The following is a 57671-nucleotide window of genomic DNA, read 5'->3' as shown; positions in this document are numbered from 1 at the left end:
AGTCAACGCCCTTCCTTCCAACAGCACTCATTGGTCCTTCGTTATTAGCACCGTGTTGTAAAGCTTCGTATAACTTATTGATATCATAACCGCGTAATCCCTTCATATAAGCATCCGAAACCACCGAAGCGGAATTATTGCCCACCATAATATCGGCATATCCAGGACTACTCCATTCAGGTAGGAAACCTCCTTCCAAATAGGCATTGAGAAGACCTTCCTGCATTTCCTTATTAATGGAAGGGTACATAAAGTTTAAGAATGGATACAACGCTCTGAAAGTATCCCAAAAACCTGTTCCTCCAAATAAATAACCAGGAAGTGTTTTTCCATTATATGGACTGTAATGTACAGCCTTTCCTTGCGCATCAATTTCATATAACTTGTTTGGGAAAAATAAGGTCCGATACATCGTCGAATAAAATGTACGCAACTGATCGATATCATCGCCTTCTACTTTAATTTTTCCTAACGTAGAGTTCCAGATCTGACGTCCATCTTCTTTTACTTGATCGAAAGACTTATTACCTAACTCATTTAAGTTTAATAAGGCTTGTTCGGCACTAATAAAGGAAGATGCTACGCTCACCTGTACTGGTTTCGATTTGTCTTTTACCTTAAACCCTACGATTGCACCAGTGTGATCACCTTTGATCTGAAGTTGCCCATCCTTCTTCTCTTTGCCTTCCCAAGTAGCGACACTTGCAAAAGGTTGATCAAAAACCAAAACAAAATAATTCTTGAAATTAGCAGGCAGTGGGCCCCGTGCATATTTCGAAGAATAGCCAATGATCATATTTTTTTCTGGAATAATCTGAACTTCCGATCCCTTTTCATAAGCATCCAAAACAATATACGCATCTTCTGTTTTATTAAACGAGATCCTAAACATTGCTGCGCGGTCTGTTGGAGTCATCTCAGCAGTCACATCGTGGTCCGCTAGGTAAACCGAATAATAGTACGGTTTTACAATCTCCGCTTTATGCGAAAACCAGCTCGCGCGCTCCTCTTGATCGAATACCGGCTTTCCAGTCACAGGCATGATTGAAAAAACACCGTAATCATTCATCCAGGGTGATGGCTGGTGAGTCTGTTTTAGACCACGAATCTTATCCGCAGTATATTGGTACTGCCATCCGTCGCCATTTTTCCCCGTTTGAGGTGTCCACATATTCATTCCCCAAGGTCGCGCTATTGAGGGATAGGTATTACCATTGGACAACTCAAATTTGGATTCTGTACCCATTAATGGATTAACAAGATCGACAGCTTCTAACTGCTGCCCTCTAAATTTCTGAGCCAAAACCGGTTTTGCGCAAAACAAACCAAAAGACAATAACGAACCCAGAAAAACACTTATAGATTTTTTCATTATTTAGGATATATAAAAATATTTCTACTAAAACGTATTAGTAAAGATATAAAAAAGAATATTAAATCAAAACAAACACCTGGCATTGAGAAGCAGGTCTTATTATTTTTACAATCAATTTCTACACATCCTTTTATTGCCCCATTTTAGCGCCGGATCAATTTTGTTGAGATGATATATTCTTTTGGTGTGGATATCCCTTGATCTATTTCCTTTAACAAAACTTTCACACAAGTCTTAGCCAGAGGTTCCAATGGTTGTTGTATACAGGAGATTTTAGGGTTTAAAAGATCAAACAACTCATGGTCATCAAAAGAAAACATCGGAAAATCATAGTTATTTTCATCCGCTGACCGCAAGGCCTTCAAGCCGAGAATACAAAGGTAATTTGTTGTAAAAAAGAGACCATCTAATCCAACCTGCTTAGCTGCCCAATTTTTCAACGTACGTGAACCTTTCTGCTTCAGATGCTGATAAGGTAATTGCAGTATGCGAGGCTCCATTCCGTATGTGTCACAAAAATCTAAATAGGCACGTTTGCGCGCCAACATTTGTGGTTGATCCGAATCGATGGTTACCAGTCCAAAATTTCTACAACCAATAGATTTCAAATGGTCACATGCATTCTTCCCACTAACTTCATTGTCAATATGCACATAATGGGTTTCCACTGCTGGAGAATTTCTATCAAAAACGACCAATGGAACTTTATGTTCCAATATTTTGCGTTGGTATTCTTCCAAATCTACTGTCGGAGCCAAAATAATACCCTCTACTTTCTTTTCCAACATCGAATCAATGATATCGCGTGCATTTTGTGAATCGCCAAGCGTACTACTGTAGAGGACGTGATAATTTTTCTTTCGGAACAATTCCTCTACATATAAAGCAAATGGACCAAAAAAAGAATCTCCAATATTCTCTACAATTAGACCGATGGTATTTGACCGCCCCGTAGCTAAACTCTTAGCGAGAGCATTGGGCTTATAGCCTACTTTTTCAACGTATGCAAGTACACGGTTTTCCAATTCCTTGCTAATGCGTGCTCGCTCGGCTTTGTGATTAATGACTAATGAAACAGTTGATTTAGACACATTGAGTTCTTGTGCTATTTCTTTAATTGATTTGGCCATAAGAGCATTTTCATAAAATTAGGGTGAAATTAGAAAATAAATATGAACATATCGGAGATTACAATTGATAGCACACAATAAATTATTACACAATCGTATGCGTAGACAACAAAAAGTAACATATTATCAAATTAAGGCTCTTTACATTGCCGCTATTATATCTCAACCAATGCGAACTAGTACGATCAAAAGCTATTTTTGAGTAAATTTAACCCTCATTCTTTTTTAAATAATTAGAATAATATACTTCTCAAAAATAGAAGTACTAAAAAAAGCCGAAGCATAACCAATAAAACTAAATTAGGACCACCTGACTGTTTTAGTGGATTAAATTGGACTACTATATAAACTAGTGGACAGTCTTAGCTAAGAAAAAATTAATTTGAAGAAATAATCTAATGCAAATGAAAACATCTTTTATCTTGTCTCTTCTTTTGACTCTAGCCTCTCTTGCCATAGCTCAAAAGAAGGACCAAAGACCGAATATTGTACTTATTATGGCAGATGATCTTGGTTATGGAGACCTTGGTGTATACGGTCAGCAAAAAATTGAAACGAAACATATCGATTCATTGGCTGCCAAAGGAATGAAATTTGACAACTTCTACGCTGGGACATCTGTGTGCGCTCCGTCGCGATCATCTTTAATGACAGGACAGCACACTGGCCACACCTATGTACGCGGGAACAAAGAAATTGAACCCGAAGGACAACAACCGCTAGCAGACTCTGTACAAACTTTCGCTATGCTTCTACAACAGGCAGGATATACAACCGGTGCATTTGGAAAATGGGGCCTTGGAATGGTCAATACAACAGGGGCGCCCGATCAAAAAGGATTCGATGAATTTTATGGCTATAACTGTCAACGTCAATCCCATCGTTACTACCCAACTCACCTCTGGCATAATAAGGAAAGGATAGAACTCCATGGCAATGGTTTAATGGCCAAAAGGCAGTATGCACCAGCATTAATCCAAGAAAAGACCCTGGAATTTATCGATGAAAATAAGGAGAAACCTTTTTTCCTTTATGTACCTACCGTTCTTCCACACGCCGAATTATCAGGTCCGGATGACAAATATTACCAATTATATGCAGACCGGTTTGATGAAAAACCGCATAAAGGAAATGACTATGGACCACAAGCAACTGTTCCCGGTTACACTTCGGTTGAAAAACCACATGCGATGTATGCGAGTATGGTAAGCCGTATGGATGCTTATGTCGGTCAAATTGTTGATCGGTTACGTGAAAACAAGCTATTAGACAATACAATTATCATTTTTACGAGCGACAACGGATCGCACAAGGAAGGCGGAGCTGACCCCAATTTTTTCAATAGCTCCGGTGGGTTGCGTGGCAACAAACGCGACCTCTATGAAGGTGGCATCAAGACCCCTTTCATTGTGTACTGGCATGGTAAAGTTGCTGAAGGGAAAACTTCAAACTACCTAGGCGCCTTTTGGGATATTATGCCTACGATGGTTGAGCTTGCCGGAGCAAACAAACCGCATTATACAGACGGTATTTCATTTGTGCCAACGCTACTAGGTAAAAACAAGCAACAAAAACAGCACCAATACCTGTACTGGGAATTCCATGAAGATGGGGGACGTCAAGCCTTGCGTCAGGGAGACTGGAAACTTATCTTACAAAAAGTTAAAAGTAGCCAATCTACAGCCGAACTATATAACCTCCAACGAGATCCCAAAGAACAACACAATGTTGCCCAGGAAAATCCAAAGAAAGTAAAAGAATTACGCCAGCTGATTGAAAAAGCGCATGTCGAAAGTGGTATTTTCCCATTGACAAGTATAACTCAGCCATAAAAAATAAAACAACGATTTGGGGGGTAGCTAACTGAGTTTTATTCCCCCAAAAAGCTATTAAAGTCCTTGAGAATATAGGAAGAACGTTAAAAAATAGAGATTATCTTTCCTGTAACAAGAAATCGTATTTTTTTCACTAAGTTTACTGCCCGAGTACCCCATGAAAAATCAAAAATCATATCAATATCACGAACTCCTCCCTCTTATACGCAAAGGGGACCAACGGGCATTTGTTGTATTATATGATCTATTCACACCCGATTTAATTGCTTTTATTGCAAAAAAAGTTGCTAGCAGTGAAGCCGCTGAAGATATACTGCACGACCTTTTCATGTCAGTATGGAAAAATCGGGAAATGATTGAACAAATAGAATCTCTCCCAGCCTATCTATTTAGCTCCTCTAGATACCTCATTCTTGCTCATTATCGTAAGAATTTAAAATTAAAGGTATCATCCCTCGAGTTTGACGAGCTCGAACTAGAAGATGAAACCGTTGCAATAGAAGACAAACTCTATTACCGCTATATCATCGATATTGTCGCTAAAGAAGTCGAAAACCTTCCCGAAAAGTGCAGAGAAGTATTTAAATTGAGCCGTGATTTCTACATGAGCAATAAAGCTATTGCTCTGCAGCTTAATATCAGTGAGTCTACAGTCGAAAAACACATTAATAAAGCACTCAAACATCTTCGCGCAGCAACAAGCCATTTATTTCACTTTACACTGTTTTTTTAGTCAATACCCGTAACTCTTTAACAGGTATATTATAGATATTTCAACCATTTGAAAAAAAAACACTTTTTTTTCATTTTCGACTAGAGGTTCCCCCTTATTTCACACACTTGTATAATAACTGACCATTCCAATGGAACCTGTTATGAATCAAATAAACGAAATGTACAAGCTGATTTCCGTCTTCTTGAACAGGAAGGATACTGTTCAAGAGCGAAAAGAACTACTTGACTGGTTTGAAAAACAATCAGAAGATGGCATTTCTGAGACCGAATTTGAAGCTATTCAACATAATGCGAGAAAGAGCCTTATCAAGGATATACAAAATCCGAAAAGAAAAATTATACAGCTTCGTACAGCCAGATATATAGCTGTCGCTGCCAGCGTCCTACTGATCGGTTTTTCGATCTTACGATTCTGGCCAAAGCCCGAGATCTTAGCGACCACAGCGCAACTGGCATCAATACCGCCTGGCAAAGAAAGAGCAATCATTATCTTAGGAAATGGCAAACGAATAGATCTCGAACATCTTTCGCTCAATCAAAGTATACAAACAGGCGATGTTATTATAAAAAAGGATGGAAATGGTCAAATCAGCTATCATGATGTTAAAACAGGACAATTAAGTATACAGAAAAATAGCATGTATACGCCAAAAGGAGCCACCTATGACCTAACCTTATCAGATGGCACATTGGTGACACTAAACGCTGATTCGAAAATCTCTTATCCAACCTCCTTTGACAATAGAGACAGAGAAGTTGAATTACAGGGTGAGGCCTATTTTCATGTGCAGAAAACAACCAATAGAAGCAAATTTATTGTTAAAACACGTGGTCAGAAAATTGAAGTTCTTGGAACCCGCTTCAATGTCAATGCATATCCCGAAACAGATAGAACACAAACGACCCTAGAGGAAGGATCTGTGATGGTCTCAGCGCAAGATGTACCGCAATCCAATATTTACCTAAAACCAAATGAGCAGGCTACTTTGCAACATGGCACCCTAAATTCCCGCCACGTAGATATTGAAGAAGTACTAAGTTGGAAAAAAGGTCAGTTTTATTTTAATGGTAATAACACGGAAGAGGTAATGCAACAAATTGCCCGCTGGTATAATATTGACATTATATACAAACGAAGTAAAAGCAAAGAACAATACACGGGTACAATCCCCCGCAATCTAAGTTTAAATAAATTGATTGAACTGCTCAATTATGCAGATCTCAATACAAAAGCTTTGATGGGTGACAATAGCCGAATTAAATTAATCATTACATAACCAATTGTTAAAATTATGATAAGCACAAAACTGCCGCCATAAATCCTTACTGCTAATACCAATAAAAAAACGGACCCTGTTGGCGCAGAATCCGTAGTAGTAATTGGTATTTAAGCATCGTATAACATCTCAATTATTAACACATTAAAACCAAACGAATTTAATGAAATTTTCAATAACTCCGTTCATGAAGAAGGAGAGGGATTTTCATGAAGGATTGTTGGGCGTTAACATGGCGCCTAATAAAAGCCTTAAAAGTGAAAAACAAAAACCTTTTTTTGCGCGACCATTACCTAGATCTCTTATGAGGGTCAACTTAATCACTTTACTGATCGGCCTAGGACTATCCCAAGTGGATGCTCATACCTATGCACAGCAAATTACGCTTAAAAAGCATAATACAAGTCTTCAAGTTATTTTAAAAGATCTTGAGAAACAAAGTGGATATACTTTCTTCTATAAAAAGAATGAAATATCTGCCAATAAAGACATCTCAATCGATGTAAAAAACCAGCCATTTTCACAGGTTTTAAACATTCTATTGGGGAATGCAGATTTTACTTATGATTTCTTTGACAAAACAATTGTCATTAAGAAAAAAAATGAACCGCAACGAGATGCCCTTAACAAGATTATTAGCAAACCAATAATCAATAAGAATTTAGATCTTCAGCAAGAAACTCAAGTAACAGGTTCTGTCAGTGACACCTTAGGCAGAAAACTTACCGGGGTAAGCGTAAGTATCAAGGGAAAATCAGGTCTTGGTACTGCTACAGATGTCAATGGAGCTTTTGTACTAAAAGTACCCACTAATGCGACCCTGATTTTCACAATGGTTGGATATGATCCACAGGAAGTTGCTGTTAACGGAAAATCAAAATTTGATATCATATTAAAAGAATCTGCATCAAGTTCTATTGACGAAGTCGTTGTTACAGCATTTGGTCAACGCTCCAAGAAGAGCGACCTTATTGGTTCCGTTTCATCACTTAGCCCTAAAGAACTACGTGCACCAGTAAGCAACCTTACAGCAGCATTACAAGGCAAAGTTGCTGGCGTCGTTTCATTCCAACGTAGTGGAGAGCCGGGGGGCGACAATGCCGATTTTTTCATCAGGGGTGTAGGTACTTTTGGAACAAATAATAAACCATTGATTCTTGTCGATAATATGGAGGTCACAGCGGATGATTTGGCACGTATCCCCGTTGATGACATCGAAAATTTTTCGATCTTACGTGATGCCACCGCATCAGCCGTATATGGCTCCCGTGGCGCAAACGGAGTTGTTTTAGTGACAACAAAGATAGGACGTGACGGACCCGCAACGATCAGTTTTAGAGCCGAACAACGCATATCGACACCTACCCATACGCTGAAATTTGCTGATCCCGTCACTTGGATGAAAATGTACAATGAGGCTGTTACAACACGTGACCCCTTGGGAGTAGAACCCTATGGGCAATACAAAATTGAACGCACCGCTGCTGGAGATGATCCGATTACTTACCCAGCAGTAGATTGGCTCAATGCGCTTACTAAGAAGACCACAACAACCCAAAACTACAACTTAAGCGTATCTGGCGGTGGACAAATTGCAACGTATAATGTGAGCGGAAATTTTACCAATGACAATGGTCTACTTAAAATGGATGCTTTGAACAACTTTAACAATAACGTAAATTTCAAGGTTATGAACCTGCGGAGCAATATTGGTATCAACTTAACCAAATCAACATTCGCTATGGTTCGCACCGTGGCCAATCTGCAAAATTACAGTGGTCCACCGACAAATGGAGCAGAGGCATACAATCTTGCACTACGTGCAAATCCTGTTTTATTTCTTCCTGTATATCAAGCTGGCCCTAGTCAGTCCTATATTCAGCATCCACTCTTTGGAAATGCCGACAAGGGACAGTATGCCAACCCTTACGCACAGATTATGCGCGGATACTCGGAAAGAAAGCGAAGTGATATTCAGGTGCAATTGGAATTAAAACAAGATTTTTCAACAATTCTTTTGGAAGGTCTAAATTATAGAGGACTCTTCAATCTCAGCAGAAATTCTTATTTTGCCCAATCGCGCCAGTACAACCCGTTTTATTATGAGCCAATAGGAACTGATCCAAAAAACAACTCTTTGCTCTTTCGCGAAATCAATCCAGAAACAGGAACAGAATATCTCGACTTTGTTCCTGGCGAAAGAACCCAATCCGCTGTTTTCTACATGGAGAACCAGCTCTCCTATCAACGGACCTTTAATGAGAAGCATAATGTATTTGGCATGTTGATCAACACCATTCGAGATAATGTCAAAACACCCGTCGACAATAACATTTCCCTAATCAATACGCTACCCAACAGAAATGTGTCCCTGTCAGGCAGCTTCACCTATGGCTATGATAATCGTTATCATGCCCAATTTGCTTTTGGGTACAATGGCTCGGAGAAGTTTTCAGACAAATTTCGTTGGGGATTTTTCCCTTCCTTCGGTTTAGCATGGAATGTCTCCAATGAGCAGTTTTTCGAACCAATTAAGGAGGTTGTCAGTAATTTAAAATTCCGCTTCACGCGTGGTATTCTCGGGAATGACCAGATACTTGATACCAGATTCTTCTATCTTTCCGATGTTAACCTGAATAGCACAGACTATGGTTATTCTTTTGGCTTACCTGCCGAATCAGGACGTAGAACAGTCAACGGTATTGTGGTCAACCGGTATGCTAACCCTGACATTAGATGGGAAATCTCCAAACAAACCAATTTAGGAATTGATTTAAGCTTATTTAAAGGCGCATTGACATTTACAGGTGATTTTTATCAACAACAACGCGACAATATCGTTCAAGCCCGTTCATTATCCTCAATCAATGGTCTAACCGCTTCTGTTTTTGCCAATGTCGGAAAATATAAGAGTAAGGGATTTGACGGAGAATTGGTTTACAATAAGTCTGTTAACAGTGATTTATGGTTCCAAGGTAGAGGAACATTCACTTTTGCAACAGGAGAATATGCATTCTTCGAAGAGCCAGCGTATAAAAACGAGTACCGTCAACGTCAAGGAACTTCCGTCAGCAATCAGTTTGGCTATATAGCTGAGCGATTGTTTATCGATGACAATGAAGTTTATAATAGTCCCGCCCAAGAATTCGGATCAACAGTCCGTGGTGGAGATATCAAATACTTGGACGTTAATCGAGACGGCTTAATCAATGACGACGACCGCATGCCAATAGGCTATCCTACGACTCCAGAAATCAATTATGGCTTTGGTTTAAGCACAGGCTATAAAGGTTTCGACTGCTCATTCTTTTTTAGCGGAGTTGGAAGAACATCGTTATTTATTAATCCAACGACGAATAATACAAGCAGTCCATTGAGTCGAGGAATTGCTCCATTCGGTGTTGAAACATCACCCAACGCTGTCTTCCAGGAATGGGCAAATAACTATTGGTCCGAAGACAATAAAAACATCTATGCAGCATGGCCTCGTTTAAGCGTCATGCCAATGGCCAATAATACAGTTCAAAGTACTTTTTGGATGCGTAATGGCAGTCTACTTCGTTTAAAACAAGTCGAATTAGGTTACACATTCAACAAAAAACTAACGCAACGATACAAATTCAAAAACCTGCGTATTTATGCCAGTGCAACAAATCTATTGCGATTTAGCTCTTTCAAATTATGGGATCCTGAAATGGGTGGTAACGCGCTCAACTATCCACTACAAAGAGTATTTAACATTGGTATCAATGCTAATTTATAAGAAACTATGAAAATGAGATTTAAGAAAAGTATAATCGTGTTAGGGTTGTTAGTGGGTCTTTCGACCTCCTGTAATAAGTTTCTGGATGTTGTTCCAGATAATGCACCTGTACTCGACCAAGCATTCGCAATGCGTACAATGGCCGAACGTTATTTAGTGACCTGTTATAGTCAATTACCGCAAAGCTTTTCAATGACCAATAACCCTGGCTGGCTTTCGGGCGACGAATTCTGGCTAAACTCCGAATCAACCTATTCAGGGTATTTCAATTGGAGAATTGCTTTGGGCAACCAAAATGGTGACAACCCCTTGTTAAATGCTTGGGATGGGAACAATGGAGCAACAAATCTTTGGGTGGGTATCACAAACTGCAATACATTTCTCGACAATATTATGTCGGTACCGGATATGACAGACGAAGAAAAACAGATGTGGATCTCAGAAGTCAAATTTTTGAAAGCCTACTATCATTTTCTCTTAATGAAACAGTACGGCCCTGTACCTATCAGAGACAAGAATATCCCTATCTATGACAGCCCAGGATCATCCCAGCTGCCTCGAAATAGCGTCGATGAATGCTTCAACTATATTATCAGTATGATTGATGAATCCATCCCTAATTTAATGGATGACGTTACTGCAGTGAACAGTGAAACAGGACGCATTACAAAAATCGTCGCCAAAGCAATGAAGGCTGAGATATTGGTTTTTGCCGCCAGTCCACTTTTCAACGGAAACGTTGGTACAGAAGCTTCAATTAAAAACAACGATGGCAAGGAGCTATTCAACCACAGTTATTCATCCGAAAAATGGCAATTGGCAGCGAGAGCCTGTAAAGAGGCCATTGATTTTGCTACCGAACATGGTAAAAAATTACATACCTGGACGCCCACGGGAGGATTCACTCCACAGGTGAGTACACAGTTTCAAATGAATATTCGGGAGGCTTATAACGAAAATACAGACAACCCAGAAGTTTTATGGCTGGATACGAAATCCACCGCCAATGGAACCATTCAAGGTTATTTTATGCTTCCCCGCTACACGGCTAATGCCACATCAGGAACTTTATTAGGCTTTATGTCTGCGACAATAAATATTGTTGAAAAATTTTATTCCAACAATGGTGTCCCTATTGAGGAGGATATTACTTATCCATACACATCGAGATTCGATTTGATTACAGTTCCCAACACAGATGCTTATAAATATGATTTGGTCGCCGGGAAACAAACAGCCCGGATGAATCTAAATCGGGAAAATAGATTTTATGGCACCTTAATGTTTGATGCCGGACGTGTCTTTATGTTGCAAGCCGGTTCGGATGCAAATGCCTACAATATTGATCTCAAATATTCGGGATCGTCGGGAAAAGTGGACCCTACACGATTCAATTGGACAGGATATGCGTCAAAAAAACACTATAATTATCGGAGTACCGTAGGTGCAAGTAACGCCTACACAGCTCGGTTATTTGGGCACCCTATCATGCGTTTAGCCAATCTCTACCTTTACTACGCAGAAGCATTAAACGAAGCAAATGGTCCCTCAGCAGAGGCTTATTCCTACATTGATGCCGTCCGAGCGCGCAGTGGTCTTAAAGGTGTTGTAGAATCATGGCAAAATTACTCTTCTGCACCAAACAAACCCACAACCAAAGATGGACTGCGTGAAATTATCAAACGTGAACGTACAAATGAGTTTGCTTTGGAAGGTGTACGTTTTTGGGATCTTCGCCGTTGGAAAGATGCGGTCAAGGAACTAAACAATCCAATTTTAGGATGGGATATCAATCAATCATCCGAAGGCTCTTACTATCGGACAACACTATTATATACACGGTCATTTATGGATCGGGATTACTTTTGGCCATTAAGCTTAAATGAAAGAAGACGTAACCCAAATCTTGTACAAAGTGCAGGATGGTAGTCTAAATTACAACTATTGCATCATGAAAAATTTAATAAATAAAATCGCTCCCATCATGCTAGCAATCCTTTTGATGACTCCATTACTATGGACAAGTTGCAAGGAAGACATTGGCATTACCGCAGCAAGGCAAGGAGAAAAACCAAATACCTTAAAGAACCTTGCCTATGAAGAAGCTCCCGGGGGAGCAAAGATCAGTTACGATTTGCCAACATCAGCAGACTTACGCTATGTCAAGGCAACATATACATTGGAAAATGGGAAAGAAATGGTCACTAAGGCCAGCATATACGATAATCAACTTGCTGTGCAAGGATATGCTGCAATCGGTGAACATGAAGTTAAACTTGTTGCTGTCGCGGTTGGTGACGTGGAATCTGATCCTGTTACTATTAAAATCAAGACAGGAAAGCCCAATTATATTATTTTAGCCGAATCGTTTAAATCTAACGATTTTTTCTATAGCACATTTGGTGGAGTGAACCTCAAATTTGAAAATAAAGATGCCGCAAATATCATTTTAAGTGTATTCAAATACGGGGAAAATCCGACCACCAAAGAGATCGGCTGGAATGTCCTGAACGAGACCTATACAAAATCCAAAGAAGGTGTTATTCGCGTTCGTGGAGAACAACCGATCGCAACCACCTACGGTATTGTGATACGCGATCAATGGGGTAACGTATCAGACACCGTTCGTCGCAATTTAACACCACAAGAAGAATATGAAATCAACAATTTATTGATCTATAACGGTATCACGGCCTATAGCGATATGAATAGAAACGGTGATTACATCAGCAATTATAATGCACAAGGTGGAAGTGCCGAAATGCAAGTATCACTATTTGACGGGATTGAAGGATCACCCTATTATATCACAAACAAGCAGTGGTGGGGTAAGGCTGCTCCGATCCCATTTCAATTCACTTTAGATGCCCGTAAAAAGGCACAAATAAGTCGGGTCAAACTCTGGGGTCGGAACGACAATTATGGGCTATTGTTTCAAGCTACACACCCAAAAGAATTCGAGCTTTATGGCAGTAATTCACCGGCACAAGATGGTTCTTGGGATTCTTGGACATTACTCGGAACATTTGAAGGCGTCCGTCCATCCGGCCTAGCCTTTGGCACTAACGCGAATAGCGAGGATCAAGACTATGCGCGTAAGGGAGAAGATTTTGAAGTCAACTGGGATAACCCGAGCGGATTCAAATATTTCCGCATAAAAGTAAACTGTACGTGGAACGGCGTTCGAGAACAACCTTTAGGTAATGCCCTCACAGTTGCGATATCGGAATTGAAATTATATGGAAAATACGTAGACTGATAAATTATGAAAAAGATATTGAATTATATGCTGATCGTATTGGGGACTGTTCTTTTAACCTACAGTTGCAAGCCATCAGACTATTATTATGGGGAATACCTAAAAAATGGGGAAATTTACTATCCGGGTCGCGTAGATTCGCTATCTATTATCCCGGGCAATCAAAGGGGAATACTGCGTTTTAAAGTAACGACAGACCCCAAAGTGACTAGTGTGAGAGTATATCTCAGGAGCAGCCTTTCACCTATGGCAGAAGTAAAAAATTACCCGATAGAAGCCAGCGAACATGGTAAAATAAAACTCATCACCTTAGATGCACTTTCGGAAGCAACATACACGGCAAACGTTTATTCATTTACCAGTCAAGGTGATAGTTCTCGATCAGTAGCCTCGAGTCAGTTTATTTACGGTCAGAGTTATATACGTACCCTTGTAAATCGTTCATTTTCAAAATTTGACAAAGCGAACGCCAGCGAGCATTTCTTGGTATTGGCACGAGAGAACAATTTGCCCAGACAGGGCACATTTTATCCAATGCAATTTACAGAGGTCACCTATCGTAACAATTCCGGAGATTCCACAACTGTGCGTATTACACCCTATGAGGATTTTGCAAGTTTAAAAAATATTTTTAGTCCAAGCACGGTCAAGTATAGGACTGTTTACAAACCTGTACAAGCTTCTATCGACTATTTTTATACTGCTTTTACAGAACAGAAATATAGCAAATAACACGAATATCAACAAAATTGTAACTATTGCGACGATACGCAGTGAGGTAAATAACAGAGATTTCCTTACATGCATTTTTTGATCTCGTAGATTACAACAGAAAAGGTTAGATCAGGACTCATCTTAAGTAGTTCTCGGTCTAACCTTTTTTAACTATCTTTTTTTTAGATACATTTGTGCCATAATTGGAAACTAAAAATGGATAGTACAATTGCACTTTGGCTGAAACAAATCGCAGAAGGCGACCGAACTGCATTCGATGCACTATACAATTATTTTTGGAAACAGATCTATCAATATGTTTACCCCAAAACTAAAAATACAGAAGCAACGGAAGACATCCTACATGACCTATTCTTGAGCATCTGGAAAAATCGAAGTAGATTGCAAGAAATCAATAATATCGAATCCTACCTCAAAACTGGCGCACGCTACCTCACCTTCTCTTACTTCAATAAAAATAGCGACCATCATAGGGTGGATATCGATAAAGTAGATATCATCCTCGATGATGCGCCAATCGAAGATCGCTTACATTACCGCTATCTATTGGACCTCATTCAAGAAGAAATACAAAATCTTCCTGAACGTTGCCGAGTTATTTTCAATGAAAGCCGCATCAACCACAAATCCATCAACCAGATAGCCCTAGAATACGGCCTATCAAAAAGTACTGTTGAGAATCAAATAAACAAAGCGCTCAAACGTTTACGCCTAGTTACCAAAGACTTCCACACCTTTCTCTCATTTTTTTAATTTTTTTTCATTTTAGCGTAGGTGCTTTCAGTTTTTTCGATGACTATATCTATACAAGGCTAACCAAACGACCTGTGAAGTCATCATGATGTATTCAAGTGATACAGGATAATGAATATCACTGATAACTCCATCATAGCTGAAACAGTCGAAGTCAACATAAATCTCTTAAAGAGACTGCTTACTAATGAATAAACAGATTTAACTAGATGAAAGTACCTAATACGCTGCAAAAACTAATCAAAAACTATCTATTGGGCTTTGAAAATAAAGCTGAATATGATACCTTGAAAAAATGGTTTGAAGAAGCCGAGGCAAACAATATGCCCACGGAAAACGATATTCAAGCAAGTCAGCACCGTACACTACAACGTCTAAATCATAGTATGGCATTCCCTGAACCCAAATCTATTGGCTATAGGTATGGGATTCGTATCGCGGCATCCATCACCATCGCGCTTGGTTTTGCCATGGGCTATTATTATTACCAGTATGCCATCTTCGACAAAATAAGCCCTAAACAATTAGCGACGATCCGCCCAGTACAGGAAAATGTACAACTTACTTTTGAGGATGGAGAAGTCGTCATACTCAATAAACAAGGGCAAGCTACCCGGGCAATTGAAGGTGTACAGGAAGTCAAAAACGGAGAACTTATCTATAACGATAACGCAGATCACATCGTCCAAAATACGCTTTTAACACCTCGAGGGCAACTATTTAAAATTGTACTTCCCGATGGAACCAAAGTATGGATGAATGCGAATAGCTCCTTGAGCTACCCTTCGAAATTCATAGGCCCAGAGCGTTTAGTTGAATTACATGGTGAAGCCTATTTTGAAGTTAGCAAAAATCCGGAACAACCATTCATTGTAAAAACAACCGATCAACAAGTCAAAGTTTTGGGTACACATTTCAATATCAATGCCTATGATAATGATCTTACGACGCAGACAACACTTGTTGAAGGTAAAGTTGAAGTACAACATCAGCAGCAGAAAATACTCTTGACCCCCAACCAGCAAGCGAATTTTAAAGGCACTTTGCTCGTTAAGAAAAATGTGGATGCCGCCGAGTATATAACCTGGCGTGAAGGTTACTTTACCTTCCATAATGCCACAGCAAATGAAATCATGCAACAGTTGGCAAGATGGTACGATCTCAACGTCCGTCTTGACGACTCCGAAATAAACGAACGATTCAGTGGAAAAATCAATAAGCAGATGAATTTGCAGGAAATCCTAACCGTTCTGCAAACTGCTGGATTGAATTTCGACATCGTTCAGAATAAAAATCAACAAAAAACAATCCTACTGAAAAACTAAATTATTAATACTGAACTTATAAAACATTAACCTAATGCAAAACAACAGGAAGGCCAAACCTTCGGTCCCATGGGATAACCATGTCCAAATTCCAGCAAACTCAGCTGTCATCACCTGGCCTCGGGCTTTTGTGGAGAGCAGTAATGACAGCAAATTACCCACCGTATTTAACCGAAAAAACAAACTGCGTTTTCACCTTGTTTCGGCGCTTTTGACCATCAGTCTGATGCAGCTCCACGGAACTACCAATGCGCAGCGCATCTCTATCAATTCAAATCAGTTGTCTATCAAGCAAGTTTTCCAACAATTGGAAAAACAATCGGGTTATAGTTTTTTCTATAAAGACGTTGTACTCGAAAAGATCAAGGATACCGGTGTTAAATTCGAAAATGGCACCCTACAGCAGGCATTGGATGCCATTCTAAAACCGAATGGTCTCGACTATGAGATTGTTAATAATACGGTTGTGATTAAACCTGCGCGAAAAAAAAGCCCGAATAACAGCAACCTGAGCCAAATCAGGCAACAATACATTACTGGAAAGGTACTTGATGAAAATGGAAAACCCGTTGAAGGGGCATCCATACGCCAAAAAAATGACGATAGAAAATCAGTGAAAACCAATACGGATGGAGTATTCAATCTGCCAATTACTTCATTGAATGAAATGCTTATTGTCTCCTTCATTGGTTACGAAAATCAGGAAATTAAAGCAACCTCTTCTATCAATGGAATGTTTATCAAACTTCGCAAGAAAGACAACGTGATCGAAGAAGTCGTGGTCACAGGAACAGGAATCAATAGAAGTAAAGACAGCTTTACAGGTGCAACCACAAAATTCTCTGGTGCTGAATTAAAAGCAGTGAGCAACAACAATATTATTCAAAGTTTGAAGACATTGGATCCTTCTTTTTTGCAAATTGAAAACAATTTGGCAGGATCAAATCCAAACGTCATGCCAGTGATTGAAGTTCGCGGCAAGAGCAGCATCCCTAGTTCCACGCTAACGGACCAATTCGGCGCTGATCCCAATCAGCCACTATTTGTATTGGATGGATTCCCAACAACAATACAGACTATTGTTGACCTTGACATGAATCGCGTCGCATCAGTAACCATACTTAAAGATGCTGCATCAACAGCACTATATGGCTCACAAGCATCTAACGGTGTTGTTGTTATAGAGACAATTAAACCCAAACCTGGCGAATTACAGTTTACATACACCCAAGACTTTAGGTTTGAAATGCCCGATTTGTCCGCATACAATATGATGAATGCGACTGAAAAATTGGAATTTGAAAGACTCTCTGGACGTTACAACTCATCATCAGGTCCCACACAACAAGTATATCTCGATAGCCTATACCATCAACACCTTTCATTTGTAAAAAAAGGAGTTGATAGTTACTGGCTAAGCGAACCTTTACAAAATGGCTTCTCAACTAACAACTCGATCAATGCAGCTGGCGGCGACGAGACCTTTATCTACAATCTTGGCTTAAACTATCGGACAGGAAAAGGAGCCATGATTGGGTCAGGAAGAGATAGTTATAGCGGTAGTATCAACCTAACTTATCGAAAAAATAAGGTAAATATTAACAATATTACCTATATCAGAGGCAACAAGACAACCGAATCGCAATATGGCTTATTTTCTACTTGGGTAAATACAAATCCATATTATGAAAAAAATTGGGAAAACCCCTTTTTGGAAATTAGTCGAAAATCCAACTCTTCTGTCGATTTCTATATTTCCAACCCATTATATGATGCCTTGCTGCCACAATATAATAAATCTAAAAACTTGGAGGTACAAAATAACTTTAATGCCAACTATGATATCACGAGTTATCTAAGAGCGAATGCTGCGCTACAAATGACTAAGGGAACAACAGAAGGTAAAATCTATAAGTCGCCCGAGATGAGTGATTTCTTTGAAACACCAACCTTACGGAAAGGAAGATATACAGACAGTCGAAATAACAATTTTTCCTATCAAGGAAATTTTATGTTGACCTTTTATAAAACCTTTGCCCAGAAGCATCAATTAAACGCTAACTGGCGTAATACCATCGCTGAAAATAAAAACGACTCGTATCAAACTGTCGCGGAAGGATTTCCTGCAGGAAACACCGGAAACCCACGTTTTGCGTATAGCTACCTCTTAGATGGGGCTCCTCTGGCATCAAGTAGCACTTATCGTTCGGTCAATACAACACTAAGCGCAAATTATTCTTATGATAACCGCTACCTGTTTGATGTTGTATACAGATTGGATGGCTCAACGGCTTATGGCAGTAACAAGCAATTCTCTCCTTATTATGCCGTCGGTTTAGGCTGGAATATCCACAAAGAAGCATTCGCAAAAAAAATGCCTTGGATAAACTCTTTACGACTAACAGGAAATGTGGGTATCACAGGTAATCAGAATTTTGCTAATATCAGCTCAATTTCGCTATACAATTATACGAGTACAAATTACAATCAGTTCGGTCAGGGCGTAACTCTTAATATGCTGGGCAATCCCAATCTAGAACCCCAAAAGACACAACAGATAAGTACCTCTTTAGATTTCAGCCTATTCAACAATCGTTTTACAGGTTATATCAATGCGTACAACAAGAAAACAGATCCATTAATAGTTCCCGTAGACTTACCGTCCTCAACTGGCGTATTTTCCTATCCTTATAATATCGGCAACCTGACCTATAAAGGATTAGAGACTAAGCTAACAATTTATCCGATCTATAACCTTGAAAAAGGTATCACTTGGAATATTGGCCTTACAGCAGCAAGTTACAAAAGCCAATACGGTGGATTTGGCGACATCCTGCGAACCCTTAACAAGCAGCAGGAAACATCCAAATCTTTAATCAGATATATAGATGGAAATAGCGCTGAAGCCATTTGGGCGACCCAATCCCTGGGAATTGATCCAACCACCGGAAAAGAAGTTTTCTTGACTAAAGATTGGCAATATACATTTGATTATAACGCTGCTGATGTAGCCAATGTCGGTAATACAGCACCTAAGGTGGAGGGCGTAATTTCCACGAACCTCCGGATTAAAGGATTTACATTCGGACTGGGCCTACGCTATAGATTAGGTGGTGATATCTTCAATACAGCATTATTTGACAAAGTGGAGAATATCAACTTTACCAACATTGTAAACAACCAGGACAAACGTGCCTTATACGACCGCTGGCAAAACCCAGGGGATATTGCGCAATTTAAAGCGATTTCCCAAACGGCAACGACACCGATATCATCACGATTTGTCCAATCACTCAATACGCTCAGTAGTGAAACCTTAAACATTGGCTATCTCTTTGACAAAGGTCCTTGGCTGGAGAGCATGAGGCTAAAAGCATTATCTGTCAACCTGATGGCAAATGACTTCCTATATTTCTCCACCGTCAGAAGAGAGCGTGGCATATCCTACCCTTATGCCAGAACATTTGCCTTCTCTTTCAGAGCATCATTTTAATTATTGACTTATGAAACGCACTATTAAAATACTCCTAATTCTGCTGACAACTGTCTCTTTTTTCTCCTGTAAAAAATTCCTGGATGTTCAACCGGAAGACAAGGTCTCAGAATCTCAGTTATACAGCACCAAAAATGGCATTCGATCCGTGCTCAATGGAATCTATTTGGATCTCGCAGCAAACCAGTTATATGGAGATAATCTCACACTTTCTACCATCGAAATCCTTGGTCAGCGCTATAATATCAGTACTGAACATAACCAATATAAGACGTCAACTTACGCCTACAAAGATAAACCAACTGTCGACCGTATGGAAGATATCTGGTCGGCCGCTTATTCGACGATCCTAAATATTAATGTCTTCTTGGAAAATCTCGATAAATACAAAGGTGTTTTGGATCAATCCACAGAAAACGTTTACAGAGGCGAAGCAATCGCCATGCGCGCATTCCTGCATTTCGATCTATTACGGCTATATGGCCCTCGCTACTCAACTGTAGATTCTACAAAACAGAGTTTGCCCTATTATAGAAACACGAAAACCGAAGTAAATCCTTTATTACCAGCCAATGATTTTATAGATAATGTAATGGCTGATTTAAATCTTGCTGAAACTTTACTGCAAAACGATCCCATCATCACGACTGGTGTAAATATTGCCCAACCAGAAGACTTAGTTGACTTTCTAAGCAATAACAGAAACTACCGCCTTAATTATTATGCCATAAAAGGTCTCAAAGCACGGGTATACCTCTATCGTGGCGACAAAGCCAATGCTTTAACCACGGCCAAAGAGGTGATCGCTATAAGCGGCAAGTTTCCTTGGACAACTTCTGCCAATGCTTTGGTTGAAAAGCAAAATCCCGATCGCGTATTTTCATCAGAAATGCTATTTGGCGTGATGAATTCCCAGCTATACAATCGCTACCTGAATTGGTTCGATCCATCTCTTAGTGACAGGCAAATATTAGCACCTACACCAAGTCGGCTAGCTACCGTATACGAAAACAATGAAAATGACTACAGGTATAATCTGAACTGGCAGATGCCATCCAATGGCTCCAAACCTTATAAAACGTTTCTTAAATATGCCGATGTCGTAGACAAAACCAGAACTTTTCGTTTCAGCATTCCTTTGCTCAAAATAAGCGAAATCTATTACATCGCTGCCGAATGCGAGCCCAATGCTGCCGACGGAATAACCTTGCTGAATATTGTGCGTGCCAACAGAGGCTTACTGCCCTTGACAACGACGGTAAACATCTCGACCGAACTTCAAAAAGAGTATCAGAAGGACCTTTTCGGAGAAGGCCAGCTTTTTTATTATTACAAACGAAGGAACGTAACCTCTGTAGCCAATGGCTCTTCGACAAGTGGTAACGTAACGATAAATTATAACGTTCCTTTGCCAGATTCTGAATCAATTTATAGACAATAAAATGCTACACATGAAAAATATATGCTACTTATTATTAGCTCTCGCAGCTATTACTTGTCTCAGTTCATGTGAGAAAGAACTTCACAAGTATGAAGGAAAGCCAACCATTTATTTTAATGAAACGGCCCGGCCCCTCGCCTATTCCTCTGAGGTCCTTAAAGATTCTACCCTGATCTCTTTCAGTCTGACCAAAGAGGCAATAGTCGACTCCCTTGTGCATATGGTCATTGCCACCATAGGAAACGTAGCAGATAACGACCGACCGTATAAAATCGTCCCAAATGCATCATCTACTGCAATTGAGGGCAAACACTACGAAATCATCAACAAGGATTTTTCGATCAAAAAGAATCAACTTCGGGATACCATATGGCTCAGATTTATGCGAACTTCTGACATGAAAGACCAAAATTTCCTGCTCAGCTTTGACCTTCTTGAAAATGAAAGCTTCTCGGTCGACATGCAGTATAAGGTGACGAACCAAACTACAGGCCAAAGACTGAATTTCATCAATTATAGATGGTTTATCAATGATATAATAAAAAAGCCAACCCGTTGGCTGGACTTCTATCTCGGAACCTTTTCGCGTAAAAAGCTCAACTTAATGGTGGAAGTCCTGAATGTCGACCCCCAGTATATAGATACCAATATCTCAATTGCTGAAACATTAGCCTATGGCAAATTTATGCAGCGGTATCTGAATGAACAAAAGGCGGCTGGCAACCTTATCTTGGACGAAGACGGCCAACCAATGAGTATGGGGAGTGCTGCTCAATAGCCTACAAACTTAAAACGAAAAAAATGACATTAAATATCTCATATTCGATCATTAGCCTCTTGATGACATGTATGTTCTTGGGGGGCTGTAAAAAAGATCTTGGAAATTATAATTATGTTCAAATAAATGAATTGGATACGATTGCAGAACTACCCAACGAAGTCACTGCTCTTGTCGGTAAAGACCTCCAGTTGACGCCTAAAATCCAATTCACACAAGACAGCAAATTTATTGAAGATAATTATCAGTACCAGTGGACTTATATCGGTTCCAACGGCCTCGGAGGCCAGACGATATTCTCATTAAGTGAAGAAAAAGATCTGAATATTAAAATAAATCTTACTGCGGGAAGCTATCAAGCCTATTTTTCAGTGACAGAAAAACAGACAGGAATAAAATATACACGTCCATTCAAACTCAAAGTCGTCAACGAAATCAACGAAGGTTGGATTATGATGAACGAAGCCAATGGTAAGGCCAGAGTCGATATGCTCGTGTTAAATTCCAACAATATTTTTGACTTGTACAATGATGTTTTAGCCTATACCGGATCTGAGCTGAAATTAACCGGCAAACCTGTTATGACCTATACCTATTCGACAGGATTATTACTCGGACCAGACAAGATCAGTTATGGGCTGTATTTTGGTACAACCACCGGAACAACAAAAGTAGATCCCAACACCTTTAAATGGACAAATACCATGGGGCTATCTTATGAAATGATTGGTACAATTCCGGCCGGATTTTATGCCGACGTCATCCAACAAAGAAATGGTTCATCTTCCTATTTAATAGGTGGTGGAAACGCTTACTTTTATGATCGGGCATTGAATATATTCTACTCATCCCCGATCAATTACATCGCAGCTGAAGAAAAAAGTTTTGAGGTAGCTCCTTTTATAGGAGGAAGACATACGGATGTTTCCAATCCGGTTACATTATATGATAAAACCAATCGAAGATTTGTGCGCCATGTATCTACCGCTTCAACTTGTACCACACTTATCGACCCGGACAAGGATCTCAAGTTATTCAGTTTTAAAACAGGACTTGATATGGTATACATGCGTTGGATGGCATACAACGGTGGTGAGATCTTCGCTATCCTAAAAGAGCCTAATGGGTCAAAAAAACACCTCGCAAGGTTCAACGCTGTCAGCACGGCACAGACTTACTATAATGAAATCACCGGCACAGACATCGATAAAGCAGAATTCTTTGCATTCAATCCTGAATTTGGCTACCTGTTTTATAATGCTGGAGGTAAAATTTATGAATACGATATGACTTATAAAACTTCCAAATTGATGGTCGATCTAGGAGATAAAAAAGTAAGCTATCTGAATTTTTATGAATTCAAGAATTCCACAAAATATACCAGTGGAAATAAACTCATGGTAGGATTTTATGACCCTAACAAGGCAGACGGTACCGAAGGGAGCTTAAATATTTATACTGTCCCAGGGCTGAACGCAAATATTGTGCTGGATAAATCCTATACAGGTTTTGGCCGACTCAAAAATTTAACTTATCGCGAACGCTAATATTCTAACTATACGTTACTTCATACTATTCTCATCCTTAATTAATTCGAGGGAATAGTATGAATTTTAACAAGGTTCAGCCCGAAGTGGATTACGAGCTTGGTCGATAAATAAATAGTCATTGTATTATACTAAACAGATTAAATCTTCCCCTAAGCCAATGAGCATCGGGGAATGAAAGCGATTATAAACGATTTTATGCAATATCTTCAAATTAAAAGGTCATTTTTGCTCGGGTTATATGTATTGGCAGGATCCTATTGTCATGCCCAAGCCAAAAACATATTCGGCGAAAAACTGTTCCAAACTTTCCAACAGAAAGACACCACATTAATTGTTGCTGAACTGGCTCCAAATTTCTCCATAGCAGGACACACCGATGCTGGCGCCAAGTTTCGGTTAAACCAGATTATCAAAAATTACCCCGTTTCAAAAATTGAGGTTATAACAGAAAAAAAGACAGCAAAGGGAACACTCTTACAATTAAACGTTACAGCTGAGACAGATAAAAAGCGAAATACTGAGGCCTTACTCGATAAATCCGGCAAGTTAGTACGGCTTTCCTTATTTGACCAACTTTATGGCATGCAACGTAAGGAAAAAGCACAATTACGGGCAACTATTCCTTTCGAAAACAAAAATGGATCCATCTATCTCCAGGTCAAAATCAATGGCTACGAAAAACCATTACGCTTACTGTTTGATACAGGTGCGGACGGCATGGCTGTAAATCAACAATTAGCCGATGCTATTGGCCTAAAGGTCACAAGAGAGAATAATGCTTCTGTGGTTGGTGGCAATACCAAAATTCAAGTGTCAGACAATAACAGCATTCTATTAGATACCTTAAAATTAAACGGACAGGGTATTGCGATATTCCCAGAAATGGGTAAAGAAGGGGATGGTATCATTGGTAATACATTAATTCGTCAATTTATTACCCACATCGATTACGACAAAAACTTAATTTCGCTGTATGATTTTGGAGATTTTCAATATAAAGACAAAGGAACTACCGTTCCGATTACAATGCCCGCTGGAGTAATTATTCTTCCCGGCCAACTTGAAATCATACAAGGCAAAACGTATACCGGACATTTTGTATTCGATACCGGAGCATCCTATGACCTCATCTGTTTCCGTCCCTTTGTACGCCAAAATAAGTTACTTGTTAGTGGATTTAAGCCCGAAGCTCAGGCAGCAACCGTAAGCATGGGCGTCTCTTCACCGACCTTCTCCGGAAACAGTTATCAATTTGCGATTTCACCACTACCCGCCATAAATGGTTTACCCATTACATTAATGGGAGGTAGTTCCGCAAACGAGCAATGGAAGCCAGGGTTTGACGGATCCATAGGCGTCCGCCTCCTCAGCAGATACAATATCACAATCAATCTAGCAGATAATGAGGTCCATTTTTCGCCGAATAAGCTACATACCGCCCCGCAAGACTTTCTGGTAAAAAACAATCAATTTGGATGGGACAATGTTGGTCGACTGAAAGCTTTAGGAATAATAGGTGCCCTTGAAAACCCCGATGGCTTAAAAGCAGGAACCATAATTCAAAGGATCGACAATTACACCGAAGATCAACTTAAGAAAAAACCGATGCTGATTGAAGAAATAAGACTAAAAGCAAAGGAACAGCCCATTGTCATTACTGTTGCGGGCAATAAAACAATTACAATTTAACAACTGAGAGGCCCTAAATATACAATCGCCCAAAACACAGATTAGATGAAAAAAAATATCTTTTATATGGTCACAACCTGTTGTGGTCTGCTCTTGTCATGCCTGTTGCATGCGCAGGAAAAAATAGTTCAAGGAACTTATGCCGAATGTCAAGCGCTGGCAAAAAAAGAGAACAAACTTATCCTTATTGACCTTTACTTTGTCGGATGCATGCCCTGTGCGGAAATGGATAAACAAGTATTCCCAGACCCTGCTGTGGTCAGTGAACTCAAAGCCAATTATATTCTCTACAAAACCGACGTGATGAAGGAGGTGGATGGCAAAAGGCTGGCCCGAAAATACGGTGCCCCCGGTTTCCCAACTTATGTTATTGTAAATCCAGATGGAAAAACGCTATTGACCGAATCAGGGTTCTTTGGGGTAGACCGATTTGTCCCCTTGTTGAAAGAAGCCGTTCAACGCAACAAATCCGAATTATTTCTAGCCTTTAATAACAGTCTGGAAAATGAGTATCCAGCGGCCTATAGTGAGCGATTTATCAAGACCGGTGAGAAGCACGATTTTGCAGAATTAGAAGGCTATCTGGATCAACAAAAAGACCTTTTCGGCGAAACAGCATTTTTAGCCAATAGCGTTTCCTCATTCCCGAAATACAACGATTGGGTTTACACACACCTACCTCAACTCATCAAGATGTATGGTAGTAATCTACTTCGGAATAAAATTTCAGCAATGGCATCAAAGAAAAGCAAACAATATGGTTCTAAGCAACAGCTGGACAGCTTAGAAAGCATGCTCACGTATATTCGTCCAACTTTTAATGACAAATTATGGGATACCTTCTTACCCGCGTTTATCTCCAATTATTACACAAGCTCCAAAGATGCCAGTACCTATTTGAAATTGATCACGCAATTCAATCTTTATACGACTTGGGATCTTAGAAGCAACGCATTGGGACAAGTCATCATAGACCAAGCAAAGGAGCCTAAAATACTAAATAAAATATTAGCCGAATACCAGCAACAGCAAAGTATGCAGCAACTAGATGCCATCGATAACTACCGCTTGACCTTACTTTATTACTATCTAAAAGACTTTAAAAACGCGACAAAATCTGTGCAAACACTTTTAAACGCTGATCTGTCTGACTCCAGTCATTCCACAATAAAAAAAGAAATACTTGCCTTGAAAGCTGCCATAGACAAAAAGAATCCAGACTTATTTCAAGCGAGAGATATCAAGAAAATTATTCCATTTAATATCAGTTAAACCCACACAATCATGATCAGAAAAACCATTTTATTATTGACCACATTTATTTCAACTTTTGCAGCACTGGCGCAACAACCAAGCAATGTCACCGGTACCACAGATCCTATTAAAGTAAAACGCGTAGGCCTATTCAAAGTACTTAATGGACGGCTAAAAGAAATCGCAACAGCTATTCCGGATGCTGCTGGCCGATTTGGATTCCGTTTCACACCCGAGTACGAGGGTCTATATTCGATCGGTAGCGGAACCGCACAAAATCAACAAGGATTATTTCGCTTCTATTTCAAAGGAAATGAGGACCTAAACCTAAAATTGACCTCAAGCGATTATGAACTTACGGGCAAAAACAGCCCCGAAAACGAAGCGCTTTATACATGGGATAAACAATCAAAAAGTTTCCGCGATAAGGGAACAACGCCAGGTGGAATGAGTACTTACGTCGATTTCTTTCCTGAAGTAGAACAGTTTAAAGAAAAACTCACTGGAATAAAAAAATCCATTAACACTGGAAACGCTAACTTCGACAAGTTTTTTCCCGAAATCGTAGATTACGATTTTGCCTATTATGCGATCTCTTATTTATACATGCCTCGTACAGCGCACCCAAGCAAAGAAGAAATGAGCGATTATTATACACAATTCAATGCCGATCGCTTTCTCACAACTGAGCTACTTAAATTTCCTTATGGCGATCGCTTTATGAGTAATATGCTGTACAGGAAGTTAGACTTGGCAACGAAACCGACATTTGATCAACAGGTTGCCGCGATAGGTCCAGATGTGCTTAAAGGACAATATGTGCTACAACGTCTGGAAGGAGCACGTTCTTACAGCGACTTTCAGGAAATGAATAATACCTATAGAAAATACTTTACTTTACCTGAGCAGATTGAACGTGCAAAGATTGTTGAAGCTAAGCTTGTTGAAACAAAAACTGGTGTACCTGCATTTCAGTTTAGCTATCCGAATATCAGCGGTCAAAAAATTAGCCTTGCGGACTTAAAAGGTAAAGTTGTTTTAATCGATATGTGGGCAACCTGGTGTGGTCCATGCCGTGCAGAAGAACCTCACTGGGAAAAATTGAACGAAGAATTCATAGGAAAACAGGTCGCTTTTGTAGGCGTATCCGTAGACCAAGACAAACCAAAATGGGAAGCCTACGTCAAGGAAAAAAACTTAAAAGGTATCCAACTACATGCCGGATCAGGAAATACTTTATCCGACGCTTACAAAGTCAATACCATTCCACGTTATATCCTCATCGACAAATCTGGAAACTTAATCTCTGCAGATAGTCCAAGGCCAAGCGACCCTAAATTGAAAGCTTTGCTTGAAGAATGGAGTAAAAAATAAAAACCGAATTACAACCTACCTATGCAAAAAGATCCCAGTTGAAATAAAACTGGGATCTTCCATTATAAAGACAGCACATCTATCATCTAACGTTATTAAATAATTAACGAATTACGTTCATCCCAATTGTGGATCAGTTTTCGAATGATTGCCCGTTTCCACACGTCCTGCAAACTGGCGTACAAATTTGGTATTCTCAGCATGTACCGTAATATCATACCACCCATGGATTTTATGAGATTCCACAATCCACTTCGTAGATTTCCCGGCAGCAAGTACAATGGATTTCTTCCATGTACTATAAGCATTATCCTCCGCATGTAGACGGAATGATTTTTTACCATGATTTTGAATCTCCAAAACAAGATTACCCGTTAAGTGCCCTTTCCTCCCGATTTCATAAGTTGCACGAACAGTCAATGGTTCCTCATGTCCTTTAAATCCCCGCATAAACCCATTTGGGCCATATACGGTTAGATCGTAATGCCCATCTTTAAAGTCAGCCAGATTCCAGTCAAAGCTCAGATTCTGACCAGCAACAACTGCAAAAGGCCAAAATTTAACCCCTTCTTTATAACTTGGTCCACTATAGACATTAAAAGGGCTACTGAGCGATTTATCATCAAACACCTTATTGCCCGCTTCTAATGTTAAATGAATTCGGTTGTCTTCTTTAGCAAATGACTCTTTAGCATAGAGCTCATAGGCTAACGCGCTAGAATTTTTTTGACCTTTCTCCTGTCTCGCCAGTAAAGTGGAATGCCCCTTAGACCGTAATGCTGCGGCATCCTCTTTCGACCAAACGTGAAAATTATTGGGTAGTGGTTTCGATTTCGCCTGATCAATCGCATAGATCTGCTGATTCCGATCAAGGAAAGGCAAATCAACAGCATTCGATCCCTCAGCTTTCCGAAATATCGATGTCAAGTCACCTGTAATAGCTCGACGCCAAGAGCTTATATTTTCCTCTTTTACCTGCTTACCCAACTTTTTCTCGAAAAAATGCTCCATAAATTGAATCGTCGACGTGATATCGCAGATCTCCGAATTGACCCAACCGCCTTTTGACCAAGGCGAAGCCACAATCAAAGGGACGCGGTAACCAAGCCCCACTGGGCCTTCCGTTGCATTATCTTTTTCTTCACCATCGGCAAGCTCCTGTGCTAAACTCACATATTCACCACTATAATCTAATTCCGGAGAAGTTTTTCCAGAACGGCTGTCTGCGGGGTTAGGTGCTACAAAAGGAGGAATATGATCAAAGTAACCATCATTCTCATCATAGTTGAGAATAAAAATGGTCTTCTTCCAGATTTCCGGATTTTCTGTCAAAATATTCAATAGCTCCGATACATACCAAGCGCCATACATAGGTGCACTCGGATGATCTGAAAAGCTTTGTGGTGCTACAAGCCACGACACTGCTGGCAGTTTCCCTGACTTCACATCATGTCTAAATTGGTGGAGTACATCACCCTTAGGAACGGTAATTTTTTCACCCTCATGTGTCACAACGCTTGTCTCCCGATAGAAGGGGTCCCCCTCATTCGTTTGAAATGCACGTTCATGCAAAGCACGCTGCTCTTCAGGAAGCTGCTGAAAAGCATGCTCCGTAAGGCGTGCCAAATGTTTTTGGTAGCTATTCAGCTGTTCCTGCTTCTGCTTGAGTTTATTCTGTGTTTTCTGGACACTCTCGGAGCTATTATTAGCTAATGCTTTCTCAAGTTCTTGAATCTCCGCTGGTAATTCCGCGACACGTTTCCGCATAAAACCAAGATGGCTTTTCTTGAATTCAATATGATATTGCGCAAACCATTCTAAATTATTGTCTGTAAAATTACCCAACAAATCCTCGCCGTCTAAGCCACTTTCTATGCTGACCTCATTTTGGTAGACTTTCCAGGAGATCCCCGCTTCTTCCAGGCGTTCAGGAAAAGTCTTCCAATGTGCCCAACGGTTAAAATAGATATCGGAATTCCGCACCAATGGCTTCGCCCCTTTATGTGGCACACAGGTCCCAGTCCAGAAGAAATGCCTATTGGTTGTTGTACCTGTGATAGACGAACAGAAGTGCTGATCGCAGATCGTAAAGGCATCAGCCAATGCATAATAAAAAGGGATATCTTCACGTGTATAATAACCCATTGTTAGCGGAATCTCTTTCAGAACCTTTCCTCCTGGCCGTTTTGCTTCGATCCAATTATCGTGTTTTCCCTCATTACGGGCTGCCATCTGGTTTTCCCAGGAATGTGGTAAATTTCCGGTCCACGCAGCATTGGAGTTTTTGATATCCAGTCGAAACGGCGAATAGGTCTTACCTGCAGCCGACGACTGCAACCATACGGGATTACCGCTAGGCAATTTAATCGCCCGTGGATCATTAAATCCCCTAACCCCGCGAAGGGTTCCAAAACTATGATCAAAAGAACGATTCTCTTGCATTAATAAGACAATATGTTCGGCATCTAAAAAGGTACTTCCTGTTATAGGTTCAATCGCCAATGCACGCTGTATCGCATCAGGCATGGCATTTTGTAAACCAAAAACACCCGCTAACAACGAAGCCTTCTTGATAAAATCTCTTCTGCTATCCATAAATAAATTTGTTGTCTCTCTACTAAATTCAATGGTCCACAGCGAATATATTCATTCGCTGTCGTTTTTAATGTAACGTTTTTAACAAAAATCCCCGCAAACGATTGATTTCATTTGCGGGGATTGTTTTTTCGAACGGCTTATTTCAAAAGCCACATCAATTGGTTGATTTCATCTTTCCCACCATATTGACGTGCAAGCGCTTCATCCAGATTTTGTCCGTTATAGTTATACTCACTGGCTGGATAACGCCAACGAACAGGTATTTTAGTTGGATCATCGGCATTTAAACTGGATGCTGGGTTGATTTTCCATTTTGGATAACCTGTACGACGATAATCATAGTAAGGATTTATTCGTCCTTGCAAGAAGCTAGCTAAATACTTTTGCGTCATAATTGCCTCAATCTGTCCTTCTTTAGTTGTAGGGAATTGATCTCCATAGGAAGCAATAGCACTGGCGATATAGGTCCCATCCAATGGCATATTATGTGTGTACTGGCTCGTATTTGGGGTATTGTCCGCAATGAATTTCATCGCTGCTTCAATGCCTTTTTTATACCAATTGACTGAAGACTCTGTAACCCATCCTCTTGCAGCTGCTTCAGCAACCACAAAACATAGATGCGCATAGCTATATTGTTGTGTTGGTTCGCCACTTACAAGCTCGGTATAGCGGTCATTTAATTTAGAATAATCGTTTTTCTTTTTCAAGTCCGCAATATCGCCAAACGCCAAGGATGGATCAATACCAACATACGCACTAAAATCACTTACTTGTTTGCCATTGGCAATTTGCAAAGCTGATGGGTTTGCATAGAAAAATAGCCTTCTATCTTGATATTGCTTCAAACGGTCTATAATCTCCGTAGACACAACGGGATAAATAACGAAACTATTACTGATTTTATAAAAAGGATAGGTTTGGCCACTTTTATCCGAACGTACCAACTGAAAATTATCGGCATTCGCAGTGAATATAGGCTTGTTCGTTAAAATCGATTGAAACCGTCCTTTTAAATTCAAGTCTGCATCAGCTTCCTTCTTGCTCAGTTGAATCAGTACATTTAACGCAAAACTGTTGACGAGCTTTCTCCATTTTGTTATGTCTCCGCCGTACAAGGGATCGCCCGCAAATTTTGCTCCGCTTGCAAAGAGCTGGTCTGCTTTCTCTAGCTCGTTAAGTATGCCCAAAAAGACCTCTTTTTGAGTATCATATTTTGGAAAATATGTTTTGTCTGATTCCCCTTTTAAAGCTTCTTTGTAAGGCACATCGCCTACACTCATTGTCGCCTCATAAAATTTCACAGCTCTGGCAAAATACATTAACCCATTGTAGGAATTTGCCAACACATCTGTTGCAGCATACTGTCCCATGAAGTGAGCATCATTGATTGCGTTCATTGATATACCCCCTTCACCGAATCCATTATATTGATACCCCTCAACCAATTCCGTCCATGCAATCTCCTTCGTTAACAAATAGGGCTGCATAAATGATTTTTGTGTCGGCTGATTTGCCAAATTCAGAATAATACGCGTCGCTAGCATGGAAGAATTCACTTGCACAGGAGTTTCAGGATTCGTGTTTATCTCATCAAATTTTGAACAACTCGCCAATGAGATTAAACTCCCCATGGCGATATATATACACAATTTTTTCATTTTCATCTTAATTTTACTGGTTTTTAGAAAGTTACATTTAAATTAAAACCTATGTAACGCATCGATGGTGAGTTCAAATCTTCTGAACCTACATCGGGATCGGAAAAACGATATTCCTTTGTCCAAAGAAGCAAATTCTGTCCAGTAACACCGACACTGGCACGTTTCGCTTTGAATTTAGAGGCTAATTTCTCAGGGACGCGGTAATTGAGCGATAGCTCCCGCAGTTTGATAAATGTCTCATCCCAATAATTTCGTCTACCTGAATACGCCGATTTCCAATAGGTTTCATAAGAGACCACTTTGTCATTTGGCGCAAACACACGCGTGTCTTCAGCAATCTGACCATATTTGTCATAGGTAACTCCCCCAGAAACGATCTTAACACCAGGAGCAACAAAAGTTTTGTTTCCATTAACAACCTCTTCATAGCGATAAGGATTATCCGAATCCGGGTGAGCCCCTGTCTGCCATAAACGGGCGTTCATACCTGAATAAGACATTCCTTTTATTCGCCCGTCAACACTCAAAGAAAGCGAGAAGTCTTTATAACGAAATTGATTTGTCAAACCACCGAACCATTTCGGTGCAGTATAACCGTACAACTGAGCAGCATATTTTGCAGATATCGGCATACCGGAGGCATTGTTAACGATTTGCCCATCAGGAGAGAGCTCCCAATCCTTTACGGTAATATAGTCTGTTCTAGCTCCTTTTTTAACATATAATGCGTCGGCAGAATATACAGGATCAAGCTTGTGATAGAATTCCAGATTTTGAGACATATTTAAAATAATATCCCATTGAAAGTTTTCTTTTTTGATTGCAGCAGTACCCAAAGTGATTTCATGACCTTTCGTCATTTTCTCTTCTTGTGTATTGATTAACCGCGACGTAAAGCCTGATGAGCCCGAAATGGTCGCATAAGTTGTTACATTATGTAACAGACGATAATAACGGGTATAATTACCATAGAATCGATTTTTCCATAGCGCAAAATCAAAACCAAACTCCGTCAAATCACGCTGCGTAGGTGATATGGAGTAGTCCTTGATTGAATTCGGATAAGAAGCCGTTGGCAATCCATCCCAAACATTGTTGCTAATTGAAAAGGCCTGATTTATTTCATATGGAACTGGAACCGTCTTAGTTACTGCCCAAGACCCACGGACCTTGAACATATCCAACCAAGTAGGTTTATTCGCTATTAAATCACTTACGACAACACTACTTGAAACAGAAGGATAAAAATAAGAACGTTGTTCTTTGGATAAAGCCGAAGACCAATCGTTACGACCGGTCGCTTCTACAAAAACAGCATTACGCCAGGAGATAGAAAGTCGTCCATAGGTACTGTTGACCATTTCTTTTGTTTTACTTTCAATAGTCGACACTGGGTCAATTGAGTTTCGAAGCGAGTAAAATCCTGGTATCGACAAGCCATTTACTGTCGTTGCTGTAACCGCATTGTCACGTTTATAAAAAAGAGCGCCGCCCAATAATCCGTCGAAGCCAAAATCACCAACTTTCTTTTTCGCTGTAAAGATTACGTCATTGGTTGTACTAAAACCATCCTGATTTTGCATCCAATACTTTCCTTTACTGTCAAAGCCTGAATATCCGCCCCTCGTACCATAAATGCCCATGGGATTACGTTGCTCCCGTCTTTGTCCATAATAATCATACCCTGTACGTACCATAAGTTTCCCCCAATCAGAAACCTTATAATTCAAGGTCAAGGCAGCATTCATCTTATTGACCAGCTCAGGGGTAACCTTCTCATAAGCCGTTAAATAGGGATTATCATACCATGCCTTATACATCCAATTCTGCGATTGATCTTTAATCAACCAATAATCTTTATAATCCTGTAAATTATACTCAGGCCCGGTCCACACGAGAATATTGTAAATATATCCCTGATCATTATATCCTGCGCCAAAATTACTTGTTGCTGAACGACGATTATAGGCAAGGCGTGTTTCTATATCAACTTTTTCACTAATCTTAGTCTGCCCAGCGACAGACATGTTTGTCATATTCAGCTTTTGGTTTGGATACTGCCCTTTGTTATAGATATGATTTATCGATGTTCTAATACTTCCATGTTCACCCTGGTTGGTAAAACTAACGGAGTTATTGGATATAAATCCCGGCTCAAGAAAATTCTTAAAATTGTCCTTGCCACGGGAAAGCAATTCCATCTCTTCCAGTTGTTTTGTCAGTGGATTCCATTGCTTGGCTGAACGCCCAATATCCAGCTTATCCCCCCACACATAGTCATCATTATTAAACTTTCCCCCTTCACCTGACGAGTACCCATGTTGTACTTCGGGCAAAGCTAGATAACCCGAAAAAAACATGTTATTGCTATTGACTGAGATCTCCGTTCCTTTTTCCGCAAGTCCCTTTTTTGTCGTAATCATAATGGCCCCACCAGCCCCCATACTACCGTACAATGCCGTTGCGGTTGCTCCTTTCAGCACGTTCATATCTTCGATATTATCTACTGGCACATCACGTAGGGTAAGATTTTCATAGGCAACCCCATCGATCACCAAAATAGGTGTTAGTCCCCTTACTTGGATTTGAGGTGTACTGTTAAACTCCGTACTGTTCAAAACACGGACACCCGAAATACGTCCGGTCAATGTAGTTCCTACATCAACCCCCTTTACACGTGTCAGGTCATCACCTTTAATGCTTTGCGTTGCATATCCCAGTGCTTTTTGTTCTCTCTTTATACCCAGTGCCGTTACAACAACTTCACCAAGCTCTTCGGACGATTTGCCTAACTTAATGACATCAGCATTTGAAGCAGAAACTTCACTTGTCTGATAACCAATATAGGAAATCTGAAGGATCGCATCGTCAGCAGTATTTGGCAATTTGAAAACACCACTACCATCCGTAGTAACAGCAACAGCAGTCCCTTTCACACGTACTGTGACACCAGCGATAGGCTGACCTGTTTCCTGATCGACAACCTTACCCCTAATCTCGTTGGAAACAGCGGAAATCGGCTTATCATTCTTACTTCTAACATCATTATTGGTTCTCTTCGAGACCACATACAGCTTCTCATCAATTTTCTTGACCTCCAGATTTCCGTCCGAAATGGTCTGAATAAATTGAACAATCTGCTCCTTTTTCAATGTACTCAAATCAGCTAAGTCATTGACTTTTTGATTTGATATCGAAGCGTCATAGCCAAATTTGACATTAAATTTTTGTTCCATTCGTGTGAGGATTTTCCCAATTCCTTCACTGGTCGAAAATTGTGATGCCATGGTATGAAGTGCAAGCGACTGAAAGAGCAAAGCACTTCCCATAAGTTTTAAATAGTAATTGGTTCTTTTCATAAATTACTTTTTATGGATAATTATTTGATTAAATGCGGTATTAAGCATCGTAAGTGATTTTTCTAGATCACTTGCTGGTAGATAACCTGTATAACTTTCCGTCCGGAAAGAGTCTATCAATTCGAGGTTACTATCCGGATAAAGGTTATTGAGATCGGCGACGATCTGGGTAAGAGGAACTTGATTAAACGATAAAAGATCACTCTTCCAATTTGTTGCACTGGTCGTATCTGCTTTGGATACATCAAATTGCTTTTGTCGCTCATCATAGGCAACTTGCTGCCCAGGTTTCACAATGGAATATTCCTTCCCGCGAGATACACATACGCGGCCATGATTTAATACCAAACGACTGTGCCCCTGCGAACAGTTTAAGTTAAAGGCTGTGCCCAGCACACGAACATCAAAGTCGCCCGAACTGGCTATCACAAAAGGTTGCTCAGGATTTTTGGCGACTTCAAAAAAGGCTTCGCCTGAAAGTTTGATCCGACGTAAACTGTCTGTATCAAAATCTGACAACAATTCAATCTGTGCTCCCTGTCGCAGAGAAACATGTGTACCATCTGGCAGTACCAGCCTCTTCACAAATTTTGTCGGATTAGAATAATGGACAGTTGCGTAGGCTGCGTTCTTATGCTGCTCCCCAAACTTAAATTGAAATAAGAAAGCAAGACCGATCAACAGTAAACAGGCAGCGGCGGAAATGACAGACCAACGTCTTTTCCAAATAGGTACTACACGCGTCGTCAATGGCGTACCTGTAATCGTAAAGAAGATATCTTCAGAAGTTGTTTTGTTCAGTTCACAATCACGATCATCTAGCGCAACAACCTCCTCCACATCTGGAAGTTCATCCCTGTCACAAGAAGTCAGTAAATCAAGAAATATGGCGTTTTCCTCGGGACTAAGTTCTCCCTTAAGGAATTTTCTATATAAAGCAGCTATTTTGGAATTCATCATCTATGCCCATCTTTAAATACATATACGTACCTCGATGACCAGAAGACGATGCGGCTCTAAAAAATATTTAAAAAAATCAATAGGGCTATTGAAATCTCAAAATGATCAATAATATATTGCCGAACAAACTTGTTGCCTTTAACCAATTGATCACGGACGGTATTAACGGAAATCCCAAGCCTATCTGCAATTTCCTGATTATCCAAAAACTCTTCTTTACTCAAAAGAAAAATCTCGAGTCGCGCTTTCGGGAGTTTTGAAATGGCCTCACGATAAACGCGCTCCAAATCTTTAAACCGAATAGCTTCCTCATTCGAATTGTCTACCAATTTGGTCTGATCGATGTCTGTAGCCTGAAATTGGAATCTGACCTTTTGTTTTCGCAATTCGTCGAAAACAAGATTTCGGGCAATCGTATAGAGGTAAGACTGCGGATTTTTATTCCCATCTAATTCTGCCCATTTTTTCCAAATTCGGGAGAATGTTTCCTGGACTAAATCTGCGGCAGCTGGTTCTTCTTTCAGATGTAAATAAGCATATTTATACACTTTGTCCTTATACAACAAAAAGAAAGTTTTGAAATCCAAGGCATTATTATTTTCAATAGGCATTCTTCATCACATATAATTGATCCTACAAGTTTAGTGAGAATTTTTTAAAATATGCCCATAAATGCGTGGGATATGCGACATGTAGACCCAGATTCACAAGTGATAACAATTTAATTATAATCAATTTATATTAAATTAACACCAATTTCATGAGATATTCGATCAACAAAATAATGTCTAAAGGACCACACCATCTTATACAGCAAAGGATAGCCTGACTTAGATGCATAAAAAAGTTCCATTGCAGGTAGGCAATGGAACTTTTATGTATTCCTGTATTTCTACAGTCGATACACGAGTTATTTTAATAATGGAAATGGTCCCAAGAAGTAAGTTCCTCGTTTATAGAAACGGAGAAAGAAATCAAGGACCTCGTCGTTCACCGGAAAGAAGAACTGTTTGTCCACTTCCGCCTTGAATAGATTAACATAGTACTTCGGCAACTCACTTGGGAAAAAATCTTCGACCAAAAGATTCAAAAAGTAGCGTGCATAAGGCACCTCAATTTCACCATCTTTCTCCGCGAAGTCGTTATTCTTTAATGGGAAAAATTCCGCTATACCGCCAAAAACTTCTAAACCCGTTTTCGGATTAAAGAACACGGTGACTTTAGCATCTTCCGTAAGGTCCAAATTTGATTCTGGAAGTGGAGACTCTTCTTTACTCGGGTATTTTTGCTGATATTTCTTAAAGAAATCCGTTGCAAATTCCTTCACTTCCTTTCCTTCCATAAACGCCACTGCAGCCTTATGCTCCGACTGGAACAATTTACCCATATCTTTTAGCTGCTTTTCCGTTTTCTTCAAGCTCTTATCCTTACCATTTAAGGCTTCAATGCGATAAGTCATCTCATACTGCTCAGGTAAATCAAAATTCACTTCATCGGCATTCACAACAGTCATAATTCCCGACAGGTTCCAGGCATCTTTCCAAGGCACAATTTCCATATAGAAAGATAGGGGTTCTGTTGGTTCAACAAATTGCTGTATAGAGTCCTTAAAGATTTTAAATGCAGTTTTTGTTCCGATATGTTTTACATGTACATAAAGCTCATCCGTTTTAACGAATTCGAAAAAGCTATTAATGCGATTACCTAATGTCTTGACAATATCATATAGCGCATGTTCTTTGCCAACCACCTCAGCTACAAACTCAGATGCCTTCAACGCAAACACATGTAGTCTATAATTATTGAAATGGTTGTCTCGAACCCGATAGATCATCTGTTGCAACTGATTTTGATCGTGCTGATATCGCCCTATTTCCGCAACTTGCATCAAATGATTAAGATTGGTGTTATATTCACCCGCTGTCAGGTAATTTGTAGCGACAAGCTTCTCAATAAAATTACGGACTTCAAAATAGTTCGCTCCTTCGTCCAAAACATATTCTAGTTTTAACTTTTCATTTTCAGGAGCAACTTCATAATGTTCTTCCAAGATTGAATAGGCCAAATCTGTAACCAATTGGATCAAACGACCACGGGGATCAATAAATAAATGTGGGTTGCGTTCACTGAAAAACAACCAGGTCAATACAGCAATATCTTCACTATTAATATCCTCAGCATAATAATCCGTCAGGTCATTATCATTATAAAAAGGCAAAAGTTGATTGTATAGTTCTGTATGGATCGTTCTAAAAGCAGCAAAAATGCCTGTTTTCGCAATAACATCTTCTAAGTAACACGTTAGATAGATACTCAATGTCTTTAAAGCATCGGTATGGATGAGATCATTTGTCTCTTGCTCCTCAAACCATAGTGTCGATAAACTATCATTGATTTCATTTGCAACGCGTAAGTAATAACTATCTATTTCGTTTGTTTTTTGATAAGTATGGTGTGCTATCCAGTCTTGAATAAAAATTCTGTTTCCTCTCATATGAAAAATGCTAAAACCAAAAGTAGCCAAATTTTCGAAATATCCATACGGGCAAAACACAAACGCGGACGAAAATAATCTACATGAGTTATAGCAACCACAAACAGCCAAGAACACCTAAATCTCTTGTACAATTTTAGATATGTCCTTACTGTAAAGGAGACTGACTGGACTAAAAGCAGGCGGTATCTGCTAGGAGAATAAAATTGTCACAAAAAAAGAGATACCTCAAAGGGTATCTCTTTCTCTATTTAATATATTTTAATGCTAGCCTGTAGCAATTACATTCTTATTATTTCCCAAATGGTCCAGCAATGTCGGATTCAATATAGTGCATGTTTTGAGTAAATCACGCACAGGATATTTAGCCACCACATCCTCCAGCGCAGCTAAATGCCGCTCGTGGTGCACGTCTGTTCCTACAAAATCATACATCCCAGACTTAATCATTGTCAAAGCTGCAGACTTTACCTCAACACCATAATACCAACTGATCGACAACAAGTTCAGCTGCAACATACAACCCGCATCCTTGATCTGCTTATACATGTTAAAGTTGTAATGATAGTAATTATAACGTTCTGGGTGCGCCAAGATAGGTTGATAACCAAGGTTTTGAATATCCAATATCGTTTGAAATAGCGCTTTGGATTCTTGTAAATAGGACATCTCAATAAGCACATAACCACCGGGCATAACACAGAGTTCATTTGATCCGATGAGATTCACAATGCCGTCATCAATCATATGCTCGGCAGCGGCATGAACTTCGGGTATATTTGGAAGACCTTTTAGACCAGTTAATAGCTTGTCCTTAGCAGCTTCAATCGTACGAATCGAATTTGGATGCACGCCATCCATAATATGCGGTGTACAGATAAATTTCTCGAAGCCCATTCGTCCAAGTCCTTTCAACAATGTCAATGATTGTTCGATAGATTGACTCCCATCATCAATTCCAGGAAGGATATGGTTATGCATATCCACTTCCAAGAAAGCCAGTTTACCGACAACCTTTACTTTTGAATCCTGCGTTTTGTTTCCAAACAGTTTTGAAAATATCCCCATATTGTGATGTATAAATCGTTTAATTTGTCTATTTATGCAGTGAATTAAATGTCAAAAGTACCATAAACAAGTTAAACGACCTTAATATTATTTTAACATTATAAAAATATAACCATAATATTACAAAAGAAACCAAAACAATAGTGCAACAAAATTGTTTTTGAATCCTCTTTAGTTACTTTTTATTTAATTCCGCCATAATTTGATCCAGTAAGTAGCTGATCGCACCGTCGCTCGTCTGCGGCAGTCGTGTCGACATTTCAACCTCAGCACGGTTGCCCACTACACCCTTGGAAGTAACTGCAGTACTACCATATTGATTGAGCTGCGCCACCGTTGCTTCCCATTGTCTTCCCGGTGTTACGCCCATTTCCTTTAACATAGCCGGTAGCTTTTGCAGATCAATGGCTGCAGACATCTTATTTTGCTTCATTAGTTTTGCAAAATCTTTATTTACGGGAGCATTCATCTTATTCTGACGGATATCATTTAATGACAAGGAATCATTACTGACCATGACCAGATCTTCTTTCAAAAGAACATACATTGGAAAATCTTTGGCTTTCTGTTTTGAAAACGCATAAATACCATCATGCACCTGTCCAACTTGCTTTGAAACTGCCATTTCTAAACCTTTTTTTATCAGACGTTGATCTTTCGATGTGAACATCCAAATAAACACCGGAAGTGTTTCTTCCTTCGTCTTTTTCACTTCGGTTGCATTATAATCATCGTCATAGGTGTAATCGATATAATCTTTTTTGAACTTCCGAAGACCATTTACGACGACCAAGTGGTCTCCTGGCATCACCTCGGCAATGGCCTTTTCATCTAGCGCTATTTCGAGAGCCATCAATCCCCATTCCAAAACGTCCTGTTGAGGTCCCAATAGACCGCTATAATATTTTGCCATATAAGCAGGCATCTCCCTCAGATAAGCCTCCGAATTAATATTCACATTAAAAAACCCTAGTGTTTTATCCGTTAAATATTTACTGAACTTCGAATTAGGCTTTCGCGCATACATTCTTTTGGTCATCTCAGCAAGGTCCTTATCTAAACCTACAGATCCCTTTAATTTCAGCACATTGCCCTCTTGCACTAAATCCAATACCCCGTCTTGATAACCCGTCTTGAATTTATCCAGTTTGATTCCCATATAATAATAAGGAAGAGAGGTGGTATAAGGCATAAGACCACGGTACAGATCCTCTACATGAGGAACATACAATCGGATAAGCCCGAGATTCTTTAAAACCTTCTGCTGATCTGCAATTGACAAAGACTTATGACTCCCTGAAACCAAACGGGTAACCTCGTTCAATAACCATTTATCACGTAAGCCGTTACGAATCGAATCGTTTTTCCGATTTTGATCTTCATAGGCCGTATAAAGCGAATCGTAGTAACTTGGATCATGCATTTCTGCCGCGTCAGCCGCTGCATCCGCAGCCGCAGCAATATCAACAACTGGAGGTAATACTTCCGTCGCACCTAATACGACAGTATCTGGTTCCACAGCAACAGCAACCGGCGGCGCCAAACTTTCATCTGCATCCCAGACTACGGCAGCAGAGTCCATTGCGGCTACAGTCGTATCTGCCCAAGCATCTTCGTCATCAGCTGGACGCGCGACGTAGTCTACCTTTTTGATTCCATAACGACTAGCAATTGAATCATTGTCCAAAAAGGTGGTATTTGTCGTCGCCGAAACAAATCGAGCGATCCGATCGTTGTATACCAACATACTCCCCGCCTTGAGGCCTATGCTCGTATAGCCATTTGCAAATGTCTTGGGTTCACCCGCCTCATGAAGCAGTTTCTCAAATTGCCCCTTGTTATTCAGGGAAAATATAAATTCCGTAAAACTGATACTATCGGTTTTCCTGGTATAAAAATAGGCTGTCTGGGACAGGTCTACCCCCAAATTCTTAATATCATTGTTCGCTGAAATTCCCGATTTCTCAAAAAAACCAGTCTTTTGGAGTAACTCGTTCAGTTTATTGGCATTTGCTTTCTGCACAATGTCTTTCATATGGAAAGCTGCAATCATTTCTGCATCCTCGGGGATTTGTTTGATCAAGTCCTGCGCCTTTACAGTTGTCCCAAAAGACAAACAGGCTAATCCTAGCAGTATAAATTTTGATTTCATCGTATAAATAATTTTTCAGCTACACCGAACCTGCTCTATAGAAGCGCTTTCAGCAACTAAATGAAGTCCCGGTTTCACCAATGTTATAGGTTATTTTGTTAATGTGATTTTATTTGCCAAGCTCGATTTACCATAGACCAAATCCATAAATGGTAGTTTTAGCAAAACCCCTTTCTTATTTCCGGCAACCTTTGCAAGACTGTTTGCCTGAGATACAACCGGTTTTTCAAAACGTACAATCTGCGTATAGAATGCGTCCGCAAACTGAGTTGTATTATCGTTTCCCAGTTGATTAAATTTTGCTTTCCAGTCAGCAGAAGCCACAAATTTGCGTTCAAATACATGGCTTTGTGCGTTATAATAATAGCGGTTTGAATTCGATATCTTCGTTTTAAACCGATTTGCCAATATATCCGAAAAGGCGTTCAAGGATTCTATCTGGCTGAAATCACAGGAGATATTAACGATATAATTGGTAAAATCTGTGCTGTACTGTACATTAGAAATTCCTTTAGTTTGTTTTAGTAACTGAACAGCAGATCGAATCTCTTTCTCCATGTCCGCTTGAGAAGGTATACGGATGCCTTTAATACTTTTCATTTTCATTAAAGAAGATACCTTGGTTTTACTTTTACTCAAATTTAATGTGGCGGCAATCTGTCCGGAACCGTCTGATTTTAAGTCGATCTGCTCAACAAAATCAAAGCAGCTCGATGCCGTCAATACCATGACAACAGCACAGATAATCACATAAAATCTATTCAATTTTCCTTTTACTTTAAATACTTCTTCCATTACAACCTCGTAACGATTAATAATTTGTCAAATCAATATATGTTTTGACATGAACAGCAAACATTGTGCTATTTTTTTCCTATTGACAAATTTATTAGAAACGAGAATATATTTTACTACCTGATTTCAGGGAAAAATGAAGAAAATCAACACCTTCGTATTAATTTTTTCCAAAAGGAATTAAAAGCGTTACCCTAGTACTACACATAATAGCACAACAGCAACCTAAAACAAATGATTTTTAAACAAGTATGGAACACATACTGTTAAATATTTTATCAATTACCTATATTATTGTCTTAACAACTGTTTGAGATCTTTAAATATACTACAAGTGAGATACTATAAAAGCGAAATAGTGCCTAAAATATCTATCTAAAGATCAATCCAATACAAACCTTATAACCGGGATTACTAAAAAGATCGCTGTAACTTCTAGTGAACTTAACTATTTTTGCCATCACTTTATCAATATACACTAGCTATTCATATGACGAACAAGACCAAAGCGATACCGGATCAAAATATATTCCGGATAGCCTACATTATAATTGCATTGCTTACTTTTAACTCCTGTCAGAAAACGGAAACTAGAATTGACCGAGCAGCGGTGCAATTTACCCCTACTATTGTCGGTCAAATCAACACACAAACGACAGAGAGTTCCTGGAATAAAAGTGATCAAATCGGTGTATATATGTACAAAGCCGACCAACCTTTGGCAGCAATTTCGCTTATCGACCAGGTCAAAAATTACCCCTTCACTTTTAACGGTTCGGTTTTTCAAAGTAACAGCCCGGTTTTCCTACCGAATGAAAACGTGGACTTTATCGCCTATTATCCTTACAGATCACTGGCAGACTTTCAATATCCCATCAATATAAGTGACCAGTCCAACCCGGCAGCCTTAGACCTGATGTATGCAAACAATGCCAAAAACATCGGTAAAAACAATAATACAGTACCACTTATTTTTGTACGACAACTGAGCAAAGTCAACATTAAGCTATCCATAACCAATACAGCCGCATTGGAAGCCAATCAGATTATCGTAAAAATGCCAGCTATAAGCATCCAAGGAGGATTCGATTTGACAACAGGAAAATTGACTGTTAATTCAACCGAAAAAAAGGATGTGCAAAAAAAGGTATCACTAAATACCAATAAAACCGCCCGTATAGAATTTATGCTACTTCCTGGCGAAGATATCACAGGAAAGGCCATTAAGTTTATTGCCACTAATGGCGATACCTATACCTGGACAATACCCCAAAATCGGGATTTAAAAAATCTAACAGCCGGAAGCCAATATAGCTTTGATATCAACATTGACAATGGAAAACTAAGTGGCGGGATTGGTGAATCACAAGCTTATCTGGAAATACCCAAAATGAGCAATCTCAGCAGTGATGAGGTATTTATACAACATTTTATGCCCGACTCAAGCGATAGCAGAAATTATGCGATGCTATATGACAAAAAGCTAAAAATGGCATATTGGGTTGCATACCCCTTATACAACAGTGTGCTAGGGTCGGGCAATCGTACGGATGCCTGGGGTTACGATCCTGCCGTATCAACAGCATTTCAACCCAATCTATTTAAGGGATTTCAGCCAACAGGGTACGACAGAGGGCACCAATTGCCAAGTGCAGACAGAAATCTCAATATTGCTCAAAATAAAACAACATTTTATTTTACCAACATGACAGCACAGGTTTCACGACTTAACCAAGGTATTTGGGCAAACCTCGAAACGAAAGTCAGAACCTGGACTGCACAGTGTGACACGATGTATGTCGTAACTGGCGCAATACCTAAGACCAGCACTGAAAACAGCCTCGATTTTGCGCAGGACAACGATGGAAAAGATATTGCCAAACCAAAATACTATTTCAAAGCCTTGGCAATGAAAAAAGGAAACGAATATTATACCATTGGTTATAAGATTGACAATGTCATTCCACCTTCAGGAAGCACGTTCGAAAATTATAGGTTAACCGTAAGCGAACTGGAAAAAATAACTGGATTCACTTTTTTCCCCGATCTAAATGATACACAGAAAGGAAATATAAATACCTCCATTTGGAAATAATTAAACTCCATTTAATCTCACTATTCTACCATGGTTCAACCGCAATTTTTACTAGATTTATCAAATGAAACTTATCATATTTGATCTGGACGGAACACTGCTAGATACATTACAAGACCTGGGGGACAGCTGCAATGCTATTCTTGAACAGCATGGATATCCAACGCATCCACTCGTTGCTTATAAGAAATTTGTAGGCAATGGCGTACAGAAACTCATCGAAAGGGCATTGCCCGAAGAAGCACGAACGGCAGAGACGATTACAGTCTTACTTGGAGCTTTTAAAAGCTATTATGAACGAAAACCTGTATCGCATACACGGCCTTACCCGGGAATTGTATCGCTGCTTCAAGAATTGAAGTCTTTAGGTTACCTCATCTCCGTGGCGTCCAATAAATACCACGAGGCAGTCATCCCACTGATGCAACAATACTTCCCCGATATTCCATTTGACCTTGTCCTCGGCCATCGCGCTGGTCATCCAGCCAAACCCGATCCCGCAATCGTCCTAGATAGCCTCGAGACATTAGGTGTCAACAAACAAAATTGCCTGTATGTCGGTGATTCATCGGTCGATATGGATACGGCCAATAATGCCGGGGTAACAGCAATCGGTGTTACCTGGGGCTTTCGCGATGAAGACGAATTGAGACAACACGGGGCAAAATACATTATCCATACCCCAAGCGAGCTCCTCAATATTACAGCAACAACACTGATATAACAGAAAAACGGCACTTTAACCGATAGCGATTTAAGTGCCGTTTTTATTAGATCCATCCTAATGTCGTTGATTCGGTACCATTGCTATTGGCGATCCGATGAAATCAGGGAAATTTCCTATAATGTCCTGAGCCTACATTTTTGCATCCATTAGTTGCTCACGCTGTCCTTTTGGATGACCAAGCTTCATTTTTATAACAAAAGCCTTATTGGCAACAAATGCGTCTGGAAGTACAATATCATAGTACGTATTCTTATCCAGGTCTATGCCGATTTCAGCTTGCTTTAAAACCAAGGTTTGACCATTTTGAAGTAATGCTGCTGTTACCGGAACCGTTGTTGCATTCTTCGGTACAGCAATACGGACAATATTGTTGACGGGTCGATTAAAGACCGTAAGATAGAGATTGTCCTCTTTTTTTGTAAAATAACCCAATTTAGATGGCGCAAGCCCCGCATGCCTAACCCCATAAACAGCTTCACCATTAACTTTGATCCAGTCACCGATCTCTTTCGCCAGTTTATCCTCTCCCGGATGCATCCGACCATTTCCGTCCGGACCAAAATTCAATACGAAATTCCCGTTCATTGATACACAGTTCATCAACATATCGATCAAATCGTCGGATGTCTTTGTATAAATACCCGACCAATCTTTCATGTAGCCCCAACCATTGGGAGGTATCGTCATGACGCAATCCCAATCACGTCCTTCCAACCATTCAAATTCTTTCGGCATTTTGCGTTCCCATCCTTGCTCATAATCCCCCAGCATATCGCCATTCGAATCGAAATGTCGTTTTCCAAATTCATCGTTTCGAAAACGGCTACCGATGATTAACCCCGGATGCTTCTCGCGGAGTTCCTTTTCCAGTTTATAGGTAAAGTCATAGGACTGAATCCAGGACTGATCCCAGGTACCATCAAACCAAAAACCTTTTATCTGGGGGTAATTTTGAAGAAGCTCCAATAATTGATTACGGGTATACTCTAAAAACTTGTTGAATTTTGCCTTTTCTTCCGGTGTAGACGGCGCCTTTCCCATATAGTTTGAATTATTCCATTCCAAGATCGAAAAATACAAAAATACATCTATACCTTCGGCTGTGTAAGCGTCTACAACCTGTTTGACAATATCTTTTTTATATGGGCTTTTCTTAATGGTATAATCTGTGTATTTCGAAGGCCATAAGGCAAATCCATCATGATGTTTGGTGGTAAAAATCAGGTATTTTGCTCCCATTTCTTTAGCCTGCTTAGCCCATAGCTTTGCATCAAATCCTTTGGGGTTAAATTGCTTATATAAATTATCATAGGTGTTTTTCCAGTCCTTCGGTGCCGTAGGTCCACTCCAGGTACGAATCCATTCGGAAGCGGCCGCACCTTTTCGAGCACTTACCCCTTCCCACTCATTTCCTGGAATAGCATAGAGACCCCAATGGATAAACTGTCCTAAACCATAGCTACGAAAACGTGCCATTGCCTCATCGGTTCGATGCGCCGGCGTTAAAGGCCCATATTTTACCTCAATTCTTTGCTCCACCTTTTTGCGTGGACCAGTCCATTGGGCAGAAACAGTTTTCCCGGCCAATAGCCCTCCAGCCAACAGCAAGGTCACCATCAATCTGTTATAGCTTATCATATTTTATCTAATTGTTTTATTACCAAGTTTTCATTTGTTCTTTTCCTACGCATGCATGCAAAAGCACAAACTTTCACATCTGCATAATGCTTCTAAAAAATCTACAGTATTTATTTGATTCCAAAAGATCTGACATCATCATTGCCGATTACACCACTCCCCGTCAAAGACAAATCACTGATCTAGTTGGGATTATCAATATACTGTTTTTGCGCTTTCTTCATAACGACCGGCTCGGGATTACTGTCCTGAAATGGATCAAAGTAATAGAGCCCCTGCTCGCGATACAGCGCTAAATGCTGCTTCAACACATGTGAAAACTGATCAAAATTACGTTGCTTACCAGGTGTCCAGGCCGCTTCCGCCAATGCCGCAATTCTCGGAAAGACGAGATAATCCAATCGATTGGTATTCGTGACGGTTTCAGTCCATAGATTAGCTTGGATGCCCAATAGCTGTTTTCTTCGACCACCTAAACTGTCCAGCTGTTTGCCTGCAAAATTGTAAACATCTTGAATAGGATTAAACCCTTTGCCCCATTTCCGCCCATACCGGTGATTTTCCTGCTGCACAAAATCGAAATATAAAGGTAACCGGGGGGTAAGAATAGCCTGATATCCTTTTTCCAAAATTTTGTTGAGCTGTTCGGGTTTATCATGGCGCCACCACATCATCACAGTTTGTGCCTTGTTCAGTTTTGCGTCTACCATCTCATCCCAAACAATAATTTTCCCATTTATTCGGGCCACGGAATCCGCCATACGTCGAATAAAATACGCTTCGACCTCCTTATTCGATTTCAGTCCTTCCGCCTTTTTTAACTCCTGCACCTTTAGATCATTATTCCAGGCATCGCTACCGAAAGCAACCTCATCTCCACCCAAATGAATGTAAGTCGAAGGAAAAAGTGCTTTTACCTCGCGCAACACATGGGTTAAAAATGAATATGTCGTATTATTTGCTGGGTGAAAAGTAAAATCAGGGTGTTTTTCATTACCGCCGCCAGATAAAAATGGATACGCACGATTTGCCGCTGTTGCATGTCCAGGCATATCAATCTCAGGAATGACCTCAATATTACGTTCATCCGCATAAGCAATAATCTCACTGATATCATTTTGTGTGTAATACTGTACTTCGGCATAGGGATCGAAATAATTGCCTATACCTCCTATTTGAGTCAGCCAGGGATAACGTTGTATACTAAGACGCCAGGCAGGCTCATCCGTCAAATGCCAGTGAAACTTGTTCAATTTATAAAAAGCCATCCAGTCCAACAATGACTTTACTTTTTCCTTCCCAAAGAAATGTCTCGACTCATCTAACATAAAACCACGCCAGGCAAATTGTGCTTTATCCTTGATGTCAACAGCCTCCAACTCACGCTGATCCCCTTTCTGGGCTGCAACGGACAACAATTGGTCTAAACTTGAAATTCCATTGACAAGTCCCGATTTATCTGAAGCGTAGATTCGAATATGCGTAGGATCTATCTGCAGACGATAGGCTTCATGTTCAAGTGTGTTATCCCAGCTTACCCTAACTTGGGCTTCATCGACCTTGGTCGTAGCATAGGCCGAAATTCCGAAACGCCCAAGTAGGAGCTTCTTGAAATACACTATTGTCGGATCAAAATAAGGGTCATTTATAATGCCTATATTTCTACCTAAGATCAGTTTGCCCTTCCGTGCCTCCTGCTGCTGTGGACGTGGGATAATAGCAACCTGTGCTTCCACAAACTGCATCAGCAAGAATAGCAAAAGAAATGTTCCTGTTAATCTATGTTTCATTCGTTTTATAGTTTTTTTCTACTTATCAGAATCCTTCTTCTTCCATTCATCAGATTACATCTTCTCATGTAAAAGCATTTGTCTATGAATAGGTCCAATCACTCATTTTCGAACGTGGTTTGTGTTATTATTGACCCACGATAGCCATTGCACAAGGTAAAATAAGTATGAAAACCCAGCATATGAACGGTTTACATTGGTTCTGTCTACATTTTTCTTGTAATACAATGGTAAAGAATTTATTATTTATTACAGTAGTCCAAGTATAGTCAATCGTTTGCGCAAACCTCGAAAACGTTGTAGTAAACGAGCGCAATAAAGCGAATAAAGAAAAAACAATAATTAACAGCGACATTATAATCACTTTTAATTAAAAACAGGATCAAATAGCTGTTCTCCCCTCGGTAGTCCAATTAGTCATTTTCATTTTGTTAGCTATATTTGAAGACATAAATACAATATCCTAAGTTAAAACCGTATGATAAAAAAGATATTTTATACCTTAATCTTTATTGGAATACTGCTATTGAACGTACAAGCACGAACCGTAGTTCCATTTAATACCAGCTGGACTTTCAAAAAGGGGCCTTTTTCTACGTCGACACTAGATTATAATCAACTATTTGAAGGGAAATGGCAGCTTGTCAATTTACCGCACACCTGGAATGCAAACGATATGCAGACCAAAGAGATTAAGTCTGGTAGCTTAGGAAAAAACGAACGCTTTTATACCGGCGACGCTTATTATCGTAAGTCATTTGTGCCCGAAGCAGCATGGAAAGGCAAACGCATTTTCATTCGATTTGAAGGAGTCAATACCAACACAGAAGTATACGTAAACAATCAGCCCCTTCCGACCAAAGAAGGCAAGAATGAAATTACCTATGACAATACACAACGCAATGGAAATTATAACTTCGTGGGCAGACATCAGGGTGGTTATTCCGCATTTGTATTCGAACTGACCAGCATGCTCCAATTTGGGAAAGAAAACGAGATTTTGGTGAAGGTAAATAATGAAGCTACCCCACAGGTCATTCCTGTCAACCATACCCTTTTCCCCATGTATGGAGGTATTTATAGACCAGTCGAACTTATTGTAACCGATGAAATCAATATTGCGGTAAATGATTTTGCAGCCAAAGGAATCTACATTACGCAAAAAAATGTCTCCAAGAAAACAGCCGACGTTGCCGTAAAAATAAAAATAGACAACAAATCCGGAAAAAAACAGCCTATTGAATTACTAACAACGGTTTTCGAAAAAGACGGATCGATTAAAGCCAAACAGAATACGCCTTATACATTACTACCACAGGGCCGCCAGATTGTTACACAACAAATCCTGGTCAAAAGCCCGCATTTATGGCAAGGTTTAGATGATCCCTACCTCTATAAGGTCGTCACGCAAATCAAAAAGAATGGCGAGGTTATCGATGAGGTGACAGCCCCCCTTGGCCTTCGTAAATTTGAGCTACGCACAGGAGAGGGATTTTTCCTGAATGATATTAAATACCCCTTACATGGCGTTTGTCGCCATCAGGATCGCCTGGGAAAAGGATCTGCCCTGAGCAATGCAGACCACGACGAAGACCTTGCGATTATCAAAGAAATGGGCGCAACATCGATTCGACTGGCACACTATCAGCAATCCGAATATTTCTATTCAAAATGTGATAGCATCGGCTTGGTGATCTGGGCCGAAATACCCTTTGTCAATCGTGTAAGTACATTCGAAGAGAATAATGCACAACAACAATTGAAAGAATTGATCCGACAAAACTTCAATCATCCATCAATTTACATTTGGGGAATGCACAATGAGGTGTATACACCGTCAGCCTATACGATCGATCTGACAACCAAATTAAACGATCTTGCCAAATCTGAAGACCCAGATCGCTATACCGTTTCTGTCAGTGGGTACAATGTTATCAACCACGCCGTTAATAATAATGCGGATGTACAAGGCATTAATCATTACTTCGGCTGGTATAATGGCGAACTGGAAGACAAATCAGACAAAGAGGATGATGTCGCCTCCTGGGCTAAACGTATCAGTGAAGAATTCAAAGATTACCGGATTATCTTTTCGGAATATGGTGCGGAAGCCATTCCCGAAGACCAAGCGGAAGAAGTTGGTAATTTTGGCAATCAATGGAGTAATCCTTCATTCTTCCCCGAAGAGTATGCCACAAAATTTCATGAGATCCACTGGGGGGTAATCGCTAAAAATCCGATTTTCTTAGGTTCCTATGTATGGAACACCTTTGATTTCGCAACACCAATTACTGGTCTTAATGTCAATCCCAGAAATTATAAAGGTCTGGTTTCCTTTGACCGTAAATTGAAGAAAGATGGTTTTTATTGGTACAAAGCCAACTGGAGCAAAGAACCGGTGTTATATATCACGCAGCGACGTATGATCAACAGAGGTAATGAAATCACCCCTATCACCGTTTATTCGAACAGAGGAGAGCCAACATTGATCATCAATGGACAAACGATCAAAGGGGCCAAAATTGGCCAGACCAATGTACATTACATCTTCGAAAACGTGAAGCTAAAACAGGGGAAGAATACTGTCGAAGCAAAAGTAATCCAAAAAGACGGTAAGGTATTAACCGACACAATTGAATGGAACTATGACCCAGCGTTTAAACAAGGACCATCGGGGCCAACAAAATCGAAAACAGAGCATGTAGGTCTATAATCACATTAGCAAAAAAGACAAAAAACAGGGGTAGCCTAAAAGCTATCCCTGTTTTTTGTTTAAGGATATATCCCCCTCGGCTATAGTGATCATCATATCACTTACCCTAATTTCAAAAAAGTATTAACCGATAAAAGCGGGTCGTTTACCGAGATTGTCTCGAGACTGGCCTAATGCCCCTCTTCAGGCCCATATTTGCTTCCTATCTTTGAGTCATCAAATAAGAAATAAAAACATTAAAAATAAACATCATGGCAACTAAAACAACATTCAGCATCAACAGTAAAACAATTACTAAAGCTTTTCAAGATCTTTTTGATTCCTTCAAAAGCTCCCGTTTAAAAGTTTCATCCAAGAATGGACAAGAATACTTAAATATCTCCTTGTTATTGGCTGTAATCATCGGAATTATTTTCCCTGTAGCTTTCATTGCACTGATTATTCTTAGCCTGATTGCACCTATTGAAATTGCAATCCTTCAAGAAGTAAAGGAAGAGCATGCAAATCAAAAGATGATTGAGCTCAAATAAATAAAGCTTCTATACCTTGTAAAGAGCTAGGGCTATCCAACGGTTGGATAGCCCTAGCTCTTCTCTTATTTCCTTTCTATCTTATCAAACGCTGTATTAGGGGACAAATTAAAAGTAAAGTTCCCTTTTGAATCCACGCCGCCGGCACCTCTGACGCGGGCTTTGATCTCATACTTCGATTGCGGATTATAATTTGTTACTGTAAAATTGTAATAAAAAGGTTTGACCTTATTGGTTCCTCTAAATTTATCCGCAAGTGCGTGATGTCCATCTTCTGCGATGACACGCCCGTCCTGCAGTAATTGTACAGCATCAATCTCCAGAAAATTCTTACCGTCCACAAAGAAAAATCCAGCTTGTGCCCTTCCGTTATCGTAAATCTTTTTCGTCACATCAAAATTCAGAAAACTATACGATTCCCTGATATCATTGGGCCCCCATGCCCCCGCAATATATCCCCCGGGACGATAATAATCAATACGCATGGAATCCAATCTTGGAAGATTTGCATCCAATCGCTGATTGAAAGCTTCGTAATCTTTAGCTGATTTGGACGACCATCCAATTTCGGCTACGGCAAGTAATCTCGGAAAATTCTGTACGTTCAGATCTTTAATATCTTGCGCCAAAGCAGTCCACATATTTCCCTGAACACCGAGGACAAGCTGCTCCTCGGCCGGACTAAGCCCCGCAGAAGGGTCAAATTCGTACACTCTTTTCAGCGAATTTATTTGAGGATAGGCCAAATCAGTCATTGTTCCATCGTTACGATCAGCCTGGGTAATATCAAAATAGAGATGAGAGGCAGGAGTGGCTACCGCTTTAAACCCGTCTTTAGTTGCCTCCTTGATCGCTTCTTCACCAAGCCAGCTCATAATTGCTGTACTTTTCGGCAAGTTTTCCGCATCGGCTAAGATATCATTCCAGCCGATCGGTTTTTTACCTTTTTGAACAATGATAGCAGAAACACGTTGTACGAAATAACTCTGTAGGGCTTTGACATCCTTAATCTGGTGTTGCTTCATAAAATCCTGCACATGCGGCTCTTTTTCCCACAAATCATGACGAACCTCATCCCCTCCAAAATGAATATAACTACCCGGAAAGAGATTAGCGATTTCGGTGAACACATTATTCAAGAATTCATACGTAAACTCTTTTGTGGGATCCAGTGTATTGGGGGTAAATTGATTTCCCCAGTATCCCCAAGATGACACAAAAGGAAAGATGTGATTGGGATAAGAATTCTTGTTGACCCCAAGTTCAGGATAGGCTAATATGGTCGGCCATGAATGTCCGGGGACATCAATCTCGGGCACAATCGTAATATTACGCTCCCGCGCATATTGGACAACTTCCTTGATCTGCTCCTGTGTATAAAATCCACTGCGTTCTGCAGGTTGCTTTTCTGTTCGATGAAATACCGTCGCATTTTCCAGTGTCAATTTCGGATACTTCTTTATTTCAATACGCCAGCCCTGATCATCCGTCAAATGCCAATGAAAAGTATTCATTTTGTACAGGGCCATGACATCCAGATACTTTTTCACGGTTTTCACATCAAAGAATGTCCGGCTTACGTCTTTCATATAACCGCGCCAATGATAACGCGGATAATCTTTAATGCTCACTGCCGGAATATTCCAGCTTATTTCTTTGGTTGGGTTACTACCCTCGAAAGCTGTCGGTAAAAGTTGGCGCAGTGATTGCGTTGCATTGAAAAGCCCATGGGAACTTTTTGCTGTCAGAACCACTCCCCGATTGGAAACCTCAAGCTGATAACCTTCATCATTTGGGATGGACAGTTTAGGGTCTAGTCTAAATTCAATGCTATTGCTCGCCTGTTTCCTCACATTCAGGGGATATTGCGTTACTTTTCTCAGCTGCTCAACAAACAAAGACACATCCTTCACATCGCAGCCTTTAAAACTTAAAGTAGTTTGTGGATTTAACTGAAACTGGCCCGCTCCTATATTGATTTCCTGAGGCTTGGGGATAATAGCAACCCCAGACTGTGCATGGAGTCCTCGCGCAAATAAAAGGGATAACGCGACCGAACAGAAGAGTGTTTTCATTAAAATTTAAGTTTTTATTTCTAAATAAAGAGGTCCTAAAAAGACCACCTATGGGTTTCACTATGCAAAATAAAAAATAAAATAGGATCCTTCCACACCAACTTTCAATCAAACGATTGTGTAAGATTTTGAAAAAGTAGCTGACTGGCTACAGCAGTCAGCGGCGGATATGATTTTTTAGTATTAAATTTGACTTCCAGACAAAACAAAATAGGCTATAGTTAACTTATTGGGGTGAAAGAACAATAACGTGAAAAACAGTAAAAAATTATTTATTATCAGGACAGTTTTAATTGCCTTCCTGATTCTTTCCTTGGTCTATATCGGTTCGATATTTACCTATCAGTATATTGAGTATCAAAAGACCGAAGCTCGTCTAAATAAAGCATATAGTTCTAAAAATCAATTGACCAATCTTTTCTACGAACTCTTCTCATCCTATAATGCTGCCGGAAATGCTTTTCGTTCCTATACCGTAGACTTCAGTTCCGAAAATTTAAAGCATTATAGCAACAGTTTAGACACGCTACGATTTTATATTGACTCCCTCTCTAAATTATCTTCCCAAAAAGGACTTACTGCTGCTACAAATACCTCTTTGGAACAGAATATTTCGCTTTCGGACGAATTTGCACAGATTAAAAAATCTGTTGATAACATGATTTTTTTGGCAAAAGACTCGCTTTCACTCTTGACTAACGCAAGCAGAACCATTCGACCTGGGAACAATCGGATACTTGCAGATTCTGTTGTCAATAAAATATTACGCGATACCGCACTCAATGTAAGTAAGAAGGACACCATTGTCCGAAAGAAAGAAAAACTCTTCAACAGAATTTTCAAAGCGAAGAATGACACGTTAGTTGCTGATAAGCTGCAACAGAATTTCAACGTTAATCAAATCAAGGCCATACATAGCCAGATCCAAAGTTTGATTGAACAGAACGAAACATTTCACCGGCAAGATTTCAGTAAGATTCGTCGTTCATTTGCTGAGCTTCAGCACAAGGAAAGACAATTGCTACAATCGAATTACAACTTATTTAGTACCATTAGCACGGCCTTGCTGCGGATTAAAACCCATGAAGATGAGACATTGAGGGCTGCTGAAATTCAAGATTTCAAACTTTACAGGGAAAACTCTTCCATTTTTGGCAAACAGGTCATCGCTTCTATTATTCTTATGATTATTATGGTGACACTGCTGTTGTCTTACCACTATAATACACTCGTCTATGAGCGTAAGCTTACCGCTGCACGGGACTATGCCTTACAGACATCAAAGGAAAAGGCCAGTATATTAGCTAATATAAGTCATGACGTACGGACACCGGTCAATTCATTGGTCAGTGTTATTGATTTGCTGAAAAGCAATGCAGCGAACAATCGTGTCGATCCCGTTTTATTAGACTCCATAACACAGGATATCCATGTAATCAATGATACTGTTGAAGATATTCTGAATCTCGGCAAGCTAGAGTCTGGCACACTGGAAATTAAGGCTGAGTATTTTTCGCCAACGCAATTGCTTGCCAACCTCATTAAAATGCAAAAGGCTCAGGCAGATAAAAAAGGACTGAAACTCATTAGTTACATTGATATCGATCCCAACATCTTAATTAAAAGCGGTACATATCGTGTACGCCAGATTGTTTCCAATCTGCTGAGCAACGCGATTAAATATACAGATAAGGGTCAGATCGAGGTGAAAGCCTTTATCAGCAACGATCAGGGCTCCAAATTACATATAGTAGTTAAGGATACAGGAAAAGGTATTTCTGCCAAAGATCAAGGACATATTTTCGAACAGTATTATATGACCGATCAGAAATCCAAGCATAGTTTTGGATTGGGATTACATATTTCTAAGCTCATGGCCGAACAGCTAAACGGAACCTTAAGCGTTAGCAGTCAACAAGGCAAAGGATCAACATTTACTTTAGTTGTTCCGTTTACCGAAGAAAAGAAAATTAGGAAACAAATGGCAAGCTTAGACAAACTCCCAAAAGAGCTACGCTTTGTCGTTATTGACGATAATCCGATCAATAATCTATTCGTAAAACAAGCATTGCAACATTTCGAAGATGTGAAAATCTATCAGGATTCATCCATAGCAATAGCCTACTTGAAGGAAAATAGAACGGATATTATTATCACCGATCTCAAAATGCATGGCCCTAGCGGTTGGGACATCCTCAATTCGGTTAAAGACAGTAATCTTAAACAGGCATGGAACAGCAAAGTTATCGCACTCACGTCAGACGAGTCACAAGTAACAGTGCAGATTCCCGAAGGACAGGTACACCAATTTGATGGCGTCATGACCAAACCTCTGGACAAAATTATTCTTGCTCAACTTATAGCAAGAATTTCGTAAGATAAGCAGCGTAAGTAAAAGAAATAAGGGACTGTTTAAGACAGTCCCTTATTTCTTTTACGCTATATACCTGCAATACTAAAGTAACTACGATCCTTTTGGACATCCTTACGTATAGGAACATTATATTCGATTACTTAAATAAATCAGCAAGCTTAGCATCCAATTGCTCATCTGTGTCGCCATTGCCACCACCATAGCGTCCGATAATAACGCCTTGCGGATCTATTAACACTTTTGTTGGTAACGAACTGACGCCATACCCCTGCGTTACATCTTTGCTAAGATCAAAATTTGTTCCATCGAATTTTGCCCCACGTAAAACATGCTTCCAAATGCCAATTTCATCTTGTTCAACCGCCTTGTGCCACTTTGGATGCTAACTATCATTATCCATGATAACAATAATGGCGGTCACTTGGGTTACAATGCCCCGTGACTATGGCGCTACAGCATGCCAAATGTGACCAATAATGCTCCTAGCAATATACAAAAACCTCCGATACGAAAGTTTTGGAACAGGCGATGCTCTATACCAAAAGTGAGCAATAATACTTCTAGCAAGATACAAAACTTAGATACTGGAATTCTCGAAGAGGGGAGACGCCATACCACTAGAACACAGTGATGGCTGCATGACCGCCTGCTATGGAAATGTACCATTACCACTGCGGGACAGTGACAGTTGTGAAACAGCTGCCGATTGATCGGGCTCACCGACGACGCTTTGCTTCGATAACCAATAGGCGGAGGATATGCAATAGCATTGTACGGGGAAGTACAGGCAGGTAGCTAAACGAAAGAAGCCCTTGACTGTTTCCAGCAAGGGCTTCCGTGTAAAAAAAGGCACCGACCTACTCTCCCACCTGT

General features: G+C 39.9%; 35 protein-coding genes (1 of these 35 running past the window's edge). 21 read left to right on the top strand and 14 right to left on the bottom strand.

Annotated features, from left to right (window positions below):
- Together BGP15_RS19580 and BGP15_RS19575 are read right to left on the bottom strand one after the other, a co-directional pair.
- A protein-coding gene (locus tag BGP15_RS19580) for a GH92 family glycosyl hydrolase (RefSeq protein WP_286770570.1) crosses the window boundary here: on the bottom strand, positions 1-1372 show its 5' portion. The gene continues 977 nt to the left of window position 1, outside the view; the window shows 1372 of its 2349 coding nt (coding positions 1-1372); the start codon lies at positions 1370-1372; its stop codon lies off the left edge, out of view.
- Positions 1373-1518: 146 nt separating this feature from the next.
- Positions 1519-2505, bottom strand: coding sequence for a LacI family DNA-binding transcriptional regulator (locus BGP15_RS19575; RefSeq protein WP_286770569.1), 987 nt, complete (start codon positions 2503-2505; stop codon positions 1519-1521).
- Positions 2506-2909: 404 nt separating this feature from the next.
- Between BGP15_RS19575 and BGP15_RS19570 the strand changes: the two genes are divergently transcribed.
- The 16 genes from BGP15_RS19570 (at position 2910) to BGP15_RS19495 (ending at position 27766) form a co-directional block, all read left to right on the top strand.
- Complete coding sequence (locus tag BGP15_RS19570; RefSeq protein WP_286770568.1) at positions 2910-4337, top strand: arylsulfatase; 1428 nt, start codon at positions 2910-2912, stop codon at positions 4335-4337.
- 160 nt (positions 4338-4497) lie between these two features.
- Positions 4498-5073, top strand: coding sequence for an RNA polymerase sigma factor (locus BGP15_RS19565; RefSeq protein WP_286770567.1), 576 nt, complete (start codon positions 4498-4500; stop codon positions 5071-5073).
- Positions 5074-5215: 142 nt separating this feature from the next.
- On the top strand, positions 5216-6352 hold the full coding sequence (locus BGP15_RS19560; protein ID WP_286770566.1) for a FecR family protein: 1137 nt from the start codon (positions 5216-5218) through the stop codon (positions 6350-6352).
- A gap of 304 nt (positions 6353-6656) precedes the next feature.
- On the top strand, positions 6657-10115 hold the full coding sequence (locus tag BGP15_RS19555) for a TonB-dependent receptor (RefSeq protein WP_286770565.1): 3459 nt from the start codon (positions 6657-6659) through the stop codon (positions 10113-10115).
- A 12-nt stretch (positions 10116-10127) separates the two neighbouring features.
- The gene (locus tag BGP15_RS19550; RefSeq protein WP_286754733.1) at positions 10128-12044 is read left to right on the top strand and encodes a RagB/SusD family nutrient uptake outer membrane protein; all 1917 of its coding nucleotides are present in this window, start codon (positions 10128-10130) and stop codon (positions 12042-12044) included.
- Positions 12045-12066: 22 nt separating this feature from the next.
- Positions 12067-13374 (top strand): DUF5000 domain-containing lipoprotein, encoded by a 1308-nt coding sequence (locus BGP15_RS19545; RefSeq protein WP_286754732.1) that lies wholly within the window; start codon positions 12067-12069, stop codon positions 13372-13374.
- Positions 13375-13380: 6 nt separating this feature from the next.
- Positions 13381-14106 carry a DUF4998 domain-containing protein gene (locus BGP15_RS19540; protein ID WP_286770564.1) on the top strand — a complete coding sequence of 242 codons (726 nt, stop codon included), beginning with the start codon at positions 13381-13383 and terminating at the stop codon, positions 14104-14106.
- Between the two features lie 198 nt (positions 14107-14304).
- A complete protein-coding gene (locus tag BGP15_RS19535) occupies positions 14305-14862 on the top strand; it encodes an RNA polymerase sigma factor (RefSeq protein WP_286770563.1) in 558 nt (185 codons plus the stop codon).
- A 209-nt stretch (positions 14863-15071) separates the two neighbouring features.
- Positions 15072-16187 (top strand): FecR family protein, encoded by a 1116-nt coding sequence (locus BGP15_RS19530; protein WP_286754729.1) that lies wholly within the window; start codon positions 15072-15074, stop codon positions 16185-16187.
- 34 nt (positions 16188-16221) lie between these two features.
- On the top strand, positions 16222-19680 hold the full coding sequence (locus BGP15_RS19525) for a SusC/RagA family TonB-linked outer membrane protein (protein WP_286770562.1): 3459 nt from the start codon (positions 16222-16224) through the stop codon (positions 19678-19680).
- Positions 19681-19690: 10 nt separating this feature from the next.
- A complete protein-coding gene (locus tag BGP15_RS19520) occupies positions 19691-21121 on the top strand; it encodes a RagB/SusD family nutrient uptake outer membrane protein (protein ID WP_286770561.1) in 1431 nt (476 codons plus the stop codon).
- A 10-nt stretch (positions 21122-21131) separates the two neighbouring features.
- Positions 21132-21899 (top strand): DUF4843 domain-containing protein, encoded by a 768-nt coding sequence (locus BGP15_RS19515; protein ID WP_286770560.1) that lies wholly within the window; start codon positions 21132-21134, stop codon positions 21897-21899.
- A 23-nt stretch (positions 21900-21922) separates the two neighbouring features.
- A complete protein-coding gene (locus BGP15_RS19510) occupies positions 21923-23446 on the top strand; it encodes a PKD-like family lipoprotein (RefSeq protein ID WP_286770559.1) in 1524 nt (507 codons plus the stop codon).
- A 174-nt stretch (positions 23447-23620) separates the two neighbouring features.
- Positions 23621-25138 (top strand): retropepsin-like aspartic protease, encoded by a 1518-nt coding sequence (locus BGP15_RS19505; protein WP_286770558.1) that lies wholly within the window; start codon positions 23621-23623, stop codon positions 25136-25138.
- A gap of 45 nt (positions 25139-25183) precedes the next feature.
- Positions 25184-26410, top strand: coding sequence for a thioredoxin family protein (locus BGP15_RS19500; RefSeq protein ID WP_286770557.1), 1227 nt, complete (start codon positions 25184-25186; stop codon positions 26408-26410).
- A gap of 12 nt (positions 26411-26422) precedes the next feature.
- A complete protein-coding gene (locus BGP15_RS19495; RefSeq protein ID WP_286770556.1) occupies positions 26423-27766 on the top strand; it encodes a TlpA family protein disulfide reductase in 1344 nt (447 codons plus the stop codon).
- Between the two features lie 117 nt (positions 27767-27883).
- Here the strand turns inward: BGP15_RS19495 and BGP15_RS19490 are convergent, their stop codons facing one another.
- The 9 genes from BGP15_RS19490 to BGP15_RS19450 form a co-directional block, all read right to left on the bottom strand.
- Complete coding sequence (locus BGP15_RS19490) at positions 27884-30361, bottom strand: phosphocholine-specific phospholipase C (RefSeq protein WP_286770555.1); 2478 nt, start codon at positions 30359-30361, stop codon at positions 27884-27886.
- A 140-nt stretch (positions 30362-30501) separates the two neighbouring features.
- Complete coding sequence (locus BGP15_RS19485) at positions 30502-32025, bottom strand: SusD/RagB family nutrient-binding outer membrane lipoprotein (protein WP_286754720.1); 1524 nt, start codon at positions 32023-32025, stop codon at positions 30502-30504.
- A 23-nt stretch (positions 32026-32048) separates the two neighbouring features.
- Positions 32049-35387 (bottom strand): SusC/RagA family TonB-linked outer membrane protein, encoded by a 3339-nt coding sequence (locus BGP15_RS19480; RefSeq protein WP_286770554.1) that lies wholly within the window; start codon positions 35385-35387, stop codon positions 32049-32051.
- A 3-nt stretch (positions 35388-35390) separates the two neighbouring features.
- On the bottom strand, positions 35391-36347 hold the full coding sequence (locus BGP15_RS19475; RefSeq protein ID WP_112374011.1) for a FecR family protein: 957 nt from the start codon (positions 36345-36347) through the stop codon (positions 35391-35393).
- 56 nt (positions 36348-36403) lie between these two features.
- Positions 36404-36958, bottom strand: a complete 555-nt coding sequence (locus BGP15_RS19470; protein WP_112374012.1) for an RNA polymerase sigma factor — start codon at positions 36956-36958, stop codon at positions 36404-36406.
- A gap of 299 nt (positions 36959-37257) precedes the next feature.
- Entirely contained in the window at positions 37258-38841 is a 1584-nt protein-coding gene (locus BGP15_RS19465) for a DUF3843 family protein (RefSeq protein ID WP_286754717.1), read from the bottom strand.
- Positions 38842-39108: 267 nt separating this feature from the next.
- Positions 39109-39909 (bottom strand): tyrosine-protein phosphatase, encoded by an 801-nt coding sequence (locus BGP15_RS19460; RefSeq protein ID WP_286770553.1) that lies wholly within the window; start codon positions 39907-39909, stop codon positions 39109-39111.
- A 175-nt stretch (positions 39910-40084) separates the two neighbouring features.
- Positions 40085-42061 (bottom strand): hypothetical protein, encoded by a 1977-nt coding sequence (locus BGP15_RS19455; RefSeq protein WP_286770552.1) that lies wholly within the window; start codon positions 42059-42061, stop codon positions 40085-40087.
- Between the two features lie 90 nt (positions 42062-42151).
- Entirely contained in the window at positions 42152-42856 is a 705-nt protein-coding gene (locus BGP15_RS19450; RefSeq protein WP_286770551.1) for a hypothetical protein, read from the bottom strand.
- Positions 42857-43346: 490 nt separating this feature from the next.
- Between BGP15_RS19450 and BGP15_RS19445 the strand changes: the two genes are divergently transcribed.
- Positions 43347-44951 carry a DNA/RNA non-specific endonuclease gene (locus BGP15_RS19445; protein WP_286770550.1) on the top strand — a complete coding sequence of 535 codons (1605 nt, stop codon included), beginning with the start codon at positions 43347-43349 and terminating at the stop codon, positions 44949-44951.
- 64 nt (positions 44952-45015) lie between these two features.
- Positions 45016-45675 (top strand): HAD family hydrolase, encoded by a 660-nt coding sequence (locus tag BGP15_RS19440; protein WP_286770549.1) that lies wholly within the window; start codon positions 45016-45018, stop codon positions 45673-45675.
- Between the two features lie 132 nt (positions 45676-45807).
- On the opposite strand, the gene BGP15_RS19435 is transcribed toward BGP15_RS19440, so the two are convergent.
- Together BGP15_RS19435 and BGP15_RS19430 are read right to left on the bottom strand one after the other, a co-directional pair.
- Positions 45808-47316 (bottom strand): alpha-L-fucosidase, encoded by a 1509-nt coding sequence (locus tag BGP15_RS19435; RefSeq protein ID WP_286770548.1) that lies wholly within the window; start codon positions 47314-47316, stop codon positions 45808-45810.
- 182 nt (positions 47317-47498) lie between these two features.
- Positions 47499-49106, bottom strand: coding sequence for a beta-N-acetylhexosaminidase (locus BGP15_RS19430; RefSeq protein ID WP_286770547.1), 1608 nt, complete (start codon positions 49104-49106; stop codon positions 47499-47501).
- A gap of 478 nt (positions 49107-49584) precedes the next feature.
- On the opposite strand from BGP15_RS19430, the gene BGP15_RS19425 reads away from it, so the two are divergent.
- On the top strand, positions 49585-51819 hold the full coding sequence (locus BGP15_RS19425) for a glycoside hydrolase family 2 protein (RefSeq protein WP_286770546.1): 2235 nt from the start codon (positions 49585-49587) through the stop codon (positions 51817-51819).
- A 251-nt stretch (positions 51820-52070) separates the two neighbouring features.
- Positions 52071-52349: a DUF4342 domain-containing protein gene (locus BGP15_RS19420; RefSeq protein WP_286754709.1), complete on the top strand. Its 279-nt coding sequence runs from the start codon at positions 52071-52073 to the stop codon at positions 52347-52349.
- Positions 52350-52414: 65 nt separating this feature from the next.
- Here the strand turns inward: BGP15_RS19420 and BGP15_RS19415 are convergent, their stop codons facing one another.
- Positions 52415-54424 carry a beta-N-acetylhexosaminidase gene (locus tag BGP15_RS19415; RefSeq protein WP_286770545.1) on the bottom strand — a complete coding sequence of 670 codons (2010 nt, stop codon included), beginning with the start codon at positions 54422-54424 and terminating at the stop codon, positions 52415-52417.
- Positions 54425-54674: 250 nt separating this feature from the next.
- Between BGP15_RS19415 and BGP15_RS19410 the strand changes: the two genes are divergently transcribed.
- A complete protein-coding gene (locus BGP15_RS19410; RefSeq protein ID WP_286770544.1) occupies positions 54675-56801 on the top strand; it encodes an ATP-binding response regulator in 2127 nt (708 codons plus the stop codon).
- The last annotated feature ends 870 nt before the right edge of the window (positions 56802-57671 follow it).

This window comes from Sphingobacterium sp. 40-24, assembly GCF_001899705.1.
In the GTDB taxonomy this organism is placed as follows: domain Bacteria; phylum Bacteroidota; class Bacteroidia; order Sphingobacteriales; family Sphingobacteriaceae; genus Sphingobacterium; species Sphingobacterium multivorum.
This window is presented reverse-complemented; position numbering and strand designations above follow the sequence as displayed.

Coding starts and splice junctions, on each gene's coding strand:
- BGP15_RS19575 (WP_286770569.1), bottom strand. CDS start 2,505: ATGGCCAAATCAATTAAAGAAATAGCACAAGAACTCAATGTGTCTAAA.
- BGP15_RS19570 (WP_286770568.1), top strand. CDS start 2,910: ATGAAAACATCTTTTATCTTGTCTCTTCTTTTGACTCTAGCCTCTCTT.
- BGP15_RS19565 (WP_286770567.1), top strand. CDS start 4,498: ATGAAAAATCAAAAATCATATCAATATCACGAACTCCTCCCTCTTATA.
- BGP15_RS19560 (WP_286770566.1), top strand. CDS start 5,216: ATGAATCAAATAAACGAAATGTACAAGCTGATTTCCGTCTTCTTGAAC.
- BGP15_RS19555 (WP_286770565.1), top strand. CDS start 6,657: ATGAGGGTCAACTTAATCACTTTACTGATCGGCCTAGGACTATCCCAA.
- BGP15_RS19550 (WP_286754733.1), top strand. CDS start 10,128: ATGAGATTTAAGAAAAGTATAATCGTGTTAGGGTTGTTAGTGGGTCTT.
- BGP15_RS19545 (WP_286754732.1), top strand. CDS start 12,067: ATGAAAAATTTAATAAATAAAATCGCTCCCATCATGCTAGCAATCCTT.
- BGP15_RS19540 (WP_286770564.1), top strand. CDS start 13,381: ATGAAAAAGATATTGAATTATATGCTGATCGTATTGGGGACTGTTCTT.
- BGP15_RS19535 (WP_286770563.1), top strand. CDS start 14,305: ATGGATAGTACAATTGCACTTTGGCTGAAACAAATCGCAGAAGGCGAC.
- BGP15_RS19530 (WP_286754729.1), top strand. CDS start 15,072: ATGAAAGTACCTAATACGCTGCAAAAACTAATCAAAAACTATCTATTG.
- BGP15_RS19525 (WP_286770562.1), top strand. CDS start 16,222: ATGCAAAACAACAGGAAGGCCAAACCTTCGGTCCCATGGGATAACCAT.
- BGP15_RS19520 (WP_286770561.1), top strand. CDS start 19,691: ATGAAACGCACTATTAAAATACTCCTAATTCTGCTGACAACTGTCTCT.
- BGP15_RS19515 (WP_286770560.1), top strand. CDS start 21,132: ATGAAAAATATATGCTACTTATTATTAGCTCTCGCAGCTATTACTTGT.
- BGP15_RS19510 (WP_286770559.1), top strand. CDS start 21,923: ATGACATTAAATATCTCATATTCGATCATTAGCCTCTTGATGACATGT.
- BGP15_RS19505 (WP_286770558.1), top strand. CDS start 23,621: ATGAAAGCGATTATAAACGATTTTATGCAATATCTTCAAATTAAAAGG.
- BGP15_RS19500 (WP_286770557.1), top strand. CDS start 25,184: ATGAAAAAAAATATCTTTTATATGGTCACAACCTGTTGTGGTCTGCTC.
- BGP15_RS19495 (WP_286770556.1), top strand. CDS start 26,423: ATGATCAGAAAAACCATTTTATTATTGACCACATTTATTTCAACTTTT.
- BGP15_RS19490 (WP_286770555.1), bottom strand. CDS start 30,361: ATGGATAGCAGAAGAGATTTTATCAAGAAGGCTTCGTTGTTAGCGGGT.
- BGP15_RS19485 (WP_286754720.1), bottom strand. CDS start 32,025: ATGAAAAAATTGTGTATATATATCGCCATGGGGAGTTTAATCTCATTG.
- BGP15_RS19480 (WP_286770554.1), bottom strand. CDS start 35,387: ATGAAAAGAACCAATTACTATTTAAAACTTATGGGAAGTGCTTTGCTC.
- BGP15_RS19475 (WP_112374011.1), bottom strand. CDS start 36,347: ATGATGAATTCCAAAATAGCTGCTTTATATAGAAAATTCCTTAAGGGA.
- BGP15_RS19470 (WP_112374012.1), bottom strand. CDS start 36,958: ATGCCTATTGAAAATAATAATGCCTTGGATTTCAAAACTTTCTTTTTG.
- BGP15_RS19465 (WP_286754717.1), bottom strand. CDS start 38,841: ATGAGAGGAAACAGAATTTTTATTCAAGACTGGATAGCACACCATACT.
- BGP15_RS19460 (WP_286770553.1), bottom strand. CDS start 39,909: ATGGGGATATTTTCAAAACTGTTTGGAAACAAAACGCAGGATTCAAAA.
- BGP15_RS19455 (WP_286770552.1), bottom strand. CDS start 42,061: ATGAAATCAAAATTTATACTGCTAGGATTAGCCTGTTTGTCTTTTGGG.
- BGP15_RS19450 (WP_286770551.1), bottom strand. CDS start 42,856: ATGGAAGAAGTATTTAAAGTAAAAGGAAAATTGAATAGATTTTATGTG.
- BGP15_RS19445 (WP_286770550.1), top strand. CDS start 43,347: ATGACGAACAAGACCAAAGCGATACCGGATCAAAATATATTCCGGATA.
- BGP15_RS19440 (WP_286770549.1), top strand. CDS start 45,016: ATGAAACTTATCATATTTGATCTGGACGGAACACTGCTAGATACATTA.
- BGP15_RS19435 (WP_286770548.1), bottom strand. CDS start 47,316: ATGATAAGCTATAACAGATTGATGGTGACCTTGCTGTTGGCTGGAGGG.
- BGP15_RS19430 (WP_286770547.1), bottom strand. CDS start 49,106: ATGAAACATAGATTAACAGGAACATTTCTTTTGCTATTCTTGCTGATG.
- BGP15_RS19425 (WP_286770546.1), top strand. CDS start 49,585: ATGATAAAAAAGATATTTTATACCTTAATCTTTATTGGAATACTGCTA.
- BGP15_RS19420 (WP_286754709.1), top strand. CDS start 52,071: ATGGCAACTAAAACAACATTCAGCATCAACAGTAAAACAATTACTAAA.
- BGP15_RS19415 (WP_286770545.1), bottom strand. CDS start 54,424: ATGAAAACACTCTTCTGTTCGGTCGCGTTATCCCTTTTATTTGCGCGA.